50 protein-coding genes and 1 riboswitch are annotated in these 56,548 nt (G+C 65.3%); of the genes, 28 read left to right on the forward strand and 22 right to left on the reverse strand.

Features of this window, described 5'->3' with window-relative positions:
- The 4 genes from ACFSUD_RS12815 to ACFSUD_RS12830 all read right to left on the reverse strand — a co-directional run.
- Window positions 1-393: hypothetical protein (locus tag ACFSUD_RS12815; protein ID WP_386375001.1), on the reverse strand; the 393-nt coding region annotated here is incomplete at its 3' end.
- Window positions 394-889: 496 nt separating this feature from the next.
- Complete coding sequence (gene bioB / locus ACFSUD_RS12820; RefSeq protein WP_386375002.1) at window positions 890-1,906, reverse strand: biotin synthase BioB; 1,017 nt, start codon at window positions 1,904-1,906, stop codon at window positions 890-892.
- Window positions 1,903-2,460 carry a biotin transporter BioY gene (locus ACFSUD_RS12825; RefSeq protein WP_386375003.1) on the reverse strand — a complete coding sequence of 186 codons (558 nt, stop codon included), beginning with the start codon at window positions 2,458-2,460 and terminating at the stop codon, window positions 1,903-1,905. Before ACFSUD_RS12825 ends, bioB begins: the two co-directional genes overlap by 4 nt.
- A 107-nt stretch (window positions 2,461-2,567) precedes the next feature.
- Window positions 2,568-3,212 carry a GntR family transcriptional regulator gene (locus tag ACFSUD_RS12830; protein ID WP_386375004.1) on the reverse strand — a complete coding sequence of 215 codons (645 nt, stop codon included), beginning with the start codon at window positions 3,210-3,212 and terminating at the stop codon, window positions 2,568-2,570.
- Between the two features lie 276 nt (window positions 3,213-3,488).
- Here ACFSUD_RS12830 and ACFSUD_RS12835 point away from each other — a divergent pair, with 276 nt between their 5' ends.
- The 6 genes from ACFSUD_RS12835 (at window position 3,489) to queF (ending at window position 8,175) form a co-directional block, all read left to right on the forward strand.
- A complete protein-coding gene (locus tag ACFSUD_RS12835) occupies window positions 3,489-5,126 on the forward strand; it encodes an SGNH/GDSL hydrolase family protein (RefSeq protein ID WP_386375005.1) in 1,638 nt (545 codons plus the stop codon).
- Window positions 5,127-5,483: 357 nt separating this feature from the next.
- Window positions 5,484-5,705 (forward strand): hypothetical protein, encoded by a 222-nt coding sequence (locus ACFSUD_RS12840; protein ID WP_386375006.1) that lies wholly within the window; start codon window positions 5,484-5,486, stop codon window positions 5,703-5,705.
- A 229-nt stretch (window positions 5,706-5,934) separates the two neighbouring features.
- Window positions 5,935-6,636 (forward strand): 7-cyano-7-deazaguanine synthase QueC, encoded by a 702-nt coding sequence (gene queC / locus ACFSUD_RS12845; RefSeq protein WP_386375007.1) that lies wholly within the window; start codon window positions 5,935-5,937, stop codon window positions 6,634-6,636.
- On the forward strand, window positions 6,636-6,989 hold the full coding sequence (queD, locus tag ACFSUD_RS12850; RefSeq protein ID WP_386375008.1) for a 6-carboxytetrahydropterin synthase QueD: 354 nt from the start codon (window positions 6,636-6,638) through the stop codon (window positions 6,987-6,989). Before queC ends, queD begins: the two co-directional genes overlap by 1 nt.
- A complete protein-coding gene (queE, locus tag ACFSUD_RS12855; protein ID WP_386375009.1) occupies window positions 6,986-7,693 on the forward strand; it encodes a 7-carboxy-7-deazaguanine synthase QueE in 708 nt (235 codons plus the stop codon). Before queD ends, queE begins: the two co-directional genes overlap by 4 nt.
- Window positions 7,694-7,710: 17 nt before the next feature.
- On the forward strand, window positions 7,711-8,175 hold the full coding sequence (queF, locus tag ACFSUD_RS12860; protein ID WP_386375010.1) for a preQ(1) synthase: 465 nt from the start codon (window positions 7,711-7,713) through the stop codon (window positions 8,173-8,175).
- A 64-nt stretch (window positions 8,176-8,239) separates the two neighbouring features.
- Here the strand turns inward: queF and murJ are convergent, their stop codons facing one another.
- A complete protein-coding gene (gene murJ, locus ACFSUD_RS12865; RefSeq protein WP_386375011.1) occupies window positions 8,240-9,781 on the reverse strand; it encodes a murein biosynthesis integral membrane protein MurJ in 1,542 nt (513 codons plus the stop codon).
- A gap of 192 nt (window positions 9,782-9,973) precedes the next feature.
- Between murJ and ACFSUD_RS12870 the strand changes: the two genes are divergently transcribed.
- Together ACFSUD_RS12870 and ACFSUD_RS12875 are read left to right on the forward strand one after the other, a co-directional pair.
- On the forward strand, window positions 9,974-10,267 hold the full coding sequence (locus tag ACFSUD_RS12870; protein ID WP_386375012.1) for a Dabb family protein: 294 nt from the start codon (window positions 9,974-9,976) through the stop codon (window positions 10,265-10,267).
- 21 nt (window positions 10,268-10,288) lie between these two features.
- A complete protein-coding gene (locus ACFSUD_RS12875; RefSeq protein WP_386375013.1) occupies window positions 10,289-11,422 on the forward strand; it encodes an aminodeoxychorismate synthase component I in 1,134 nt (377 codons plus the stop codon).
- Between the two features lie 13 nt (window positions 11,423-11,435).
- On the opposite strand, the gene ACFSUD_RS12880 is transcribed toward ACFSUD_RS12875, so the two are convergent.
- Both ACFSUD_RS12880 and ACFSUD_RS12885 read right to left on the reverse strand, forming a co-directional pair.
- Window positions 11,436-14,222, reverse strand: a complete 2,787-nt coding sequence (locus ACFSUD_RS12880) for a [protein-PII] uridylyltransferase (protein ID WP_386375014.1) — start codon at window positions 14,220-14,222, stop codon at window positions 11,436-11,438.
- Between the two features lie 16 nt (window positions 14,223-14,238).
- On the reverse strand, window positions 14,239-15,423 hold the full coding sequence (locus tag ACFSUD_RS12885) for a penicillin-binding protein activator (protein ID WP_386375116.1): 1,185 nt from the start codon (window positions 15,421-15,423) through the stop codon (window positions 14,239-14,241).
- 87 nt (window positions 15,424-15,510) lie between these two features.
- Here ACFSUD_RS12885 and rsmI point away from each other — a divergent pair, with 87 nt between their 5' ends.
- Genes rsmI through gshB form a run of 3 tightly spaced genes read left to right on the forward strand, consistent with a single transcriptional unit; the run spans window position 15,511 to window position 17,757 of the window.
- A complete protein-coding gene (gene rsmI, locus ACFSUD_RS12890) occupies window positions 15,511-16,380 on the forward strand; it encodes a 16S rRNA (cytidine(1402)-2'-O)-methyltransferase (protein ID WP_386375015.1) in 870 nt (289 codons plus the stop codon).
- 3 nt (window positions 16,381-16,383) lie between these two features.
- A complete protein-coding gene (locus ACFSUD_RS12895) occupies window positions 16,384-16,764 on the forward strand; it encodes a YraN family protein (RefSeq protein WP_386375016.1) in 381 nt (126 codons plus the stop codon).
- 57 nt (window positions 16,765-16,821) lie between these two features.
- Complete coding sequence (gshB, locus tag ACFSUD_RS12900) at window positions 16,822-17,757, forward strand: glutathione synthase (RefSeq protein WP_386375017.1); 936 nt, start codon at window positions 16,822-16,824, stop codon at window positions 17,755-17,757.
- Window positions 17,758-17,778: 21 nt separating this feature from the next.
- Here gshB and ACFSUD_RS12905 read toward each other — a convergent pair whose 3' ends face one another.
- The 3 genes from ACFSUD_RS12905 to cobU all read right to left on the reverse strand — a co-directional run bounded on the left by ACFSUD_RS12905 (window position 17,779) and on the right by cobU (window position 20,521).
- The gene (locus ACFSUD_RS12905) at window positions 17,779-19,293 is read right to left on the reverse strand and encodes a YifB family Mg chelatase-like AAA ATPase (protein WP_386375018.1); all 1,515 of its coding nucleotides are present in this window, start codon (window positions 19,291-19,293) and stop codon (window positions 17,779-17,781) included.
- Window positions 19,294-19,421: 128 nt separating this feature from the next.
- The gene (locus ACFSUD_RS12910; protein ID WP_386375019.1) at window positions 19,422-20,003 is read right to left on the reverse strand and encodes a histidine phosphatase family protein; all 582 of its coding nucleotides are present in this window, start codon (window positions 20,001-20,003) and stop codon (window positions 19,422-19,424) included.
- Window positions 20,000-20,521, reverse strand: a complete 522-nt coding sequence (cobU, locus tag ACFSUD_RS12915; protein WP_386375020.1) for a bifunctional adenosylcobinamide kinase/adenosylcobinamide-phosphate guanylyltransferase — start codon at window positions 20,519-20,521, stop codon at window positions 20,000-20,002. The genes ACFSUD_RS12910 and cobU overlap by 4 nt, the downstream gene beginning before the upstream one ends.
- A gap of 94 nt (window positions 20,522-20,615) precedes the next feature.
- Here cobU and ACFSUD_RS12920 point away from each other — a divergent pair, with 94 nt between their 5' ends.
- The 7 genes from ACFSUD_RS12920 (at window position 20,616) to ACFSUD_RS12950 (ending at window position 27,613) form a co-directional block, all read left to right on the forward strand.
- Complete coding sequence (locus ACFSUD_RS12920) at window positions 20,616-21,494, forward strand: RNA polymerase factor sigma-32 (RefSeq protein ID WP_386375021.1); 879 nt, start codon at window positions 20,616-20,618, stop codon at window positions 21,492-21,494.
- A 35-nt stretch (window positions 21,495-21,529) separates the two neighbouring features.
- On the forward strand, window positions 21,530-22,297 hold the full coding sequence (locus ACFSUD_RS12925) for a ChaN family lipoprotein (RefSeq protein WP_386375117.1): 768 nt from the start codon (window positions 21,530-21,532) through the stop codon (window positions 22,295-22,297).
- Between the two features lie 61 nt (window positions 22,298-22,358).
- Window positions 22,359-23,582 carry a bifunctional phosphopantothenoylcysteine decarboxylase/phosphopantothenate--cysteine ligase CoaBC gene (coaBC, locus tag ACFSUD_RS12930; protein ID WP_386375022.1) on the forward strand — a complete coding sequence of 408 codons (1,224 nt, stop codon included), beginning with the start codon at window positions 22,359-22,361 and terminating at the stop codon, window positions 23,580-23,582.
- Window positions 23,575-24,054: a dUTP diphosphatase gene (gene dut, locus ACFSUD_RS12935; RefSeq protein WP_386375023.1), complete on the forward strand. Its 480-nt coding sequence runs from the start codon at window positions 23,575-23,577 to the stop codon at window positions 24,052-24,054. The genes coaBC and dut overlap by 8 nt, the downstream gene beginning before the upstream one ends.
- Window positions 24,054-25,118, forward strand: coding sequence for a HesA/MoeB/ThiF family protein (locus ACFSUD_RS12940; protein ID WP_386375024.1), 1,065 nt, complete (start codon window positions 24,054-24,056; stop codon window positions 25,116-25,118). The genes dut and ACFSUD_RS12940 overlap by 1 nt, the downstream gene beginning before the upstream one ends.
- A gap of 49 nt (window positions 25,119-25,167) precedes the next feature.
- Entirely contained in the window at window positions 25,168-25,512 is a 345-nt protein-coding gene (locus ACFSUD_RS12945) for a DUF1428 domain-containing protein (RefSeq protein WP_386375025.1), read from the forward strand.
- 91 nt (window positions 25,513-25,603) lie between these two features.
- Window positions 25,604-27,613 carry a M3 family metallopeptidase gene (locus ACFSUD_RS12950; RefSeq protein ID WP_386375026.1) on the forward strand — a complete coding sequence of 670 codons (2,010 nt, stop codon included), beginning with the start codon at window positions 25,604-25,606 and terminating at the stop codon, window positions 27,611-27,613.
- A gap of 81 nt (window positions 27,614-27,694) precedes the next feature.
- Here ACFSUD_RS12950 and ACFSUD_RS12955 read toward each other — a convergent pair whose 3' ends face one another.
- The 6 genes from ACFSUD_RS12955 to ACFSUD_RS12980 form a co-directional block, all read right to left on the reverse strand.
- The gene (locus ACFSUD_RS12955; protein WP_386375027.1) at window positions 27,695-28,627 is read right to left on the reverse strand and encodes a 2-hydroxyacid dehydrogenase; all 933 of its coding nucleotides are present in this window, start codon (window positions 28,625-28,627) and stop codon (window positions 27,695-27,697) included.
- Window positions 28,628-28,633: 6 nt separating this feature from the next.
- Window positions 28,634-29,773 carry a rod shape-determining protein RodA gene (rodA, locus tag ACFSUD_RS12960; protein WP_386375028.1) on the reverse strand — a complete coding sequence of 380 codons (1,140 nt, stop codon included), beginning with the start codon at window positions 29,771-29,773 and terminating at the stop codon, window positions 28,634-28,636.
- Entirely contained in the window at window positions 29,770-31,713 is a 1,944-nt protein-coding gene (gene mrdA, locus ACFSUD_RS12965) for a penicillin-binding protein 2 (RefSeq protein ID WP_386375029.1), read from the reverse strand. Before mrdA ends, rodA begins: the two co-directional genes overlap by 4 nt.
- Window positions 31,714-31,730: 17 nt before the next feature.
- Window positions 31,731-32,270 (reverse strand): rod shape-determining protein MreD, encoded by a 540-nt coding sequence (locus ACFSUD_RS12970; RefSeq protein WP_386375030.1) that lies wholly within the window; start codon window positions 32,268-32,270, stop codon window positions 31,731-31,733.
- Entirely contained in the window at window positions 32,267-33,259 is a 993-nt protein-coding gene (gene mreC / locus ACFSUD_RS12975) for a rod shape-determining protein MreC (protein WP_386375031.1), read from the reverse strand. Before mreC ends, ACFSUD_RS12970 begins: the two co-directional genes overlap by 4 nt.
- 71 nt (window positions 33,260-33,330) lie before the next feature.
- Window positions 33,331-34,377, reverse strand: coding sequence for a rod shape-determining protein (locus ACFSUD_RS12980; RefSeq protein WP_386375032.1), 1,047 nt, complete (start codon window positions 34,375-34,377; stop codon window positions 33,331-33,333).
- Between the two features lie 187 nt (window positions 34,378-34,564).
- Here ACFSUD_RS12980 and ACFSUD_RS12985 point away from each other — a divergent pair, with 187 nt between their 5' ends.
- Window positions 34,565-35,155 (forward strand): VOC family protein, encoded by a 591-nt coding sequence (locus ACFSUD_RS12985; protein WP_386375033.1) that lies wholly within the window; start codon window positions 34,565-34,567, stop codon window positions 35,153-35,155.
- A 155-nt stretch (window positions 35,156-35,310) separates the two neighbouring features.
- A complete protein-coding gene (locus tag ACFSUD_RS12990) occupies window positions 35,311-36,174 on the forward strand; it encodes a 2-isopropylmalate synthase (protein WP_386375034.1) in 864 nt (287 codons plus the stop codon).
- A 99-nt stretch (window positions 36,175-36,273) separates the two neighbouring features.
- On the opposite strand, the gene ACFSUD_RS12995 is transcribed toward ACFSUD_RS12990, so the two are convergent.
- A complete protein-coding gene (locus tag ACFSUD_RS12995) occupies window positions 36,274-37,842 on the reverse strand; it encodes a 2-isopropylmalate synthase (protein ID WP_386375035.1) in 1,569 nt (522 codons plus the stop codon).
- Between the two features lie 326 nt (window positions 37,843-38,168).
- Between ACFSUD_RS12995 and ACFSUD_RS13000 the strand changes: the two genes are divergently transcribed.
- Window positions 38,169-38,834: an SDR family NAD(P)-dependent oxidoreductase gene (locus tag ACFSUD_RS13000; RefSeq protein WP_386375118.1), complete on the forward strand. Its 666-nt coding sequence runs from the start codon at window positions 38,169-38,171 to the stop codon at window positions 38,832-38,834.
- On the opposite strand, the gene ACFSUD_RS13005 is transcribed toward ACFSUD_RS13000, so the two are convergent.
- Complete coding sequence (locus ACFSUD_RS13005; RefSeq protein WP_386375036.1) at window positions 38,835-40,223, reverse strand: MORN repeat-containing protein; 1,389 nt, start codon at window positions 40,221-40,223, stop codon at window positions 38,835-38,837.
- Window positions 40,224-40,411: 188 nt separating this feature from the next.
- On the opposite strand from ACFSUD_RS13005, the gene ACFSUD_RS13010 reads away from it, so the two are divergent.
- Together ACFSUD_RS13010 and ACFSUD_RS13015 are read left to right on the forward strand one after the other, a co-directional pair.
- Window positions 40,412-42,070, forward strand: coding sequence for an NAD+ synthase (locus tag ACFSUD_RS13010; RefSeq protein ID WP_386375037.1), 1,659 nt, complete (start codon window positions 40,412-40,414; stop codon window positions 42,068-42,070).
- 328 nt (window positions 42,071-42,398) lie between these two features.
- Window positions 42,399-43,079 (forward strand): DUF1236 domain-containing protein, encoded by a 681-nt coding sequence (locus ACFSUD_RS13015; RefSeq protein WP_386375038.1) that lies wholly within the window; start codon window positions 42,399-42,401, stop codon window positions 43,077-43,079.
- A 108-nt stretch (window positions 43,080-43,187) separates the two neighbouring features.
- Here the strand turns inward: ACFSUD_RS13015 and ACFSUD_RS13020 are convergent, their stop codons facing one another.
- The gene (locus ACFSUD_RS13020; RefSeq protein ID WP_386375039.1) at window positions 43,188-45,683 is read right to left on the reverse strand and encodes a hypothetical protein; all 2,496 of its coding nucleotides are present in this window, start codon (window positions 45,681-45,683) and stop codon (window positions 43,188-43,190) included.
- Window positions 45,684-45,992: 309 nt separating this feature from the next.
- Between ACFSUD_RS13020 and ACFSUD_RS13025 the strand changes: the two genes are divergently transcribed.
- Window positions 45,993-46,406 carry a DUF1801 domain-containing protein gene (locus tag ACFSUD_RS13025; RefSeq protein WP_386375040.1) on the forward strand — a complete coding sequence of 138 codons (414 nt, stop codon included), beginning with the start codon at window positions 45,993-45,995 and terminating at the stop codon, window positions 46,404-46,406.
- Window positions 46,407-46,468: 62 nt separating this feature from the next.
- Entirely contained in the window at window positions 46,469-47,803 is a 1,335-nt protein-coding gene (gene gltX, locus ACFSUD_RS13030) for a glutamate--tRNA ligase (RefSeq protein ID WP_386375041.1), read from the forward strand.
- A 91-nt stretch (window positions 47,804-47,894) separates the two neighbouring features.
- Here the strand turns inward: gltX and ACFSUD_RS13035 are convergent, their stop codons facing one another.
- The gene (locus ACFSUD_RS13035; protein ID WP_386375042.1) at window positions 47,895-48,449 is read right to left on the reverse strand and encodes a gamma-glutamylcyclotransferase family protein; all 555 of its coding nucleotides are present in this window, start codon (window positions 48,447-48,449) and stop codon (window positions 47,895-47,897) included.
- 100 nt (window positions 48,450-48,549) lie between these two features.
- Window positions 48,550-48,638, forward strand: a riboswitch (glycine riboswitch).
- A gap of 147 nt (window positions 48,639-48,785) precedes the next feature.
- On the opposite strand from ACFSUD_RS13035, the gene gcvT reads away from it, so the two are divergent.
- From gcvT to gcvP, 3 genes are all read left to right on the forward strand, one after another.
- On the forward strand, window positions 48,786-49,919 hold the full coding sequence (gene gcvT / locus ACFSUD_RS13040) for a glycine cleavage system aminomethyltransferase GcvT (RefSeq protein ID WP_386375043.1): 1,134 nt from the start codon (window positions 48,786-48,788) through the stop codon (window positions 49,917-49,919).
- Between the two features lie 21 nt (window positions 49,920-49,940).
- A complete protein-coding gene (gene gcvH, locus ACFSUD_RS13045; RefSeq protein WP_386375044.1) occupies window positions 49,941-50,300 on the forward strand; it encodes a glycine cleavage system protein GcvH in 360 nt (119 codons plus the stop codon).
- A 64-nt stretch (window positions 50,301-50,364) separates the two neighbouring features.
- Complete coding sequence (gene gcvP / locus ACFSUD_RS13050) at window positions 50,365-53,214, forward strand: aminomethyl-transferring glycine dehydrogenase (protein WP_386375045.1); 2,850 nt, start codon at window positions 50,365-50,367, stop codon at window positions 53,212-53,214.
- Window positions 53,215-53,275: 61 nt separating this feature from the next.
- Here gcvP and ACFSUD_RS13055 read toward each other — a convergent pair whose 3' ends face one another.
- Both ACFSUD_RS13055 and ACFSUD_RS13060 read right to left on the reverse strand, forming a co-directional pair.
- Window positions 53,276-55,804 (reverse strand): ABC transporter permease, encoded by a 2,529-nt coding sequence (locus tag ACFSUD_RS13055; RefSeq protein ID WP_386375046.1) that lies wholly within the window; start codon window positions 55,802-55,804, stop codon window positions 53,276-53,278.
- The gene (locus tag ACFSUD_RS13060) at window positions 55,801-56,517 is read right to left on the reverse strand and encodes an ABC transporter ATP-binding protein (protein WP_386375119.1); all 717 of its coding nucleotides are present in this window, start codon (window positions 56,515-56,517) and stop codon (window positions 55,801-55,803) included. Before ACFSUD_RS13060 ends, ACFSUD_RS13055 begins: the two co-directional genes overlap by 4 nt.
- Window positions 56,518-56,548: the final 31 nt, after the last annotated feature.

The following is a 56,548-nucleotide window of genomic DNA, read 5'->3' on the forward strand; positions in this document are numbered from 1 at the left end:
CCGCATCGACGATCTGCTGCCGTGGAACTTCAGGACGTCAAGCTGAACCGACAGTGCTATCCCGCGACCGCTTACGATCTCCTCGGCACAGGCGCTGGCAGGATCGATCACGGCGAACAACCGCGCTTCGATGCGCGTGGTATCGTGGACATGCTCGAGCTTGAGCAGGTCGAGGAGATCTCCGAATGCCCGCATCGTGCGGCGCGACGGTGTCCCCGGCTCGGCCAGCCCGTCGAGGGCTGCCTGGGCAAGCCGGATGCCGGGGTCTGCGCCGAGCAGGCCCGCCGCATCGATTAGCGCGTCCCGGTGCATGCCGACGAACGCGAGCAGCTCATCGAGCGCTGTCGCGGGGATAGTGCCGGATTGAACGGCCTGTGGTGTGGTGTCGAACATGATATCTCCCATTGCGGAGTTTCCGGATCGAGGTCCGGGTCAAGTGCAGGTGTTCGATCACCTCGTTGTCTTCGTTCGGGGCCGAGCGACTTCCGCGACTTCCGGTCGGCATGGCGCCGGTTGAACAAGCGCCAGCGCAAATGTTTCGGGTATGGACCGAAAACATCGGGACTTGACGGCGTTTCTGGCTCAGCTCCTTAGACACTGGCCGGAACAACTCATTGGAAAGCATAGGGCCGGAATTTTGTCTAAATTCACATAAGGCATTGAAATTGGTGGTTTAGGGAGGTTCTCCTCGGTCCGCCACTATACCATTTCATACGATTTGAATGGGTCGCCTTGGGCGGCCTTTTTCATTTCTATGGCTGGGCTTAGCCAATCCTGACATCATCTGGATACTTTTCGATGGAGACTCCATTCGTTCCCTGGCGCTGTCCGGGAAGCTGACACCCCGGTCGGCCTGTTCGGCGACCGGGGCCGGTGGCTGCTCACTCCGTCAACATTGAACAGCGTGAGCGAACTCCTTGTTCTGATCGCGCTTCTGATCAGCCCTGTTTTCGGGAAGCCTCGCTGGAGCGATATGCATCCCAAGTCGTTTAAGCAGCTCGGCATCGCTCCCCGGTGAGGGGTTCTCGGTGGTGAGAAGCTGATCGCCGACGAAGATGGAATTTGCTCCCGCGAGGAAACACAAGGCCTGAAGTTCGTCACTCATGCCTGTCCGGCCGGCGGAGAGGCGAAGAACCGATCTCGGCATCATGATCCGTGCCAAGGCAATGATGCGGATCAGTTCGAACGGCTCGACGTCCTTCGCGCGCTCCTGGACCGGAACGCCTTCGATTTCATTCCACAGGTTGATTGGCACGCTGCCCGGGTGGTTTGGCAGCATGGCCAAGGTGACCAGCATCGAAATGCGATCGTCTTCTGTTTCCCCCATGCCCAATATGCCGCCGCAACACACATTGATCCCACCCTTTCGGACCAGGTCGACGGTCTCGAGGCGGTCATTCATCGTTCGAGTGGCCGCGATTTCGGGGTAGTATTCGGGCGACGTGTCGATGTTGTGGTTGTAGAAGTCGAGTCCGGCCTTCTTGAAGCGATCCACCTGTTCCGGGGACAGCATGCCGAGCGTCATGCAGGTCTCGAGCCCGATCTCGGACACGCCGCGCACCATATCGCAGAGCTTGTCCATATCGCGGTCCTTGGGGCTGCGCCAGGCAGCCCCCATGCAGAATCGTTGCGCGCCGGCAGCCTTTGCGCGGGCCGCAGCGGCGAGCACGTCTTCGAGAGACATGAGCTTGGTCGCCTTGACGCCGGTTTTGTAGTGGGCCGACTGCGAGCAGTAGCCGCAATCTTCCGGGCATCCCCCCGTCTTGATGCTGAGGAGACTCGCCGTTTCGATCGCAGTTGCGTCAAAATGCTCACGGTGGATCGTCTGTGCCCGGAATGTCAGCTCGGGAAACGGAAGGGCGTAGAGCTTTTTCGCGTCCTCGAAGGTCCAATCCGTCTTGATCATTTCATCGCTCCCTTCAGCCGCGCCGCGCCGGATACGAGCATGGCGGCAATCGCTATCTTTACCAGGTCGCCCAGGAGAAAGGGAACAAGACCTGCGGCCAGGAGCTTTGAGCTCGGAACGAATATCGCAAGCCATGCTAGGCCTGTCGCGTAGACCACCATGAGACCAATCAGCATCGCAATCGCGCAGCCAAGCCATCCGCGCCCCTTCGCAAGCCAACCAACGAGCCCGGAAGCGACGAGAAAGCCCAGAAGGTAGCCACCCGTAGGGCCGACCATATAGGCCAGTCCGATCCCGCGCTCCGGTGAGCCGGAGAAGACCGGGAGCCCCATCGCGCCCGCGCCGAGGTAAGTCAGCATTGCGGCCACTGCCGCACGCGGACCGAGCAAGGCCGAGCAAAGAAAGACTGCGAAAGTATGCAGCGTCATTGGCACAGGCCAGAAGGGGATCTGGATCTTCGCACCCAGGGTGATGACCATCGCCCCGAGCGCCGCGAAAGCGATCAGACGCCAGCTGGACTGGGGATGTGCAACGCGGAATGCAAGTGATGACATAGAGGGTCCTCCAAAGTGGGTCATAATTTATTCCACGATAGAGAGCTTAAACGATCACCTGCTCAATCTGCTTTATAGATAATTTCCGGGATAACTATTAACCTGTTCTATAGGTTGATATTTTTCCTCGAACTGGAGCGGATTCCGATCCAGCCGACGTGCCGAGACAGGATTGTACAGGCCCGCTCGGTCTGGCCCCTGCGAAGGGCTTCGAGGATGCGGCGGTGCTCATAGTCGGTGCGGGTTTCCCAGCCTCGGCGCCAGGCTGAGAAGAGGAAACGCGCGCTTGCCATGTGCAGATCATCAATGGTGCGAAGCAGGCGGGGCATATTGCAGGGAGTCAGGATCAGACGGTGGAAGTGCCGGTTCGCCGCCTCCCATTCGCGGACATTTTGGGCCGTATCGCCGCGCCGGGTAACTTCTTCAGCCTCGCGCAAGATATCGCGGTTCATGTTTGATGCCGCATGGCGAAGCGCCAGTGACTCGAGGCTTGCACGCATCTCCGCCACCTCACGCAGCTCTGCCAAGTCGAATTCGGTCACACGAAAGCCGCGCCGGGGCAAAGCTTCCGCCAAACCCTGCAATTGCAGCGCGCGAAATGCTTCACGCACGGGGACATGGCTCGCGCCGAACTCAGCGGCAATGTGATCCTGCCGGAGCCGGGCCCCGGGGCTGATCTTCCCCAAGATGATCCGTTCCGCCAAAACTCTCGCGATGCTCTCGGACCGCGTCTCTTTGATCTCTGTACTCATAAACGATAGGTAACCCGCGAAAAACCATTGCTTAAGAAGGCTGCCGTAAGCCCCATTTCGGCAAGTTCGCCACCAGATATACTGGTCCAGTCAGAAAATCACCGCCCCTCTTCCCATTGACCCAGGCTTCTCCGGTTTCCCGTGTGGCAGCCCAGAAAGACTTGATCGGGCCCAGCAACAGCACCAAACTGCAGATCAGGATGCTTCACTGGCCATATCGGTCCGAAGCCCGGACGCCCTCCCTTGTTCCGGGGCGTACCCTGCATCGTGTTACCATTGCCCGACGAAATTCGTTCAATCAGGCTCGCTGCAAAGGATTGGCCCATGTCTATACACAACGCGCATGTCTCGTATTTTGGCGACAGTCTCACGGATGTCGGGGTCATATTCGGCGCCCTTGTCGATGCTTTGACCGAACAGATACTGCCGGTTCTGATTGCGGATCTCGGCCCCGACCCGACGCCCGAAGAGATTGCCATCGCCCGACAGCAGGCCGGGTTATTGGCTGAGCAGCAGGCGCTCGCACAGACTCAGGGATCCGAACTCGGGCCTCAGAAGGCCGTCACGAATGAATTCACCCATGCGACCTATTTCGCGGACCTGACGGGGCACCCCATTGCCAATTTCGCGAATGCCGGCGCGCGGGCCCTCGGGTCACAAGAGCCGTTCGGCGACGGAACCGGTTATGATTCCAATCTCGGCGCTCAGCTCGATCGTTTCGTGGCCGCCAGTTCCGGCACCGTCTCCGCCGATTCGAAGGCTGTTCTCTTCATCGGATTGAACGATTTCCGGGACATCGTCGGTGATACGCTCGAAGACCCGGATGCATCGATATTGGAGGTGTTGGGCGCTGTCCAATTCGCGCTGAGCAACCTGCCCGCAGCCCTTGAGGATGCAGCAAGAAGGTTGAGCGACGCCGGCATCGGGACCGTCTATTTCGGCACCTTGCCGTCGCCTACCTTCTTCCCCGGCGCGGATGATCTCGACAGTTTCTCCGCGGGTCTCTCGGACATTGTTTTGGGCATCTACAATGGCTTGCTGACCCAGAGAGCCCAATCCCTGCGTTCCGAGGGGATCGATGTGCAGATCATCGATTACGCGGCGCTCTCCGAGGCGATCGCGGAGGATCCAAGCGGCTTTGGCATCGTCGCCGAGCGCTCCGATCTGCTGATCGACGGCTCCGGCTTTGATTCCGATCAGGTCGGTTTCTGGGATCCCATTCACCCCGCCGAAGCCGTGCATCAGGCATGGGGCGCCTTCACGGCCTTCGTCATGGAGGGCGGCAGCACGTCCTCGTTGAGCGATTTCGGGACCCTCAACATCCAGGACAACGGCAACAACGCCGTGTTCGCCAACGGTGGCAACGACACGGTCATCGCCCTGGACGGCGACGATATCGTCTTCGGCGGGACCGGCGCCGACCGGCTCTTTGTGGGAGAGGGCGATGACATCGCATCAGGCGGCGCGGGCGATGATATCCTGCGCGGAAAGGACGGAGACGACCTGATCTCCGGGGGCAGCGGCAACGATACGGTCTATGGCGGTTCGGGCAACGACGTTTTGATCGACGGCTTGGGCAGCGATGTTGTCCGAGGGGGCTGGGGGGACGACACTTTCATCTTCATCGAGAATATTCTTGAAGGCGATTCGTCCCCGAGCCAGGACTATTTCCGCGGCGGGATCGGCAGTGACACGTTGTACCTGGTATTGGACGCCCCCACTTTCGGCGCCTTCGAAACCGATGGGGCTGCGAGCGTATTGGACGCCCTCGGCATTTCCGCAAGCAGTATCGAGACGGTCATCGCCATCAACGGACGGGATCAGGTCGAGGACGTGCTGGGGGATCGCGCGTGGTTTCAGGAGGCTGACTATTGGGGTCTCGTACCGGCTCCGACCGACGTCCCTGCCGTTTGAGCCTGCGATTTCGCACCGGCTGAACCGAAACGGCTCGGCGCAGTGATCCGGTGCGCAGGTTTCAGGCAGGATGATCCGCTATCCAAGCCTGTTGCAGATCACCAACATCTAAGTGTCTGATCATAATTGTGGAATCGGTTCAGGATCGCTCCGCTCTCGCCCGATATCGTCACAGAGTTGAGCGGGAAGGAAGCGTTGTTATCCGATAGCACGCCGAGAAAGCCTCTCGGTGATCGTATAACAACGCGCGCCTGTCGCATGAGCCTATGCATCGGCAGGACGGGAAAACATGATTCCCCGCAAACTCCCGGTATCCGCAATACCGCCGACGCAGTGTCGGCCCCTCAGGAGAAAAACATGAAACTCATCTACCCGCTCATCGCAGCCACCGCCCTCATGTCAGCCTGCGCACCGGGCGTCGCAATCGACACTGATATGGAGCGCGGCCTCGTCGGGGCAGCTCTCGGGTATGGCGCGGCCAAGGCGGTCAAGGGGAACGGCGACCGCGGTGCCATCATCGGCGGGCTTGCGGGTGTATTCTGTGACGACGCCGGCGTTTGCAGCCGACCGCGCTACTGAGCGCAGCCAGGAGACATGACGGGGCGCGGATCAGCTTCGCGCCTCGCCCCGGGGCCGCGCCTGCCTGGTCACGGGCGCTCGCCCGGCCCGACAGCGGCGGACATCCTCATCTGCTGCCGATGCTTTCGGGCGCAGTCGCGCCTGCCCGCTGTTGCAGACGGCGGGAAATGCGGTTAGACGCCCCGCCATCCGGTCGCAGCCTACCCGGAGAACAAAACAAGGGCCCAAAATGAAAACTCTCGTTATCTGCTCGGGCGGACTCGATTCCGTGTCGCTCGCCCATATCGTCGCCGATCAACACCAGCTTACCCGGCTTGTCTCCTTCGATTACGGTCAGCGGCACCGCAAGGAACTCGATTTTGCCGTCGCCGCCGCGCGGCGTCTAAACGTGCCGCATCATCTCATCGACATGCGTCCGATCGGCGCCGCGCTCACCGGCTCGGCGCTGACCGACGATATCGACGTGCCCGACGGCCATTACGCCGAAGACACGATGCGGCTCACCGTGGTGCCCAACCGCAACGCGATCATGCTCACCATCGGTTTCGGGATTGCCGCCGCCAATGGCGACGCGGCCGTCGCCACGGCGGTGCATGGGGGCGATCACTTCATCTATCCGGACTGCCGCCCGGCGTTCACGCAGGCTTTCGAGACAATGCAGCGTGCCGCGCTCGATGGCTATGCCGATGTGCGCCTGCACACGCCCTTTGTCGAACGCAGCAAGGCCGACATCGTACGCGCGGGGGCGCGGCATGACACGCCCTTCGCCGAAACCTGGTCCTGCTACAAGGGCGGAGCGCTGCATTGCGGCCGCTGCGGCACCTGCGTGGAGCGGCGCGAGGCCTTTCATCTCGCCGGGATCGCCGATCCGACGCGCTATGCCGATCCTGACTATTGGGTCACGGCCCTCGCCGAGCGGGAGGGCAACTGATGTTCCGTATCAGCAAGGAATTCCACTTTTCGGCCTCCCACCAGCTGACCCACCTGCCGACAGATCATCAATGCGCCCGCCTGCATGGGCATAATTACATCGTCATGGTGGAACTGACCGCCGAAAGCCTCGACGCTGACGGTTTTGTGCGCGATTACCATGATCTGGCACCGCTCAAGACCTATATCGACGAACGTTTCGACCATCGGCATCTCAACGATGTCATGGAAGCCCCGTCCACCGCCGAAAACATGGCCCGGCATTTCTTTGAATGGTGCCGCGCGCGCTGGCCCGAGACCAGCGCCGTGCGGGTCAGCGAGACGCCGAAGACCTGGGCGGAATACCGGCCATGAGCCTGCGCATTGCCGAGATTTTCGGTCCGACGATCCAGGGCGAGGGCGCCTTGATCGGCGAGCCTACGGTCTTCGTACGCGCCGGGGGCTGCGATTATCGCTGCAGCTGGTGCGACAGCCTGCACGCTGTCGACAGCAGCCATCGCCACAGCTGGGCATCAATGAGCCCCGAGGCGGTCTGGAACGAGGTGCTGCGGCTGTCGGAGGGAGAGCCGCTCACAATCTCGCTCAGCGGCGGCAATCCGGCGATTCAGGATTTCGGTCCGCTGATCGCGCGGGGCAGGGCCGCGGGCTACCGCTTCGCCTGCGAGACCCAAGGCTCCGTGGCACGCTCCTGGTTCGCTGAGCTCGACACGCTGGTGCTTTCGCCCAAACCGCCTTCGAGCGGGGAAACCGTGGATTGGGACGCTTTCGCCAAATGTGTCTCAGCCGGGAGCGCGGCGCGGCAGACGGTGGTGAAGATCGTGATTTTCGACGAGATCGACTATCAATGGGCCAAGCAGGCCCACGCCCTTCATGCGCATCTGCCGCTCTATCTCCAGCCCGGCAACCCGGAGGTCGATCCCGAGACGCCCGTCGATCTGCAGGCGCTGGCGGCCCGGCTGGAATGGCTGACCGAGAGGGCGATGGGCGATCGCTGGTTCACCCCCCGTATCCTGCCGCAGCTCCACGTCCTGATCTGGGGCAACAAACGCGGCGTCTGACCCATCGGAGAACATTCATGAACGATGACATCTACAGCAATCTCAAACAGCTCGGCGGCGAAACCCGCATTCCGGCCAACCCCGAGGATGCCGAGCTCGAACGGGTGCCCAATCCGCAGGCCGACGTGACCTACAACGTGCGTTTCACCGCGCCGGAATTCACCTCGCTCTGCCCGATGACCGGCCAGCCCGATTTCGCGCATCTGGTGATCGACTACGCGCCCGGATCCTGGCTGGTGGAATCGAAATCGCTGAAGCTGTTTCTGACCTCCTTCCGCAATCACGGCGCCTTTCACGAGGATTGCACCATCTCCATCGCGCGCCGACTGGCCGATTTCCTGGAGCCGCAATGGCTGCGGATCGGTGGCTATTGGTATCCGCGCGGCGGCATTCCGATCGACGTCTTCTGGCAGACCGGACCCGTGCCGAAGGATCTGTGGCTGCCGGACCAGGGCGTGCCACCCTATCGCGGGCGCGGCTGAAGGGCGAGCGCCGGTCGCAGCGGCGCGCCGCCGCGCCCGGCGTGACACGCGGTCGCAAAGCCTTCTATCCCCGTCGCATGGCCCGTTTGAACTCGCCAAGCTGGAAGGCGCCGAGCATCTGGCCGCTGCCGAAATAGCTCACCGCGCCGATGCCGATCAGCGCCAGAAGCGCCAGGCCGCGCCACCAGGGCAGACCGAGGAAAGGCTGCAGCGCCGCATTGCCGAGCCACAGCGCAAGCCCCATCACCGCCGAGGCGATCAGGATGCGCCAGATACGTCGATGGAACCGGGCGTCGAAGCTGACCGCGGGGCCGAAGCGTCGCGCGCCAAGCGCCAGCAGCACCACCATAGCCCAGCCTGCCAGTGTCGCGGCAATCGCCGGGGCGATCCAGCCGACGAACGGGGCGAGGCCGATGGCGGCCGCGGCATTGATCACCATCGCCGCCACCGCGAAATAGAACGGGCGACGGGTGTCTTCGCGGGCGAAATAGACCGGCTGCAGGATTTTCTGCAGCACGAAGGCCGGCAGGCCGAGCCCGTAGATCGCCACGGCGGTAGCGATCGCCGCGGAATCATCGGCGGAGGCGGCACCGCGCTGGAACAGCACCGAGACCAGCGCGAAAGGCACCACGATCAGCGCCACGGCAGAGGGGATGGTCAGCGCCAGCGAGACTTCGGCGGCCCGGCTGAGCGCGGTCTGCGCTCCCGCGTCGTCCCCGGCACGCAGGCGGCGCGACAGGTCCGGCAGCAGCACGATGCCGACCGCGATTCCGACCACGCCGAGCGGCAGTTGATAGAGCCGGTCGGCCGCGAACAGCCAGGATACCGCCTTGTCATACTGGCTCGCCACCAACTGCCCGACCACGAGGTTGACCTGCATCACCCCCGAGGCCAGCGCCGCGGGCAGGGCGATGACGATCATCGCGCGCATGTCGCTGTTCCAGCGCGGTCGCGAGGGGCGCAGCGCGAAGCCTGCCGCCGCCGCCGCGCGCCAGGTCAGCGCAAGCTGCGCCACCCCGGCGATCGGGATGGACCAGATCAGCCAGGTGATCGCGCTGCCCCCGGTGAGCGCCGCGATGCTGAGCGCGGCGAGCACGAAGACGTTGAGCAGGACCGGTGCGGCCGCGGCCACGGCGAAGCGCCCGGTGGCGTTCAGGATGCCGGAAAACAGCGCCGAGAGCGACATGCAGAGGATGTAGGGAAAGACGATCCGTCCGTAGCCCACCGTCAGATCGAACCGCATATCGCCCGCAAAACCCTCGGCGGTCAGCCAGACCAGACCGGGCATGAACACCATGCCGAGCCCGGTCAGGACGAGCACCACAAAGCCAAGTCCGTTGAAAGCGTCGCGGGCAAACCCGCCGGGTCCTTCCTCGCTTTCGAGCTTCTTGGCGAACATCGGCACGAAGGCGGCGTTGAAGGCCCCTTCGGCGAAGAACCGGCGGAACATGTTGGGCAGGCGGAAGGCCGCCACGAAGGCATCCATGACCGGGCCCGGGCCGATCAGCGACAGGATCATCACCTCGCGCAGGAAGCCGAACACGCGGCTCAGCAGGGTCCAGAGCCCGACGGTGAAGAAGCCGGACATGAGGCGGATGGGTTTCATGTGCAAGATGCCTTGGAAAGGGGACTGACGCCTGCCTAGCGCGGGCGCGGCCCCTGCGCAATCGCTCCCGGCGATGCGACGCGCATCGCCCAGGCGCCGCATCGCCGTTCTTGCTCCGTGTCCGGCAATGTGGTCTTAGCAGGCACGGCGCGCGCCGCGCCGGATGCCGCAACAGACAACACAGGTAGAGAAGTGACAAAGAGACCCGCGATCCGCCACACCGTGTTCTTCAGCGCCCGCGACAAGGCGGATATTCCGAAGATCATCGAAGGCCTGTCGATGCTCGCCGAGATCCCGCATTCGCAGGTCTTCGAAGTGCGCCGCAACACCCGCAGCGACAATTTCTCCAGCGAGGTCGATGTGGTGGTCTATGCCGAATTTGCCAGCGAGGCGGATTACGCGGCCTACAAGGCCGACCCGATCTATGACGCGGCGATCAAGGTCGTCAAACCGATGCGCGACCTGCGGATTGCCGCCGATTTCTGACCCTGCGAGGATTCTGCAACGATGAGCACGCATGAGCCCCGGGTGATCTTCGATCACGGCCCGCTGCCGGGCGGCAGTCTCTTTGCATCGCCCCGGCGGCTGATCCGCGCGACACGACCCGAGGAAGTGCCGGACGCCCTTGCCGCGCTGCAGGAGGCGCAGGGGCAGGGCCATTGGCTCGCCGGCTATGCCAGCTATGAGCTCGGCTATCTGTTCTCGCACAAGCTGCGCGACCTGCTGCCCGAGCCGCGCGACCTGCCGCTGCTGCATTTCGGGGTCTTTCATGCACCCCAGCCCGCCATTGCGACAGCCGATGACACCCCGGCCGAGCTCGGCCCGCTCGAACCGCTCTGGAGCTTCGAGCAATACGAAACCGCCTTCGCCCGGGTCCGCGACTATATCGCTGCCGGAGACATCTATCAGGCCAACCTGACCTTTCCGCTGCAAGCAGAGCGGCATGGCAGCATCGACGCGCTCTATGCGCGGCTCTGCGGCAAACAGCCGGCGCCGCATGGCGCACTGGTCGATCTTGGCGGGCCGACGCTGCTGTCGCGCTCGCCGGAACTGTTCTTCGGCGTTGATGCCGCGGGCCGACTGACCGCCCGTCCGATGAAAGGCACGGTGGCGCGCGGCGCCACACCGGCCGAGGACGCCGAGCGGATGCGCTGGCTCGAAACTTCCGAAAAGAACCGCGCCGAGAACCTGATGATCGTAGATCTGCTGCGCAATGACATCAGCCGGATCTCGCGGATCGGCAGCGTCCGGGTGCCGCAGCTCTTCACGATCGAGACCTATGCCACGCTGCATCAGATGACCTCCTGCATCACCGCCGAACTGCGCGGCGACGTCAGCATCGCCGAGATCTTCGCCAGCCTCTTTCCCTGTGGCTCGATCACCGGCGCCCCGAAGATCCGCGCCATGCAGATCCTGCGCGAACTGGAAGACGCTCCGCGCGAGGCCTATTGCGGCGCCATCGGCTGGATCGCCCCGGACGGAGCAATGTCCTTCAGCGTCGCGATCCGCACGCTGATCTGCGATGCGCAGGGCGGTGTGCGGGTCAATGTCGGCGGCGGTGTCGTCCATGACAGCACCGCGCGCGAGGAATATGACGAGGCGCTGCTGAAAGCCCGTTTCGCAGCACTCGATCCGGCCTGACAGGCCGCGCGGCTTAGCCCTCCGCCGCGCGTTCGACCCCGGCGGCGATCGCCTCGCGCAGGCGCTTTTCCAGCATCTTCTGCTTGGCTTCGGTGTAATATTTCAGCCCGAACATGTCCTTCACATAGAAGGTATCGACCACCTGCTCGCCATAGGTCGCGATCACCGCATTGGCGATATAGACATTGGCCGAGGCCATGGTGCGCGCCAGATCATAAAGCAGGCCGGGCCGGTCGCGGGTATCGACCTCGATGATCGTGTAGATCTCCGAACCCTCGTTGTCGAAGGTGATATGGGTCGGCACCTTGAAGGCGCGTTCGCGCTTCTTGACCTTGTCACGGCTCTTCAGCGCATCGCGCGCCACCACCTCGCCGCGCAGGGTCTTTTCGATCATGCTGCGCAGCCGGGGCAGGCGGCTGGCCTCATAGGCATTGCCCTCGCTGTCCTGTATCCAGAACGCATCGGTGACGTAGCCATCCTTGGTCGTGTAGCTGCGCGCATCGACAACGTTGGCCCCCACCAGCGCCAGCGCTCCGGCGAGCCGCGCGAAGATCCCCGGATGATCGGCCATCACGAAACAGACGCGGGTGGCGTCGCGGTCCTCGTCGGGGTGCAGGTCGATGCAGATGTCGCCCTCGCCGATGTCGCGCAGCATCCGCGCGAAGGTCAGATGCGCGGTGACATGCAGCCCCTGCCAATAGGGCGGATAATGGCGCGTGGTCTCGATCTTCAACTGTTTGCGCGGCCAGTCCGACAGTGCCTCGCGCAACGCCTTCCTGGCACCGGCGCCGCGATTCTCGCGGTTCAGATCTTCAAGTCCCGTCTCCAGCGCCTGCGCCGTCTGCTTGTAGAGATTGCGGATCAGCACCGCTTTCCAGTTGTTCCAGGTGGTCGGTCCGACGCCGCGGATGTCGCAGACCGTCAGCACGCAGAGCAGATCGAGCCGCTTCACCGTCTGCACCGCCTTGGCAAAGTCGCGCACCGTGCGCGGATCGGCGATGTCGCGTTTCTGCGCCATGTCCGACATCAGCAGATGATAGCGCACCAGCCATTCGATCGTGTCGATCTCGTCACGTTTCAGCCCCAGCCGCGCCGCGATGCGCCGCGCCATCCGCGCGCCGAGGATCGAATGATCACCGGGGCGGCCCTTGCCGATGTCATGCAGCAGCAGCGCCACGTAGAGCACCCGCCGGTTCACCCCGCGCTTGAGGATCGACGAGGCGACGGGCAGTTCTTCCACCAGCTCGGCCTTCTCGATCCGCGCGAGATTGGCGATGCACTGGATCGTATGTTCGTCCACCGTGTAGCTGTGATACATGTTGAACTGCATCATCGCGACGATGTTCTCGAATTCCGGGATGAAAGCGCCGAGCACGCCAAGCTCGTTCATCCGCCGCAGGGCGCGCTCCGGATTGCCGTGTTTCAGAAGCAGGTCGAGAAAGATCCGCTGCGCCTCCGGTGTCTCGCGCATGCCGTCGTCGATCAGGGAAAGGTTCGACTTGACCAGCCGCATCGCATCCGGATGGATCAGCATGCCGGTGCGCAGCGCCTCCTCGAAGATGCGCAGCAGGTTCAGCTTGTCCGACAGGAAGTCGGCGTCGTCCTTGATGGCGATGCGGTTATGCACCATCTCATAACCGCCGCGCATCTTCGGGCGGCGTCGGAAAATCCGCTCCAGCAGCGGCCCGGCCTTGATATGCATCGCCTCGAGCCCGGTCACCACGATCCGGGTCAGATCGCCCACCGCGGTGGCATGTCGGAAATAGGCCTGCATGAAGATCTCGACCCCGCGACGCCCGCGCAGATCGCGATAGCCCATCGCCTCGGCGACCTGCACCTGCATGTCGAAGGTGAGCTGCTCGTTGGCGCGGTTGGCAATCAGGTGGAGATGGCCGCGCACCGCCCAGAGGAAGCTCTCCGCCGCCTTGAAGGTCTCGTATTCGTCGGCGCGGAAAACGCCCTTGCTGACCAGGTCGGCCGGATCGTCCACCTCGTGAATATACTTGGCGATCCAGTAGAGCGAATGCAGGTCGCGCAGCCCGCCCTTGCCTTCCTTCACATTCGGTTCGACCACATAGCGCTGTCCCTGCTTGAGATGCCGCGCGTCCCGTTCCTCGAGCTTGGCCTCGATGAACTCGCGCCCGGACCCCGCGAAGAGATCCTTCCTCAGGGCCTCGGCGAGCCGCGCCGCCAGCGCGGTATCCCCGGCGATGAAGCGATGTTCGAGCAGCGATGTCTGGATGGTAAAATCCTCGGCGCCGAGCCGGATACAATCCCGCACGGTGCGCGTGGCATGGCCGACCTTGAGCTTCAGATCCCACAGGATGTAGAGCATGCTCTCGATCACGCTCTCGGTCCAGGCAGTGGCCTTGTAGGGGATCAGGAACAGCAGATCGACATCGGAAAACGGGGCCATCTCGCCCCGGCCGTAGCCGCCGACGCCGATCACCGCAAGGCGCTCGCCATGGGTCGGGTTGGGCTTGGGATGCAGCAGCGATACCGCAACGCGCAAGGCACATTGCACGAGGTGATCGGTCAGCCAGGTATAGGAGCGCGTCATTGCCCGCGCATCGAAGGGCGCGGCGGCGAAACCGCGGGCGATCTCCGCCCGGCCCTGTTTCTGCGCCTGCAGCAGCAGCGCGACCGCCTCGGCCCGCAAGGCGGCCCCTTCCAGCCCTTCACAGGCCGCGCGAACCTCCCGCTCTATCCGTTCGGCATCGAAAATCTCCTCCGGCGCAGCGATCAGGCGCGACTGGTCAGCCGCGCCCGGAGGAGGCAGAACGATGCTGCGGGGAAACACGGCAGGCCGACCCGGCTCAGAAGCCGGCGCCGCCGAAGCCCTGCGGGGCCCCCTCGATGATCACCACGCGCTGATCGCGGATCGTGGCCACCGCAAGACCGCGCTCGTTGGTGCCGTCATTGCGCAGGCGGAAGACGCCGCTCGCCCCCTTGAACCCGGCCCCCTGGGTCAGCGACGAGCTCGACAGCGCATTCGAACGACCGGACTTGACCAATGCCCCGACCGCGGCGATCCCGTCGAATGCCAGCCCCGCCAACGGATGCGGCGTCGAAGAATAGGCGGCGCTGTAACGGCTTGAGAAAGCCTGCGTCGCGGAAGGGTCGGGCAGGGCAAACCAGCCGCCCTGCACACCGGGCAGCGCCAGGGTCTGCGGCGGGATATCCCAGCGAGTCAGGCCGATATACTGGGTGCTTGCCGCCTGGATACCGGCCTCCGGCAGAACCTGCGCGAAGAGCGGCAGCGCGCTCGCCGACGAGGTGGTGAGGAACAGCGCATTGGCACCGGAACCGTCGATTGCCGCCTTGACCCGCGGCACCGCGGCGAGAACCGATTCCTGGCTGTTGGCATAATCGACCGCCCCCGCAAGGGAGGCGCCATGCCGCGCGATCGCCTGTTCGATCGCCGCCCGGCCGAGCTGCCCGGCGACATCCTGCGCGTGCAGGATCACGATCCGGTCACGACCCTGGCGTTTGGCGTAGGAGACCAGACGGTTGGCCGTGGAATTGAAAGTCTGCCCGAGGACGAAGACATTGCCGCCCGCAATCGTCGGGTTGTTGGAGAAGGACAAGACGTTGACGCCCTGCGCCGCCGCGGCCACGCCCGCCGCGTTGGCCGCCTCGCCATAGACCGGCCCGAGGATGACCTTGGCGCCGTCGTTCACCGCCTGCGTGGCCACCTGAGCCGCCGTGGCGGCATTGCCCGCGGTGCCATAGACGCGCAGATCGATCTCCACCCCATCAAGGTCCCGCATCGCCAGCCGCGCCGCGTTTTCCAGATTCTGCGCCAGAATATTGTCGCCCGCCGAGCCGCCGCGCGGCACCAGCAGCGCCACGGGCACCGGTCTTGACGCGTCGATCTTCGGCCCCGGACCGCCGGTCAATCCGCCCATCGCCGCAGGTTCGCAGGCGGCAAGAACGAGCGCGAGCAAGGGCAGGAGCAACAGGTGCATCCGCTTGCGCAGCAGGTGAAAAAAGGCGATCATCATGGTTTCACTCCCAGGTGTGGCGACAATGGCGGATGCCGTTTGGCGGTGGCGTAATCATAGAACGTGCAAGAGGCGGGTCCAGCGTTGAATTACCAAAAAGTCGCACTCGCCCCGGGGCTCTATTTCGTCGGCGTACCGATCGGCAGTGCGCGCGACATCACGCTGCGCGCGCTCGACGTGCTGGCGAGTGCCGATCTGCTGGCTGCCGAAGACACGCGCAGTCTGCGCCGCCTTCTGGAAATCCACGGCGTGAGCCTTGACGGTCGGCAGGTGCTGTCCCTGCATGATCACAGTGGCACGGCTGTGCAGCAACGGCTGTTGACGGCGGTCCGCGAGGGCCGGTCGGTCGCCTATGCCTCCGAGGCCGGGATGCCGCTGATCGCCGATCCGGGGTTCGAATTGTCCCGAGCAACGGCCGAGGCCGGACTGATGCAGACCTGCGCGCCGGGCCCGTCTGCCGTGCTCACTGCGCTGGTACTGGCCGGTCTGCCGACGGATGCCTTTTTCTTCGCCGGGTTTCTGCCCAATGCTCGGGGCCCCCGCCGCGCCGCGCTCGAAAAGCTGCGCGACGTGCCGGGCACGCTGGCATTCTACGAATCGCCAAAACGTCTCGGCGCCATGCTGAAAGATGCCGCCGATACGCTCGGGGCCACCCGTCAGGCGGCGATGTGCCGGGAATTGACCAAGCGATTCGAAGAGGTGCAACGCGGCAATCTCGCGGAATTGGCGGAAAAATATGCGCAGAACAGCCCGAAGGGCGAGGTCGTGGTGCTGATTGATCGAAGCCGTTCAGATTCTGTTAGCGAAATGGACCTAACGTCGGATCTGAGCCGGGCCTTGAGCGAAATGTCGATGCGGGATGCGGTCGATCTGGTCGCGCAAGCGCATGCCCTGCCGCGTCGGCAGGTCTATCAGGCAGCGCTGGCGCTGGGCAAACCGGGCGGGAAGGATTGAGCGATGACAGCGAGAGCCATTCGACAATTCCGCGGGCAGCGGGCCTATCATGCGGGCGCCGCGGCGGAAAACCGCATCGCGCAGGATTACGAAAGGCGGGGCATCAGCGTCGCGCGACGGCGCTGGCGCGGTACAGGAGGGGAGATTGACCTGATCCTGCGGGACGGCGAAGCTCTGATCTTTGTCGAGGTCAAACAGAGCCGCAGCATCGCCCTCGCCGCCGAAAGGCTCAATGCGCGGCAAATGCGGCGGATCTATGCCTCGGCCTCCGAATTTCTCGGACAGGAACCACGGGGCGCGCTTACCGACGTACGCTTTGACGTCGCGCTGGTCGATGCCAGCGGCGCATTCGAGATCATCGAAAACGCCTTCGGTCAGGGCTGACCCATTGCGCCCCGTCCCGCGCTGGGCCATCTAGGGTGCGACAGCAAGGGGATGGCCATGAAGATTGCCTTTCAGATGGACCCGATCGGGACCGTGAACATCAATGCCGACAGCAGCTTTCGTCTGGCCGAGGAAGCGCAGGCGCGCGGTCATTCGCTGTTTTTCTATACGCCGGATCATCTGGCCTATCAGGAGGGGCGGATCACCGCCCGCGGTCACGACTTCACGGTGCAGCGGGTGGCGGGAGACCATGTGGCGCTCGGTCCCGAGCGCGAGGTCGATCTGGCCGATTACGATGTCGTCTGGCTGCGCCAGGACCCGCCGTTCGACATGCATTACATCACCTCCACACATCTGCTCGAACGGCTGCGCGACACGACGCTGGTGGTCAATGATCCGTTCTGGGTGCGCAATTTCCCCGAGAAGCTTCTGGTGCTTGATTTCCCCGGGCTGACCCCCCCGACCACGATCGCGCGGGATCTCGATACGATCAAGGCATTCAAGGCGCGCCATGGCGATGTGATCCTGAAGCCGCTTTACGGCAATGGCGGCGCCGGGGTGTTCCGGCTCGACGCCAATGACCGCAACCTCGTCTCGCTGCATGAATTGTTCACCGGGTTCTCCCGCGAGCCGCTGATCGTGCAGAAGTTCCTGCCCGCGGTGTCAAAGGGCGACAAGCGGGTGATCCTGGTCGATGGCGAGGCTGTCGGCGCGATCAACCGGGTGCCTGCGGAGGGCGAGACCCGGTCCAACATGCATGTCGGCGGTCGGCCCGAGAAGGTTGGCCTGAGTGAGCGCGACCTGGAGATCTGCGCGCAGATCGGACCGTTGTTGCGGGAGAAGGGGCAGATCTTCGTCGGGATCGACGTGATCGGGGATTATCTCACGGAGATCAACGTCACCTCCCCGACCGGGATCCAGGAACTCGAGCGTTTCGACGGTGTCAATGTCGCCGGGCAGATCTGGGAGGCTATCGCGGCGCGGCTCGACTGAGAACAGGCTGCGCGCGGGGTTTCAGGCGCCCATCGAGCTTGACAGGCGAAAGCTGAGCGCTTCGGCGAGATGCGCCTTGTGCAAGGTTTCCGACCCGTCGAGATCGGCAATCGTGCGCGCCACCCGCAGGACCCGGTGATAGCCGCGCGCGGAGAGCTGGAAACGCGCGGCAGCCTTGCCGAGCAGGGCGCGCGCCTCGCCGTCCGGCGCCGCGATCCGCTCCAGGATCTCTCCCTGGGCATCGGCGTTGAGCTGCATGTCCGCAAGCCCGGCGAAGCGGCTTTCCTGTATCTGCCGGGCCGCCGCCACCCGTGCCGCGACTTGCGCGGAGCTCTCGCCGGTGGCGGGCAGGTCGAGATCGGTATAGGCTACGGGCGGCACGTCGACGCGCAGATCAAACCGGTCCATCAGCGGCCCGGAGATCCGCCCGAGGTAATCCTCGCCGCAGCTCGGCACCCGCGCGCAGGCCCGGGCGGCATCGGTGAGATAGCCGCATTTGCACGGGTTGGCGGCGGCGATCAGCGTGAAGCGGCAGGGATATTTCACATGGGCATTTGCCCGGGCGATCATCACCTCGCCGGTTTCCAGCGGCTGCCGCAGGGTTTCGAGCACCTGGCGGGGGAATTCGGGAAATTCGTCCATGAACAGCACGCCGTTATGGGCCAGCGAGACTTCGCCCGGACGGGCTTGGCGTCCGCCGCCGATGATCGCCGCCATCGACGCGGTGTGATGGGGCTCGCGAAACGGGCGGGCGCGCGAGATGCCGCCTTCGTCGAGCAGTCCGGCGAGGGAATGCACCATCGACGTGTCGAGCGCCTCCGCCGGGCTCAGCGGCGGCAGGATCGAGGAGAGGCGCGCCGCGAGCATGGATTTGCCCGAGCCCGGCGTGCCGACCAGCAGCAGGTGATGGCGCCCCGCCGCGGCGATTTCCAGCGCCCGTTTGGCGCGTTCCTGTCCCTTGACGTCACGCAGATCGGGCCCGTCTGGCAGGGCCGTGACCTCGCCCGGTTCGGCCGGGGCGAGCGGCACCTGGCCGGTATAATGGCGCACCACATCGCCGAGCGTCGCCGCCGCGATCACCTGCGCGCCGCCGACCCAGGCGGCTTCGGCCCCGGAAGCGGCGGGGCAGAGCAGGCTGCGGTTCTGCGCCGCGGCCGCCATCGCCGCGGGCAGCGCGCCGAGCACCGGCACCAGCGAGCCGTCGAGCGATAATTCTCCCAGGGCGAGGACATTCTGGGTCACGTCCTCGGGCAGGATCTCCAGCGCGGTGAGCAGGGCGAGGGCGATCGGCAGGTCGAAATGGCTGCCCTCCTTGGGCAGGTCCGCCGGGCTCAAATTGACGGTGATGCGTTTCGAGGGCAGGGCGATGGCCATGGCGGCGAGCGCCGCGCGCACCCGTTCCCGCGCTTCGGAAACCGCCTTGTCCGGCAGGCCGACAATGGCGAAGGCGGGCAGGCCCGCGCTGATCGCGCATTGGACCTCGATCATCCGCGCATCGACCCCTTGAAAGGCGACCGTATAGGCGCGCGCAACCATTTGTCCTCCCCCTCCGGTGTTTGGTTAAGGATGGTGCAAGGGGAGTTTAGGAAGCGTTAACGCTGAGAGGCGCGGTCGGGATTTGAGTATTTGACGCATAAAGAAACGGGTGGCGGCATCGCGGCGCTTCAGGCGCGATGGTTGATCCGTTCGACCCGCCAGCTGTCTTCTTCATGATGCAGGCGGGTGAGCGAGAGATTGTCGATGCGATGCGCCATGGCCTCTTGCGGCGAGGTCGCGAGGGCGCGCTGGATCTGGGTCAGGATGACGCCGAAATGCGCCACCGCGATGATTTCCCCCGCGGGATGCGCCCGGTTCATCTCGTCGACGAAGGCGTTCACCCGGGCCGCGGTCTGATTCCAGCTTTCGCCATCCGGGGCGATGATGTCGCCCGGGGTTTCCCAATAGGCGCGGCTGAGCTCGGGATCGCGGCGCGCGACTTCGGCAAAATGCAGCCCGTCCCAGCGTCCGAAGTGCAATTCGCGCAGGGCCTTGGTTGACGGGAGGCGGCGATGCCCCGGAAGGGCCAGCGCATCGGCGGTGGCGCTGGCGCGGATCAGGTCAGAGGAGAGCAGCAAGGCGCGTTCCGGCAGCAGCGCGCAGAGCCGGGCGATCTGTGCGCCGTCGGAGAGATCGGCCGGGACATCGCGCCAGCCGACGAAGGTCTTTTCATGGGTCGGGCCATGGCGGATCCAGTGCCATGTGGTCATGGCAGGCTGCCTTTCAGCAGTCGCGGTAGCCCCGCGATCACCTGCAGGACGACATCCGCCTCGGCCGCCAGGGCGATGTTGAGCCGTCCCTGTGCCTCGCGGAACTGGCGCGCCAACGCATTCTGCGGCACGATACCGTGTCCGACCTCGTTGCTGACGATGACCCAGGTGGCCCGGCTCGCGCGCAGGGCCTCGATGAGCCGCGTCTCTGCCGCGGCCAGATCGGTCTCTTCCATCAGGTGGTTGCTGAGCCACATGGTGGCACAATCGATCAGGGCGGCGTGCCCCGGGTCGAGTTGGCCCAGCGCTGCGCCGGGATCGAGCGGGGCCTCGATCTCCTGCCAGGCGTCATCGCGGCGGGCACGGTGGATCGCGACCCGGGCGGCGAGCTCGTTGTCGAAGATCCTGCCCGTAGCGATATAGACCTGCGCCAGACCGCTGGATTTCACCCAGTTTTCCGCCCATTGCGACTTGCCGGAGGCGGCGCCACCTAGAACGAGTATCCGTTTCGGCAACATCTTTCTTCCAATTTTTGAACCAAACCGCGACCTCCTGCGTATCTCTCACAAGGGTTCATCACAAGATGTGCCACGTTGGATGGGGGACGATTGCATGACAATACAGACGGCACATGAGTTTTCGCTGACCAGGACGGCGATGAAAGCGGAGCTTCTCGATGCGGAGACGGAGCTGGAATTGGCCTATGCCTGGCGCGACCGGCGTGACGAGGCGGCGCTGCACCGGTTGATCACCGCCTATATGCGGCTTGCCATTTCGATGGCGGCGAAGTTCAAGCGTTATGGCGCGCCGATGAACGATCTGATCCAGGAGGCCGGGCTCGGCCTGATGAAGGCGGCGGACAAGTTCGATCCGGATCGCGGGGTGCGGTTTTCGACTTACGCCGTGTGGTGGATCAAGGCGAGCATCCAGGATCACGTGATGCGCAACTGGTCCATGGTGCGCACCGGGTCCACCTCCTCGCAGAAATCGCTGTTCTTCAACATGCGCCGGGTTCAGGCGCGGCTGGAACGCGAGGCCTCGGCCAGCGGCGAGATTCTTGACCGCTACCAGTTGCGGCAGATGATCAGCACCGAGATCGGCGTACCGCTGCAGGATGTCGAGATGATGGAAGGGCGGCTGTCGGGATCGGATTATTCGCTCAACGCCACGCAATCGGCCGAGGACGAGGGACGTCAGTGGATCGATGCGCTTGTGGACGAAAGCGCCCAGGCGGCCGAAACGGTGGAGAACCGGCATGATACCGAGCAGTTGCGCAACTGGTTGCTGACCGCTATGCAGAGTCTCAACGAACGCGAGCGATTCATTGTGCGCGAGCGCAAGCTACGCGATCAGCCGCGCACGCTTGAGAGCCTCGGTGACGAGCTGAAGCTCAGCAAGGAGCGTGTGCGCCAGCTCGAGGCAGCAGCCTTTACCAAGATGCGCCGGTCGCTCGAAAACCAGTCGAGCGAAGTCTTTCACTTCCTGATGTGACCGCCCTGTTAATATTATCGGTCCTCAAGGGCGTCGTGCTTGCCGCGGCGCTTTTTTCCTGTGTCCCGGCGCAGGCGGCCCCAGATGCGGCGCGGACGGCCCAAGTGATTTTTCTCGGCGAACGCCACGACAATCCGGCGCATCATGAAGTTCAGGCCGATTGGGTGCGGGATCTGCGGCCCAGGGCGCTGGTCTTCGAAATGTTGAGCCCGGCACAGGCCGTTGCGGCGGCGGATGTGGATCGCCGGGATGCGCCGACCCTTGCTTTGGCACTCGATTGGGACGCAGGCGGCTGGCCGGATTTTGCGTTCTATCACCCGATTTTCGCAGCTGCGCCCGAGGCACTTCTCGTCGGGGCGGGGATCGGACGCGTCGCTTTGCGCGAGATGCTGGACAAGGATCTCGGGGCGATCGAGGGGGCCGAGCGTTTCGGGCTCGACCGGGCACTGGCGCCGCAGGAGCAGGAAGCGCGGGAGGCACTGCAGCGCGCCGTGCATTGTGACGCCCTGCCGGAGGATCTTTTGCCGCGGATGGTGACAGCACAGCGGCTGCGCGACATGGCGCTGGCCCGGGCGGCTCTCAAGGCTTTCGATGAGACCGGCGGCCCGGTCGTGGTGATCACCGGCAATGGACACGCCCGCCGGGACTGGGGCGCTCCTGCCTTGCTGCTCCATGCGGCACCGACGCTGCAGATCTTCGCGCTGGGCCAGACCGAGGCGGGTGAATTGCTCCCCGGTCGCTATGACTTCATCCTCGATGCGCCTGCTGTCACACGGGACGACCCCTGCGCGGAGTTGCGCTGAGGCGGCGGGGCTGGCAGAAGCACGGGGCGCGCCCTATGCTCGGGGCGGAAGGAGACGCTTCATGCTGGCAGGCAAACATATTCTGCTGATCATCGGCGGCGGTATCGCGGCGTTCAAGTCGCTCGATCTCATCCGGCGTCTGCGCGAGCGCGGTGCGGTGGTGACGCCGGTGCTGACCTCTGCCGGAGAACAATTCGTCACGCCGCTGTCGGTCTCGGCCCTGGCCGGGCGCAAGCTCTACCGCGACCTTTTCGATCTCGGCGACGAGGCGGAGATGGGTCATATCCAGCTGAGCCGCGTCGCCGATCTGGTGGTCGTGGCCCCCGCCACCGCCGATCTGATGGCGAAGATGGCGCAGGGTCATGCCGACGATCTGGCCTCCACCCTGTTGCTGGCGACCGACACGAGGGTCCTGATCGCGCCGGCGATGAATGTGCGGATGTGGGATCATCCGGCGACGAAGCGCAATCTCGCGGTGCTGCGCGGGGATGGCGTGGCGGTGGCGGGCCCCAATGACGGCGACATGGCCTGCGGCGAATACGGTCCGGGGCGGATGGCGGAGCCGCTGGAGATCCTCGAGGCGATCATTGGCGTGCTGGGGGCAGGGCCGCTGGCGGGGCGACGCCTGCTGGTCACCTCCGGCCCGACCCATGAGCCGATCGACCCGGTGCGCTATATCGCCAACCGCTCGTCCGGGGCGCAGGGCAGCGCGCTGGCGCGGGCGCTGGTCGCGCTCGGGGCGGAGGTGGTTTTCGTCACCGGCCCGGCCGAGGTGCCACCGCCCGAAGGCGTGGAGCTGGTGAAGGTGCAGACCGCGCAACAGATGCTGGCGGCGGTAGAGGCGGCGCTGCCTGTCGATGCCGCGATCTTCGCCGCGGCCGTGGCCGACTGGCGCATGGCCAGCGCCAGCGACCGCAAGCTGAAGAAATCGAAGGACGGGCTGCCGGTGCTGGAATTTGCCGAGAACCCGGACATCCTCAAACAGGTGAGCCATATGGGCAAGGACCGCCCGGCGCTGGTTGTCGGCTTCGCCGCCGAGACGGATGACGTGCTCGAGAACGCCACCGCCAAGCGGCTGCGCAAGGGCTGCGACTGGATCATCGCCAATGATGTCTCTCCCGCGACCGGGATCATGGGTGGGGCCGAAAACGCCGTGACGCTGATCAGCGAGGCGGGCGCGGAAAGCTGGCCGCGCATGGGCAAGGACGCGGTCGCGGCGATGCTGGCGGAGCGTATCGCCGCCGCCCTGGGTGCCCTGCAATCCCAGCCTGCGGCGGATGGCTGACGTGAGGGAACAGGACGCAACGGTTATCGTCAGGGTGATGTGGGAACCCGGCGCGGATCGCTCCCTCGGCCTGCCCGCCTATGCGTCGGACGGGGCCGCCGGGGCCGATCTGCGCGCCAATCTGCCGGAAGGCGCGGTGACCCTGGCCCCGGGGCAGCGGGCGCTGATCGGCACCGGGTTGCGGTTGGAAATCCCGCCCGGTCATGAGGTGCAGCTGCGCCCGCGGTCCGGTCTGGCGCTGAAACACGGGCTGATGCTGGCCAATTCTCCCGGGACGATCGATGCCGATTACCGCGGGCCGCTCGGGGTGATCCTGCTCAATGGCGGGCAGGAACCATTCCTGATCGAACACGGCATGCGGATTGCGCAGATGGTGGTTGCGCCGGTTTTGCAGGCGACGTTTCAAACCGCCGACACGGTGGATGAAACCGCGCGCGGCAGCGGCGGATTCGGCTCCACCGGGATCGGCTGATGCTGTTCGTCCTGATCCTCGCCGCGGCGATCTGGTTCGGCGGCGGCTGGCTCGGCGTCCCGCGCCGCCTGCGTCTCGGGCTGCTGACATTGCTCTATGCGGTGCTGCTTCTCCTGCATCTGCTGTTCCCCGTGGGGAACCCGCTGCGCATGGCGACGGGGGGAAGCGCGGCGCCCTGGTTGCTGCTCGGCGGGGCGCTCGCGCTGGTCTGGACCTACCGCTCGATGCTTGGCGGGTTGCACCGACGCGCCGGGCAGCGCGAAGCGGAAGCGGCGGCGCTGCGCGGGCTGGGGGAGAAGCCCGGGTTCTCCGATGCCGAGCTCAACCGCTATGCGCGCCATATCGTGCTGCGCGAGATCGGCGGGGCCGGACAGAAGGCGCTGCGCGATGCGCGGGTGCTGGTGGTCGGCGCAGGCGGGCTCGGCGCGCCGGTCCTGCAATATCTCGCCGCCGCCGGGGTCGGCACCATCGGGGTGATCGACGATGACGATGTCGAGAACACCAACCTGCAGCGCCAGGTGATCCACAAGGACAGCGCCATCGGCATGCCCAAGGTCTTCTCGGCGCAGGCCGAGGTCACCGCGCAGAACCCCTTCGTCACCCTGCGCCCCTATCACCGGCGTCTCAGCGAGGAGATCGCGGCCGAGCTGTTGCAGGATTACGATCTGGTGCTCGACGGCACCGACAATTTCGAGACCCGCTATCTGGTCAACCGGTCCTGCGTCGCGGCCGGGCTGCCGCTGGTCTCCGGCGCGCTCAGCCAATGGGAGGGCCAGCTCAGCACGTTCGATCCGGCCCGCAACGCTCCCTGCTATCAATGTATCTTCCCACAAGCCCCGGCGGCCGAGCTCGCCCCCTCCTGCGCCGAAGCAGGGGTGATCGGCCCGCTGCCCGGTGTGGTGGGCACGATGATGGCGCTCGAGGCGATCAAGCTGATCACCGGCGCGGGCAGCAACCTTCGCGGCGAGATGGTGATCTTTGACGCGCTCTATGGCGAAAGCCGCAAGATCGCGCTCAGCCGCCGCCCGGATTGCCCGGTCTGCGCCGACACGCGCCGCGCCTGACTCCTCAAAACGTGCTATGCTGCGTCTCGCTGCAAAACAGGAGGATGCGATGCCCTATGTCACCGGAATGGTCTGCGCGGTACCTGACGCCAACAAACAGGCCTATGCGGAAATGAGCCGCGCCATGGCGCCGATCTTCCGCCGCCATGGCGCGCTCGAAGTGGTCGATTGCTGGGGCGTTGATGTCCCCGACGGCGAGGTGACCTCCTTCCCGATGGCGGTCAAATGCGCCAGCGGCGAAACTGTGGTCTTCTCCTGGATCGCCTGGCCCGATGCCGAGGCCGCCGAGAAAGGCATGAAGGAGGCCATGGCCGATGCCGAGATGACCGAACATATGGGCGCCATGCCCTTTGACGGCAAGCGGATGATCTACGGCGGCTTCGAAACGCTCTGAACCGGCCCGGACAGCGGGGCGCGGAAACTTGACCCGCCGCCGATTGCAACCTCCCGGCCGTGCCCCTAGCTTCAGGCCAAAGGAGACTTGCATGACAAACCCGCTGTTGCAGGATTGGGACACGCCCTTCGCGCTGGCCCCGTTCGACCGTATTTCCGATAACGATTTCTCCCCGGCCCTCGATAGCGCACTGAAGGCGCATGATGCCGAGATCGCCGCGATCACGGATCAGGCGGAGGCGCCCACCTTCGCCAATACGATCGAGGCGCTCAAAGCGGCGGGCAGGGCGCTCGACAAGATACTCGGTGTGTTCTTCACCCTCGCCGGGGCCGACAGCAACACGGCGCGCGAAGCCCTGCAAAGGGAGTTCTCCCCGAAGCTCGCGGCGCATTTCTCGGAGATTTCCGGCAACAAGCGCCTGTTCCGGCGCGTCGCGGCGCTCTGGGAGCAGCGCGACCGGCTCGACCTCGACCCCGAACAACAGCGGGTGCTGATGCTCACCCACCGAGGGTTCCTGCGCGCCGGGGCGGCGCTGCAGGGCGCAGAGGAGAGCCGGATGAAGGAGATCAAGGCGCGGCTCGCCAGCCTCGGCACGCAATTCACCCAGAACCTCCTGGCCGACGAGCGCGACTGGTCCATGACGCTGGACGAGGCGGATCTCGAAGGCCTGCCCGATTTCCTCATCGACGCGGCCCGCGCCGCCGGGGCGGAAAAGCAGGCCGGTGCGCCGGTCATCACCCTGTCGCGTTCGCTGATCGTGCCGTTCCTGCAATTCTCGCCGCGGCGCGACCTGCGCGAAAGGGCGTTCCGCGCCTGGCAGGCCCGTGGCGCCAATGGCGGGGAACATGACAACCGCGCCATCGCCGCCGAGATCCTGGCGGTGCGCGAGGAACGCGCGCAGCTGCTCGGCCATGACAATTTCGCCGCCTACAAGCTCGAAACCGAAATGGCCAAGACGCCGGAGGCGGTGCGCGATCTGCTGATGGCTGTCTGGAAACCGGCCCGCGCCCAGGCCGAAGCCGACGAGCGGATCCTCACCCGGATGATGCAGGACGACGGCGTCAACGATGCGCTGGCGCCCTGGGACTGGCGCTATTACGCGCAGAAACGCCGCGCCGCGGAGCATGATCTCGACGAGGCGGCGCTGAAACCCTATTTCCAGCTCGACCGGATGATCGAGGCGGCCTTCGCCTGCGCCGGCCGCCTGTTCGGCCTCGCGTTCAGACCGCTCGACCTGCCGCTCTACCATCCCGATTGCCGCGCCTGGGAAGTGACGCGCGACGGCCGTCACCTGGCGGTGTTCATCGGCGATTATTTCGCCCGCGGCTCGAAACGCTCCGGCGCCTGGTGTTCGGCGATGCGCGGACAGGCGAAATTCCCCGAAGAGCAGAGCCCGGTGGTGATCAATGTCTGCAATTTCGCCAAGAGCGATCCGGCCCTGCTCAGCCATGACGACGCGCGCACCCTGTTCCACGAATTCGGCCATGCGCTGCACCAGATCCTCTCGGATGTGACCTATGAGAGCGTCAGCGGCACCTCGGTGGCGCGCGATTTCGTCGAATTGCCGAGCCAGCTCTATGAACACTGGCTTGATCAGCCCGAGGTGCTGGAGGAATTCGCCACCCATGCCGTGAGTGGCGCGCCGATGCCTGCCGAGATGCGCGACAAGCTGCTCGGGGCGGCGCATTTCGACATGGGTTTCCAGACCGTCGAATATGTCGCCTCCGCGCTAGTCGATCTCGCCTTCCATGACGGCCCGGCGCCGCGCGATCCGATGGCGAGACAGGCCGAGGTGCTGGCCGCGCTCGACATGCCCGAGGCGATCACCATGCGCCATGCAACGCCGCAATTCGCCCATGTCTTCTCCGGCGACGGCTATGCCAGCGGCTATTACAGCTACATGTGGTCCGAGGTGATGGATGCCGACGCCTTCGCCGCCTTCGAAGAGGCAGGGGGCGCCTTTGATCCCGGCCGCGCCCGCGCGCTCGAGGATCATATCCTCTCCAGGGGCGGCAGCCGTGACGCGGCGGAGCTTTACATCGGCTTCCGCGGACGCCTGCCCGGGGTGGAGGCCCTGCTCCGGGGGCGCGGGCTCGACTGACCCAAACGACAGCGGGCACCGCATGGTTTCCGCTTCTTTATGCCGAAAATACTCGAACCCCGACCCCGGCGGCCGGTGCCTTCAATAGCCGAGATCGCGATCCACCAGATGCAGCAGGCCCTCCCCGGCCTCGCTGCGGCGGATGTTCTCGACGATCACCTCCGCGGCGGTGGCCGCGCGGGTTTCCGCGGCGATATGGGGGGTCACGGTGACCTGCGGATGCGTCCAGAACGGGTGATCCTGCGGCAGGGGTTCGATGCGAAACACGTCTAGCGTCGCATGGGCGATCTGCCCGCTGTCGAGCGCGGCGATCAGGGCGTCATCGTCGATCAACGGCCCGCGGCCGGGATTGATGATGAACGCCCCGCGCGGCATGAGCGCGAGAGCCTGCGCATCGAGAATGTTCTGCGTCGCGGCGGTATCGGGCAGCAGCAGCACCGCGATATCGGCTTCCTCCAGCGCCAGATGCAGCCCCGCCTCGCCGCTAAGACAGCGGATCCCCGCGACCTGTTTCTCGCTGCGCGACCAGCCGGTCACGGGGAAGCCGAGACCGCCAAGCGCGGCGGCCGCCGCCTGTCCGAGCGCCCCGAGCCCGAGCATCGTCACCCGGCGCTCGCGGGCGAGCGGCACGTGCCGCGGCGCCCAGGTCGCGTCGCGGTTGAGAATGTCGCGGTCCATGCCGAGGTGATGGCGCATGACATGGCCGGTGACCCATTCGACCATGCCGGTGGTCAGCCCGTCATCGACCATCCGGGCCAGCGGGATCTTCAGGGTCTGGTTGCCGGTGATGGTTTCGACCCCGGCCCAGAGGCTGAGCACCGCCCTGGCCCGGCGATAGGGGGTGAAATCCTGCAACGGGCTGCTCGGCGCGTAGATGATGTAATCGACCTCTTCGGCGGGCATGTCGGTACCGAGCTCTGCCGCGATCCCGGCCTGCTGCAGCGCGCGGCGGAGATGCGGCTTGTAATCGTCCCATTGCCGTGATCCGGCGGCGAAGAGGATATTGAGCGACATGGTTACCTACCTTGGTCTGTGGACATGGGCCGATTGCACGAGGCCGAAGGCCAGGAGCAGCACCAGCATCGCCGAGCCGCCGTAGCTGACCAGCGGCAGCGGCACGCCGACCACCGGTGCCAGCCCCATCACCATCGACATGTTGACGGCAAAGAACAGGAAGAAGTTCAGCGCGATGCCGAAAATCAGCAGCGAGGAGAACCGGTCCCGGTTGATCAGCGCGCTGGTCACGCAGAATATCACGATCAGCGCATAGAGCCCGAGCAGCGAGACCCCCCCGACGAAGCCGAATTCCTCCGCCAGCGTGGTGAAGATGAAATCGGTATGTTTCTCGGGCAGGAAGTTGAGCCGCGACTGGGTGCCCTGCATGAAACCGCGGCCCGTCCAGCCGCCGGAGCCGAGGGCGATTTTCGACTGGGTGATGTGATAGCCGGCCCCGAGCGGATCGGTGCTCGGGTCGAGGAACGTGTCGATCCGCCGGTATTGATAGTCCTTGAGCAATTGCCAGGGCGTGCCGCGGGATTCGAACACTGCCGCGACGAGGCCGAAGGCGGCGGTGAGCACGGCGGCGAAATAGGCCCAATGCACCCCGGCTAGGAACATCAGCCCGCCCCCCGCGGTCAAGAGCAGGATCGCAGTGCCGAGGTCGGGCTGTTTGAGCACCAGCGCCGTCGGCAGCAGGATGATCAGCAGCGGCAGCAGCACCCAGAAGGGATGCGAGGTCCTGCGCGCGGGCAGCCAGTCGTAATAGGCGGCGAGGAACATCACCAGGGTGATCTTCATCAGCTCGGAGGGCTGCAGCCGCATGAAGCCGATGTCGATCCAGCGTTGCGCCCCCATGCCCACGGCGCCGAAAAACTCGACCGCGACGAGCAGCATCACGCTCACCCCGTAGGCCAGCCCGGCGAGGTTGCGCCAGAGCCAGATCGGCACCATCGCCACCGCGATCATCAGCGCCAGCCCGAGGCCGAAACGTTTCATCTGCGGTTCGGCCCAGGGGGTGAAGGATCCCCCCGCGACCGAATAGAGCATCAGGAAACCGACGCAGGCGACCGCCGCCAGCAAAAGGGTCAGCGGCCAGTTCAGTGCCAGCAGCTTGCGCGCCCCGGTGGGCACCGATTTGACGGTATATTCAAGATAGCTCACGCCCGGTCGCTCCCGTCGTCGGAGGATCGCGGCATCAGCGCGCGCAGCCGTTCCTGCTGTTCGCGGATCTCCTCGCGCACTCCGGTGGGATAGGCCTCGAGCGGCGGGTCGCCCCCGGCCAGCGCCTGCAGCATCACGTCGCGCGCGATCGGCGCGGCCACGGAAGAGCCGCCGCCGCCATGTTCGACCAGGACCGAGACCGCATAGCGCGGCTTCTCGTAGGGGGCATAGCAGACGAAGAGCGCATGGTCGCGGCGGTTCCAGGGCAGGTCGGCGTTGCTGGTCACGCCGCGCGCCCGCTCGGCGGCGGTGATGTTGCGGACCTGGCTGGTGCCGGTCTTGCCGGCCATGCGCATGTCCTCGGCGATGATCCGCGAGCGATAGGCGGTGCCGCGGCGATCGTTGACGACCTCGTACATCGCCCGGCGCATCTGGCGCAGGTTGTTCTCGTTGAGCCCGAGCGGCGCACCCGGCTCGCTCGGCCGTTCGATGCCATCGACCGACTTGACCAGCCGGGGCGTCACCATCTGTCCCGAGGCGAGCCGGGCGGTCATCACCGCGAGCTGCAGCGGCGAGGCGAGGGTGAAGCCCTGACCGATCGAGGAATTGACGGTGTCGCCGACCACCCATTCGGCGCCCCTGTTGGAGCGTTTCCACTGCTTGGTCGGGGTCAGCCCGGCGGCGACCGAGCTCAGCGCCAGCTCATGCTTGATGCCGAGGCCGAAACGGTTGGCCATGGCGGTGATCTTCTCGATTCCGACCTTCACGGCGAGGTCGTAATAATAGACATCGCAGGATTGCTTCAGCGAGGTTTTCAGATCGACCCAGCCATGACCCGCGCGTTTCCAGCAGTGAAAGCGGCGCCCGGCAACCTCGAGATGACCGGGGCAATAGGTGGTCTCGTCGGGGCCGATGATGCCTTCCTCGATCGCCGCCAGCGCGGTCATCATCTTGAAGGTCGAGCCGGGCGGATAGGTGCCCTGCACGGTCTTGTTGACCAGCGGGCGGTATTCGGAATTGAGCAGCGGGTTGTAATCGCGCGAGGAAATGCCGCCGATGAACAGGTTCGGATCGTAGCTCGGCGCCGAGACCAGCGCCGCGAGATCGCCGTTGGTGCAATCCATCACCACCACCGCAGCGCTTTCGCCGGTCAGCCGTGCCTGCACGTAGCTTTGCAGGTTGGCATCGACGGTCAGCTGCAGATCGGCGCCCGATTGTCCCTCGCGCCGGGCCAGTTCACGCATCACCCGGCCGGTGGCGTTGACCTCGACCTGCTTGGTCCCGGCGGAGCCGCGCAGCAGCCCTTCCTCGCGGGCCTCGACATTGATCTTGCCGATCTGGAAGCGCGGGATGCGCAGCACCGCGTCGGGATCCTCCAGCGCGTCGAGATCCTTCTGGCTGACCCGCCCGACGCGGCCGACCACATGGGCGAAATCCTCGCCGCGCGGATAGACCCGGGTCAGGCCGACCTCCGGGGTGATGCCGGGCAGGGCCGGGGCGTTTACCGAGACCTTGCTGACATCCTCCCAGCTCACGTCGTCGATCACCGTGACCGGCAGGAAGGGCGCCGAGCGGTTGATCTCCGCGGTGGCGCGGGCGCGGGTCTCGGGGTCGAGCCTCACCAGCTGGGCGAGCCGGTCGAGCACCGCCTCGACATCGCCCGCGTCCTCGCGCACCAGCACGATCCGGTAGGAAGGCACGTTCTGCGCCAGCCGCAGCCCGTTGCGATCGAAGATCTCGCCGCGTGCCGGGGGGATCAGCCGGATATTGACGCGGTTCTCTTCGGCCAGCAGGCGGAACTGGTCGGCCTGATCGACCTGCAGATAGCGCATCCGCGCCGCCAGCCCGCCCATGAACAATAGCTGCGCCCCGCCGAGCAGCGCGGCGCGGCGGGTGAGCCTGGTATGGCTGGCGTCGGTATCGGCGCGGGTGCGTCGCATCGGCGATCCGGCCCCCCTCATGCCCGGTGGCCCCTCGGGTCGAGATCGCCCGGCGCCGATTTGCGCACCCCCATCAGCCCGTGCGACACCGCCACCACCAGCGGATAGGAGATGATTGTCATGCCAAGCTCGCTGAGGCTCAGCGGCAGGGCGGGCAGCGGCACCATCACCAGCGTCAGGATCACCCGGTAGCCGAGGGTGACCAGCGTGATCACCATGGTCACCGCCAGCCATTCGGCGGCGAAGCTCGCGTCGCGCAGGTTGCGGCCCCGGACCTTCAGGTTTTCGCAGCCGATCAGCGCCAGCACCGCCAGCAGCCCGGGCGGGCGTTGCAGCAGCAGATCGGTCAGCAGGAAGACCGCGGCAAGGCTGATCGCGGGGACATATTCGGGGCGGCGCAGCGACCAGGCGCAGGCGAAGGCGAGCAGCAGGTCGGGCCCGGCCCAGCGGCGCGGCGTGGTTTCCAGCGGCAGGAGGTGGAAGAACGCGAGCAGCAGCGCCAGCCCGACGAAGGCGGCGCGCATCAGCCAGAGCCGGGTCGGGGAGAGATCGTTCATGGCCGGGCCTCCGGGCGGCGCGGCGGCGGCCCCTCGGCTTCGCCTGTCGCGCTCGATACGGCCGGATCCTGCTCCGGTTCAGGGGGCGTCTTGAGCGGCGCGAGCGGCTGTGCGCCTGGCAGGATCGGCCCCTCGGGGCCGATCACCTGGGCGGTGTCGGAGACCGGCTCCGTGCCATGCTGGCGCAGCACGCGGAGAAATTCGAGCCGCTCGTAATCGGCCGCGAGCCGGACCCGCAGGCGCCCGCCCGGATCGGCGGCGACCTGACCGATCAGCAGCCCGGCGGGAAAGACTCCGCCATCGCCGGAGGAGATCACCCGGTCGCCGGGACGCACCAGGTCCGGGTTCTCGATGAAATCGATCGGCGGCGCGGCGGAATTGTCGCCCGCGACCATGGCGCGCTGGCCCGAGGGCTGGATCGTCGCCGGGATGCGGCTCGAGGCATCGGTGAGCAGGATGACCCGCGCGGTATTCCTCGCCACGCCGGAGATCCGCCCGACAAGGCCGATCCCGTCCATCGTGGCCCAGCCATCGACCAGCCCGTCGCGCGCGCCGACATTGAGCAGCACCGACTGGCGGAAGGGCGAGCCGCTGTCGGCCAGCACCACGCCGGTCACATAGGTCAGCCGCGGGTCGAGCCGCACGTTGTTGAGATCGAGCAGCCGGGCGTTTTCCTGTTCGAGCTGCAGCGCTGCTTCCTTCCACGCCTGCATCTGGCGCAATTCGCTGCGCAGCTCGCGGTTCTGTTCGGCAAGCCGACGGTAGCTCTGGAAGTCGCGCAGCAAGTTGATCGTGCCGGTGACGGGCGCCATCGCCCAGTCGAGATTGGGCACGACCCGGTCGGTCACTTGGGCGCGGAACCTCTCGACCCGCGGGCTGTCGATGCGCCAGAGCAGGAAGACCGCGGCGAGGATCAGCACCAGCACGACCAGCAGCAGCCGCCGCAGCGGGCCGGTGAAATCGCTCGAGGATGACTTCTCTCTGGCCATGGGTTCAGCTTCCTGCCCGGGGATGGGCAGGGCAATCCTGCCGCTGGCCGGGTCTGACTATCTTGCGCGCGTCAGCTATCGTAGTCTATGGCGTGGCGCAGCTGCTTTTCATATTCCAGCGCCTTGCCGGTGCCAAGTGCCACGCAGTTGAGCGGCTCGTCGGCGACAGAGATCGCCAGCCCTGTCTGTTCGCGCAGCGCCAGATCGAGATCACCGAGCAGCGCGCCGCCGCCGGTAAGCATCACGCCGCGATCGACGATGTCGGCGGCGAGATCCGGCGGCGTTGTTTCGAGGGCGGTCATCACCGCTTCGCAGATCTGCTGCACCGGCTCGGCCAGGGCTTCGGCGATCTGCGCCTGGGTGACTTCGATCTCCTTCGGGATTCCGTTCAGCAGGTCGCGGCCGCGGATCTGCATCGAGGTGCCGCGCCCGTCGTCGGGCATCCGGGCGGTGCCGATCGAGGTCTTGACCCGCTCGGCGGTGGTCTCGCCGATCAGCAGGTTCTGCTGGCGGCGCAGGTAGCTGATGATGCCCTCGTCCATGCGGTCGCCGCCTACGCGGACGGACCGGGCATAGACGATGTCACCGAGGCTGAGCACCGCGACTTCGGTGGTGCCGCCGCCGATGTCCACGACCATGTTGCCGGTCGGATCGGTGATCGGCATCCCCGCGCCAATGGCCGCGGCGATCGGCTCGGCGATCAGCCCGGCCCGGCGCGCGCCCGCGCTCAGCACCGACTGGCGGATCGCGCGTTTCTCGACCGGGGTGGCGCCATGGGGCACGCAGACGATGATCTTGGGTTTGGAGAAGGTCGTGCGCTTGTGCACCTTGCGGATGAAATGCTTGATCATCTCCTCCGCCGTGTCGAAATCCGCGATCACGCCTTCGCGCATCGGGCGGATCGCCTCGATCGAGCCGGGGGTGCGGCCGAGCATCAGCTTGGCGTCTTCGCCGACCGCGAGCACTTTCTTGACCCCGTCCTTGACGTGATAGGCCACGACGGAAGGCTCCGACAGCACGATGCCCTTGCCCTTGACATAGACCAGCGTGTTGGCCGTCCCGAGGTCGATTGCCATGTCGGAGGAAAACAGACCGCGGAAACTATCAAAGTTGGACATAAAGCTACGGGACCTTGCAAAAATTCCTGTGGGCCCGGCGACTCTGGCGGGAGCGGGCTGCCCGCACTTATACGGGGCGGACTGCCGGGACGAAAGGGGGGATCGCCGACGGGGTGGCACGAACCCGCCACCGCGCTAGACTGAACGCGCATATCGTCGGCCCCGGCCGCAGTAAAGGAGAGAGGCAATGAAAAAAATCCAGGTGCTGGGTGTGCATCACATCACCCTGACCGGCGCCGACCGGCAGAGTTCGATCGACTTCTGGGAAGGAGTGCTGGGAATGCCCTTCGTCTTCGATCAGCCCAATCTCGACGATGCGGACGAGGGGCATCTCTATTTCGATCCCGGCGACGGGCGGCTGATCACCATCTTCACCAACGAGGCGCGCAAGCCGGTACATGGGCGGACGCCGACCGATCCAGGCTGTGTGCATCATCTGGCCTTCGAGGTGGACCGGGCGATGTTCGACCAGACGATCGAGCGGCTCGAGGCGCGCGGCATCGGTCATTCCGGCGTGAAGGACAGGGGCTTCATGCATTCGATCTATTTCAAGGATCCGCTGGGCCTGCTGATCGAACTGGCCTGCTATGCCTTCATCCCGCCGCGCGGCGCCAGCCACGCCGAGGTGATGATGGAGGCGCACAAGATCCGTGTGGCGGCCGGGGACGATCATATCGAGCGGCGCCATCTTGCGGATGCGACGGTGCGGATCGTCGAGCGTTCGCAGGGCTCGCTGAGCGATGACCGCGCTCCGGCCAACCCCTTCGACAGGGGGTGACCGGCGCCGGTGATACCCCCGCGGAAAGGGGGGTGTCATCGCGATGTCACAACCCCCGAGGGATTATGCCACGGGTGGTTTTGCGAATTGTGCCGCCCGGCGGTCGGGCCTAGCAGTCGGCGATATCGAACAGTGTCACAAGAAGGAAAACACCCATGTTCCGCAGTCTCAGCCTCTCCGCCACGATCTGCCTGATGGCAGGCGCCGCCGCGGCGGAAGTCACCTATGCCAATGCTTTCGCCAAGTACCACAATTTCGACGTTGACGGTGCGGGCGATGCCGATGCCTTCAGCCTCGGCGGCGCCATCGAATACCGCATGATGGACTGGACCTTCAACGCGGAGCTCGGCCGGATCGACATCGAGGATGTCGATTTCGATTTCGGCACCATCGGCGCCGGTTATCAGATGCGCAACGGCGTGACCCTCGGCCTGGACTACACCCGTTTCGAGATCGACAGCTTCGACAGCGACGTCGTCAGCGGCTATGCCATGCTGGATGCGGGCAGCTATGCGCTGGGTGCCTCGATCGGCGACGGGTCGGATCTCGACGATACGGTCTATTCGATCTTCGGCGCGATGGATGTCACCGCCAACGGCCGCGTCGGTCTGGATATCGTCCGCATCGAGGACGAGACGCTCTATGCCGGTTACGCGGATTACGACATGCAGGGCTACGAGCTGAAGGCCGATGTCATCTCGATGGACGGATTCGATCTGGTCGCGGTGGCCGGGGCCTATGAATTCGGCAACGGTTTCTCGGCGATCGCCTCGCTTTCGCATCTCGACCTGCTCGGCCTGGATGGCAATGCCTTCACCATCGGTGGGCGTTATGAATTCGCGCCGGGCGTCAATGCCGAGCTGGCGCTGGGCCAGATCGACTTCGACGGTGCGCAGGACATCGATCAGATCACCTTCGGCGTGCAATATGAGCTGGGCGACAAGACTTCCAAGCGCCGCTCGCTGGGCAATATCTTCTCCAGCGCCACGTCGAGCCTGTCGGGTCTGACCAGCTTCTGAAGCCAGTGCCGCAACGCGAAACGAAAAGCCCCGCATCATCGGATGCGGGGCTTTTTTAGTGCCGGGCCGGGGCTGAAATCCGAGCAGTAACGTCGGGCGTCAGCTGACGTCTTTCCAGTTGATCTCGCGCCCGTCGGTGCCGCCCTTGTCGCGGCGAACCAGCAGGCGGTTGAGCGCGTGCACATAGGCCCGCACCGAGGCGACCACGGTGTCGGTATCGGCCGATTGCCCGGTGACGATGCGTCCGTCCTCCTCAAGCCGGACGGAGACGGTGGCCTGCGCATCGGTGCCCTCGGTCACGGCATGGACCTGGTAGAGCTGCAGCCGCGCGCGGTGCGAGACCAGATCCTTGATGCAGTTGAACGCGGCATCGACGGGGCCGTCGCCGGTCTGGCTGGTGGCCTGTTCCGCGCCGTCGATCGTCAGCACCATATCGGCCTTCTGGGGCCCCTCGGTGCCGCAGACCACGGTCATCGACTTGAGCTGGATACGCTCGCTTTCGGGATCGGAAGTGGTGCGCATCAGGGCGATGAGGTCGTCGTCATAGACCTCCTTCTTGCGGTCGGCGAGTTCCTTGAACCGCACGAAGACGTCCTTGAGCTGGTTGTCGCCCAGCTCGAACCCGAGGTTCTCGAGCTTGGAGCGCAGCGCGGCGCGGCCGGAATGTTTGCCCATGACGATATTGGTCTCGGCGAGGCCGACATCCTCGGGACGCATGATCTCGAAGGTCTCGGCGTTCTTGAGCATGCCGTCCTGATGGATGCCGCTTTCATGGGCGAAGGCGTTCTTGCCGACGATGGCCTTGTTGAACTGCACGGCGAAGCCCGAGACGGCGGCGACGCGGCGGGACAGGTTCATGATCTTGGTGCTGTCGATCCGGGTCTGGAACGGCATGATGTCATTGCGCACCTTCAGCGCCATCACCACCTCTTCGAGCGCGGTATTGCCCGCGCGCTCGCCGAGCCCGTTGATCGTGCATTCGATCTGCCGCGCCCCGGCCTCGACCGCCGCAAGGCTGTTGGCGGTCGCCATGCCGAGATCGTTGTGGCAATGGGTGGCGAAGACGATCTCGTCGGCGCCCGGCACCCGCTCGCGCAGCATGGCAATCAGCGCGGCACTTTCGCGCGGGGCGGTATAGCCGACGGTATCGGGAATGTTGATCGTCGTCGCGCCGGCCTTGATGGCGATCTCGACGGTGCGGCAGAGGTAATCCTCCTCCGTCCGGGTCGCGTCCATCGGCGACCATTGCACGTTGTCACAGAGGTTGCGGGCGTGGGTCACGGTCTCGTGGATCCGGTCGGCCATCTCGTCCTGGCTGAGGTTCGGAATGGCGCGGTGCAGCGGCGAGGTGCCGATGAAGGTGTGGATCCGCGGCTGCGCGGCATGTTTCACCGCCTCCCAGCAGCGATCGATATCCGGCAGCTGGGCGCGGGCAAGGCCGCAGATCACGCTGTTGCGACTTTGCCGGGCGATCTCGGAAACAGCCTTGAAATCGCCTTCGGAGGCGATCGGGAAACCGGCTTCGATGATGTCGACGCCCATTTCGTCGAGCAGCCCGGCGATCTCGAGCTTTTCGGCATGGGTCATGGTCGCGCCGGGAGATTGCTCACCGTCGCGCAGGGTGGTGTCGAAAATCAAGACGCGGTCTTGTTGAGCTTTATCGGTCATTCTGTAAGCTTTCTGTTCTGCTGTGAATTTCTGGCGCGCGGCACATCCCTCTGAGCGGGCGCGCCGGGGTGGCACGCTCAGAGGCGGCTTAGCAGCAGCAGGTGGGCACGCAGCAGCGCCGCGGCGGGGCGCGGCAGGGTCGGAATATTGGCGGCGTGGGTCATGGCGACAGTTATAACGGCGCCCGGGCAAATGAAAAGAGGGGTTTTGCAGGAGTCTTCGATGGCGCCGTGCACGGCACGGCGCGGCCTCCGGCGGAGGTATTTGAAGTCAGAAGAAGCAGGCTGCGGCGTTGAAGCATGGCGGGTGGCGGCTATCTGATCCGCATGGCACGGGTATTGATCATCGGGGCATCAGGCGGGATCGGCAGCGCGCTGGCCACGGCCTGCCGCGCGCGGGGCGATGCGGTGAGCGGCCTGTCGCGCTCGCGTGACGCGTTGGATCTGACCGACGAGGCGTCGGTGCGGCGTCATCTCGGGGCCTGCGAGGGGCAATTCGATCTGGTGCTGGTGGCGAGCGGGGCGTTGGAGATCGGCGGGGCGCGGCCGGAGAAGAGCCTGAAGGCGCTGCGCGCCGAGGCGATGGCGGCGCAATTCGCGGTGAATGCGATCGGACCGGCACTGGTGCTCTCGCATGCACCGGCGCTGTTGGCGCGCGACCGGCGCGCGGTGCTGGCGGTGCTTTCGGCGCGGGTCGGCTCGATCGGGGACAATCGGCTCGGCGGCTGGGTGAGCTATCGCGCGGCCAAGGCGGCGGTGAACCAGGTGGTCCGCTGCGCGGCGATCGAACTGGGGCGCAGCCATCCCGAAAGCATCTGCGTGGCGCTGCATCCGGGCACGGTGGAGACCGAATTCACCCGCAGGTATCTGGGGCGGCATCCGGCGGTGCGCCCGGCGGAGGCGGCGCGTAACCTGCTGTCGGTGATCGACGGGCTGACACCGCGGCAAAGCGGCGGGTTCTTCGACTGGGCGGGCGAGGCGGTACCCTGGTGATCAGCCGTCGTTGCTGAGCGCGCCGTCATCCCAGGTGCCGCTGGCCTCCTCGCCGGTGGCGTAGCGCATGGTGCCGTTGCCCTGGCGCTTGCCGGCCTTGAACGTCCCCTCGTAGACATCGCCATTGGCATAGGTCGCCTTGCCCTCGCCCTCGATCTCGCCATCGGTCCAGTCGCCCTCATAGGTGAAGCCGCTGGCCATGGTGATCTTGCCCTTGCCGTGGCGCTGTCCGGCCTTGAACGCGCCTTCATAGATCGTGCCGTCGGGGTAGGTCGCCTTGCCCTCGCCGTGGCGCTGGCCGTCCTTCCAGGCGCCTTCATAGCGATAGCCGTCGGCATAGGTCATCACGCCGCGCCCGTCGTTGCGGGCATTCTTGAACTCGCCTTCATAGGTGACGCCGTTGGGATAGGTGGCGCGGCCCTCGCCTTCGATCACCCCCTTGGCCCATGACCCTTCGTAGGTCGAACCGTCGGGATAGGTGATCTTGCCAGAGCCATCGGCGAGATCGTCGCGGAACGCGCCTTCGTAGACCGAGCCGTCGGGATAGGTGACGCGGCCTTCGCCTTCGATCTTTCCGTTGACCCAGGAGCCGGTATAGACATAGCCGTCGACCCCGGTGAAGGTGCCGCTGCCCTCGCGGCGGTCGTCCTTGAATTCGCCTTCATAGACATCGCCGTTGGCATAGGTCACGCGGCCCGTGCCGGAGCGGCGGCCGTTGACCAGCTCGCCTTCGTAGACATCGCCGTTGGGCTGGGTCAGGATGCCCTTGCCGTCGATCTGGCCGTCCTTCCACAGACCGTCATAGACCAGCCCGTCGGGCATCGTCAGGGTGCCGGTGCCGCTGCGCTTGCCACCCTTGATCTCGCCCTCATAGACCGCGCCGTCGGGATAGGTGATCGTGCCGATCCCCTGTTTCTCGCCATCGACCCAGTCGCCCTTGTATTCATAGCCGCCCGGGCTTTGCATCACGCCCTTGCCGTGATGTTTGGCATTGCGGAACTGGCCCTCGTAGCGCACCCCGTTGGCATAGAGCGCCACGCCCTCGCCGAGAATGGCCCCGGCCTGCCATTCGCCCTCGTAGGTGCCGCCGTCGGCGAAGGTGATCTTGCCGAAACCGTCGGGCTTGCCCTTGGTGAAGCCGCCTTCATAGACCGAACCGTTGGGGAACCGCGCGATGCCTTCTCCCTTGATCTCGCCATCGACCCAGTCGCCGGAATATTCATAGCCGTTGGGCAGACGGTAGGTGCCGGTGCCGTGCTGCAGCCCGCCGCGGAAGGTGCCCTCGTAGATGCCGCCATCGTCATATTGCTTGGTCAGCACCTTGCCGTCCTGCGCGAGCGCGGGCAGGGGCAGCAGGGCGAGGCAGAGGATCAGCGGGCGGATTGACATGGGCGAACCTGTTTTGACGGGCGGGGCCTGGGCAGCTCTGACGGGCGGCACCTCCCCTTGCGAGATTGGCTTAAACCTATGCAAAGGGGGCTAGCGGGGCAATCGTCTTTTGCCCGGGTGCCGGGCTTGGGCTTCCCCTTGGCGCGTGATCTGCTACATCGGGGCGGAACAGCAGAAGGGCCGCGCATATGGCAGATCGTTTTCGCATCACCCTGGGGCAGCTGAACCCGGTCGTCGGCGATCTGGCGGGCAATGCCGCCCTGGCGCGCGAAACCTGGGAGAAGGGCAAGGCGGCGGGGGCCGATCTGGTGGCGCTGCCGGAGATGTTCCTTACCGGCTACAATGCCCAGGATCTGGTGTTGAAACATGCGTTTCAGCTCGATGTGATGGCACATCTCGAGACGCTGGCGGCGCAATGCGCCGAGGGTCCCGCGTTGGCGATCGGCGCGCCCTGGGTCGAGGGCACGGTGCTTTACAATGCCTATCTGATCCTGAAGGACGGCAGGATCGCCAGCGAGATCTTCAAGCACGAGCTGCCCAACGAGACGGTTTTTGACGAAGTGCGCACCTTTGCCTCCGGCCCGCTGTCGGGACCCTATGACGTGGGCGGCGTGCGCATCGGCTCGCCGATCTGCGAGGATGCCTGGCACCCGGACGTGGCCGAGACACTGGCGGAGACCGGTGCCGAATTTCTGCTGGTGCCGAATGGCTCGCCCTATTACCGCGGCAAGATGGAGACCCGCTTCAACCTGATGGTGGCGCGGGTGGTGGAGACCGGGCTGCCGCTGATCTATCTCAACATGGTCGGCGGTCAGGATGACCAGGTCTTCGACGGGGCGAGCTTCGCGCTCAATCCCGGCGGGGCGCTCGCGGTGCAGCTTCCGGCCTTTGACGAAGAGATCCGCCATGTCGATCTGGAGCGCGGCGATGCCGGTTGGCGGGTGGTGCCGCAGGCCCTGGCGGCGATGCCGGATGAATGGGAGCAGGATTACCGCGTCATGGTACTGGGGCTGCGCGATTACATGCGCAAGACCGGGTTCGAGAAAGTGGTCCTGGGCCTGTCGGGCGGGATCGATTCCGCCATTGTCGCGACCATCGCGGTCGATGCGCTCGGCGCGAAGAATGTGCGCTGCGTGATGCTGCCCTCGGAATATACGTCCGACCATTCGCTGAAGGATGCCGAGCAGCTCGCCGAGGCCTTGGGTAGCCAGTATGATTATCTGCCGATCGGCGCGGCGCGCCGCGCGATCACCGATACGCTGGCGCCCCTGTTCGCGGGCACGGAACCGGACCTGACCGAAGAGAACATCCAGTCGCGGCTGCGCGGGTTGCTGTTGATGGCACTCAGCAACAAGTTCGGCGAGATGCTGCTGACCACCGGCAACAAGTCGGAAGTGGCGGTGGGCTATGCGACGATCTATGGCGACATGGCGGGCGGCTACAATCCGATCAAGGATCTCTACAAGACCCGGGTTTTCGAGACCTGCCGCTGGCGGAACGCGCAGCACCGGGACTGGATGCGCGGGCCGGACGGCGCGGTGATCCCGGAAAACATCATCAACAAGCCGCCGAGTGCCGAGCTGCGCGAAGATCAGAAGGACAGCGACAGCCTGCCGGATTACCCGGTGCTCGATGCGATCCTGGAGATCCTGGTGGATCAGAACGGCTCAATCTCCGATTGCGTGGCGGCCGGGCTCGAGCGCGAGGTGGCCAAGAAGGTCGAGCATCTGATCTATATCAGCGAGTACAAGCGTTTCCAGTCGGCACTGGGACCGCGGCTCACCAAGGGGGCGTTCTGGCTCGACCGACGCTATCCGATCGTCAACCGCTGGCGCGACCCGTCCTGACGCTGTCGGACCGCGGAGGCGCGTTGTGATCGAACTTCGCGGGACGCGGATGATGACGCCCGATTTCCGTCCTTCTCACAGGCCCGGCGACAATCGTGAAGCTGCCAGTTCCTGTCGCTAATCTTTTGAAACCAGTGAAATTCTGCCGGTGGGTAGCGCCGGTCGGCATGAAGCTGCCGCTTTCGTGCAGCGGTTGAGGACGCATCTGGAAAAGTCGGCTTCTGCTTGGAACCTGCGGCCGTGATCGAGGTTCATTCCCCAGTCAGGCAGCGGGCATGATGCGGCAACCATAACGGGGCCGGACCGCTGCCATTGGAAGGAGAATACAATGCGTATCGCAAAACTTGGAATGGCCTCCGTCATCGCCCTTACCGCCGCCGCCCCGGCCTTCGCCCAGAGCGCCGAAGCCATCGCTGCCACCGATCTCAACATCCGCAGCGGCCCCGGCCCGCAATTCGAAGTTGTCGGCGTGATCCCCGGTGGCGAAACCGCCGCGGTGGAAGGCTGCCTTGACGCCAATACCTGGTGCAAGGTCGATTTCGACGGCACGGCGGGCTGGTCCTCGTCCAATTACCTCGCGGTATCTGTCGAGGAAGAGGCCGTGGCGCTGAGCGCCAATCCGGCGACCATCGAGGTCAATACCGTGACCTATGAGAACACCGAAGAGACCCAGGCCGACAAGAACGCCGGTGCCGCGGCCGGTGCCACGATCGGCGCGCTGACCGCCTATGCCGTCGGCGGCCCGATCGGCGGCATCGTCGCCGGTGGCATCCTCGGCGGAGCGGCCGGATCGGCGGCGGTCGAGCCGACCACCGAAACCGTCACCTATGTGACCTCGAACCCGGTCGAAACCGTCTATCTGGACGGCGAAGTCGTGGTCGGTGCGACGGTGCCCGAAAACGTGACCACCTATGAAGTGCCGCAGGACGGTCTGCGTTATGCCACCATCAACGGCCAGACGGTGCTGGTCGAGACCGAAAGCAACGCCATTGTCCACGTGGTGCGGTAACCACAGCGACGGCTGATTGATCAGAAAGGCCCGGGTTTGCGGCGGAGCCATTCCGAGTTGTAGGACACGGGCGGCAGGAAACTGTCGCCCGTTCTCCGTTTTGGATCGTCATCGACCCTGAAGTTTCGCCCACATCGGCGTGCCGTGGAACAGCCAAGGCTGGTAGAGAATCCTGGCGAGGTCGGGGAGGTGAGGTCGGTCGTCCCGCCGGCGGTCTCGCTTCTTCTTGGTGGCTCCGCCCGAGGTTTCCTCCTCGGTAGCGCTGTCCTCCTCCCGACCAGAGTCCTTCGGTTGCGACGGCTTATGGACACCCATCCGCATTGCCGGGGTGGTCCGGATGACCTTGTCGGCGCGCCTCTTCGGCACGAGGATCACCTTGTCTGTGCCCGGCACCGCGAGGCGCCTCAGCTGCTCACCATTCTTTGCCGGATGAGCAGCATCCTCCGTAGCGTCTGTGGTCGGGCCTTCCGCAGTCGATGCATCCGCCTCCAGAGGCGTTCTGTAGGGTCTCCAGTCGAAGAAGTTGTAGTGCACGCGCCATATGTTCATCAGGGCGATCAGGACGCGCGGATTGTAGGCGGCGCCGTTGATGTATGAGGCGCCCAAACGAGAGCTACGACCGCCAGCACGCTGAATGATACTGACGCGCTCGCGGATCGCGTTCATGAAGGTGGAGGTCGGCTGGATCGTTGCGTGGATGACCCTGCGGGTTATGGCGGCGCGGAGTTCCGGGTCGTCGATCTCGTCGTCGATGCCGAGCCGTCGGTAGGCGGCGCGATAGCGCGGGGACAGGATCGGGAAGCCCACCGTCTTGTCGATCTCGTTGGCCGTCTGGATGGGACTATTGACCCACAAGCGAGGGAATGCGGCCGAGGCAAGGTTTGGCCCCACCCACGAGCTTCTCGACTGATCATTTGGGTCGGTGCGGAAGGCGGGACTCAGGTGTGAGGATGTCCAGCTCTGTAGCGCCTCCCAAGGTGCCAGGTCGGGATGCATCTCGCACCACGCCGCGAGGCTTTCCGAGAACTGCGCCTGCTTCTCTCGGATACGGTCGATCGGCGCATCTTTCCTGAAACCGATGACCGCCCATTCGAACCTGTCCGCCAGGATCTCCTCCCGAAAGATGTGCGGCACGACCCGGGCCATCTGCCCTTCCTTCTCGCCGACGAGGGTGAGCTTGCCACTCGGGATCATCCACTTGAGGCAGGCGAGCGAGGCCGCTTTCGTGTAGGTATCGCGCGTCATTACGCCATCGAAGGCGTTTCGGCTGTCGCGCTCGTGCTTCACGAAGTTGAACCATTGATCGCGAAGGTGCTCGATCTCGTCGGCCCGGGCGCTGGCGGCCTGCGTCGCCATGTAGGCCTCTGGCGAGAGCGCTTCTCCGGCGGCATCGAATGCCTTGGCGGTCCGCCCCACAAAATGGCGCAGGCGCTTCTCCGCGGCGGAGAAGAGTGCTGGCTCGTCGAACCGCGCTGTCGGCCGCTGGAAGTGGAGCAGTGGCGCGGTGAAGGTGCCTTTCGAGTTCCGATACTGCTTGCGAAGAGTCGCGCCCCGAGCGACGCAGAAATAGGCGTCCTCGATGACCTCCAGCGGGTCGATGGTCGGATCGAAATCCACATCGCAGCGGAAGACATAGCCTGACCGGATGTCGGCGCTGACCGAGCAGTTCAGCTGCGTGATCTTGCGGTCGATCTTGGTCTGCCAGTTCACCCCCATAACGATGTCGTCGTGAGCGATGCGGGTGTGGGTGTATGGCTTGCCGTCCTTGATGCGCTGCCGTTCGACGCCCTTTCGCCATTCCGCAAGTTGCGCCTGTTCGTAGGCGAGGAGGGTCCGTTCGAGCCAGAAGATGCGATCGTAGAGCCTGGACATTCCCGGCTCCGTTTCGCCTCTCGGCGTCCGAAGAATGCGCCGAATGTCGTGGAGGCCAGCGCCGTTGGCCAGCAGAGACAATATCTCGATGTTCTCGTCGCGCTTCTTCTGTCGACGATGTTCGCTGGAAACCGTGAAGCGGGAGCCAGGCAGTCCCTTGCAGGGCTTGTGGATCACCCGGACAAAGCGCGCACGAGGCACAGAACCCTTCTTGTGGCCGACCTTTCGCGATGGCTTGCCGTTGGCGCCGTTGAAAATGAACTCCTCGGGCTTTTCCAGATAACCGGTGCCGCAGTTGCCGCAGCACGGCCCCTCCAGGGCGCCGTTCTGGACCCATAATCGATGCCGCTCCTCCTCGTAGGCCTCATTCGAAATCAGCCTGGTCCGAACGCCACATTCCGAGTTGCCCCGGAGGTGCTGGCAGATCAGGACCCGACCGTCATTCCAGGCACGCGGATCACCGGTGAACTCGAACGCATCGGTCTCTCGATGCAGGTTATCGCCGCTCTCAGCCTCCATCTTGTAGCGTCCGACGCCATGCGCAACCGCGGGGTCGGCCATCGCGGCCTTCAGTCGCCGCTCGGCCGAGCCACGCCCCACGAAGGCGTGCTTTGCTGGAGCCGGTTCGATCCCGTAGTTCCCGCAATCGGGATCGCCGCAGCAGTTGAGATTTGTGTCGCCCGATACGCGAGGGTATACTTGCGCGAGCGTGAGGTTTTCCAGGCTCTTCACCTTGTCCGGTCCTTTCGTCCGTTTCTGGGTCAAGAGCTCGCGCACCTCCAAGATTGGCCGGTCTGGCCAATGACGAAATCAGGCGGGCGCAAGAGAGCGCTCACCGCGGGAAGTTCGGACTTCCCGCGATTCCGCCTCTGATGACGGAAAAATCAGCCGAGATTAGGGCAAAAAAACAAAAAGCCTGCCGACCTTTCGGTCGGCAGGCTGGTAGGACGCGTGTCCTATAGTGCGGAATGGCTCCGTTTGCGCCCGGGCCTTTTTGCATGGGCGCGCCGGTATGCTAGTCTTAAGGACACAGAGCCGGGAATGGAGGCAGAGATCGACGAGGTCAGCGAATTCCTGCGGCAGGTCACGCCGGAGCGGCGGCACGGCGAGGCGCGGGCGCTCGATGCGCTGTTCCGCGAGGTCACCGGCTGGAATCCGGTGCTCTGGAAAGGCGGAATGCTCGGCTATGGCCGCTATGATTATACCTACGCATCCGGCCATTCCGGCAGCTGGTTCGCCACCGGCTTCGCGCCGCGCAGGGCACGGCTTTCGATCTATATCATGCCGGGATATGCCGATTTCGACGTGATCCTGACGCGGCTCGGCAAGCACAAGGTCGGCAAATCCTGTCTCTATCTGAACAAGCTGGCGGATGCCGATCAGGGGGTTCTGGCCGAGCTGATCCGGGCCGGGCTGCGCGATCTGGCGGGGCATTGGCCGGTGCGGCCGAGCTGAGCGCGATCTGGACAAATCGGGCGCCCTGTGACACTTGGGCGAGCAACAGGAGAGCGCGCCACATGTCCGATCAGACCATCACCCGTTTCGCCCCGTCGCCCACCGGCTGGATCCATGTCGGCAACCTGCGCACGGCGCTGATGAACTTCCTCATCGCACGCAAGGCGGGCGGCAGTTTCATCCTGCGCATCGACGATACCGACCCCGAGCGCAGCAAGGAAGAATATGTCGACGGCATCAAGCGCGACCTCGACTGGCTCGGGCTGCATTGGGACCGGGTGGAGCGGCAATCCGAGCGGCTCGAGAAATATCACGCCGCGGCGGATGAGCTGCGCCGGATGGGGCGGTTTTACGAGGCCTTCGAGACGCCGACCGAGCTCGACCTCAAGCGCAAGAAGCAGCTCAACATGGGCCGCCCGCCGGTCTATGACCGGGCAGCGTTGAAGCTGAGCGATGCCGAGAAGGACGCGCTGCGCGAAGAGCGCGGGTCCGGGGTCTGGCGTTTCAAGCTCGATCAGGAGCGGATCGAGTGGCAGGACGGGATCCTCGGGGATATTTCCATCGATGCGGCCAGCGTTTCCGATCCGGTGCTGATCCGGGGTGACGGTCAAATTCTCTATACCCTGGCAAGCGTCGTCGATGACACCGAGATGGGGGTTACCGACGTGGTGCGCGGATCGGATCATGTGACCAATACCGCGACGCAGATCCAGATCATCGAGGCGCTCGGCGGGCAGGTGCCGCGTTTTGCGCATCACTCGCTGCTGACCGGGCCGCAGGGCGAGGCGCTGAGCAAGCGGCTTGGCGTGCTGGCGCTGAAGGATCTGCGCGAGCAGGGCGTGCAGCCCTTCGCGCTGCTGAGCCTGATGGCGCGGCTTGGCTCCAGCGATCCGGTGGAGCTGCGCAGCGACATGGATGCATTGATCGAGGGGTTCGATATCGAGCGTTTCGGCTCGGCGCCGACCAAGTTCGATGTCGCGGACCTGTTCCCGCTCACCGGGCGCTACTTGCAGACCCTGCCGCTTTCGGCGGTGAAGAACGAGGTGTCGGCGCTTGGCGTGCCGGAGGATCAGGCGGAACGGTTCTGGGCAGTGACCCATGAGAATATCCACACGCTGAAGGATCTCGACGGCTGGTGGGCGATGTTCCGTGACGGGGCGGAGCCGGTGATCGAGGACGAGGACCGGGAGTTCGTCAAGGAGGCGATGGCGCTGCTGCCTGAGCAGCCGTTTGACGATCAGACCTGGGGCAACTGGACCGCGGCTGTCAAGGAAGCCACCGGGCGCAAGGGGCGCGGGCTGTTCCGGCCGTTGCGACTGGCACTGACCGGGCAGGAGCACGGGCCGGATATGGGGCAGCTGATGCCGCTGTTGCAGGTGGTGAAGGCGCGGTCGTAGCCCGGGCGGCGGGTCCGGGCGCTCCGCGGGGAGTATTTTTCGCATAAAGAAGCTGCGGCGCGTTTCGGGGGCGAAGCGCGCCGATCTACTGTCAGGCGATTATCGCGGACAGCCGGTCGAGGTGATGATCGACGAGGGCACGCTCGTCATCGGTCAGTGCCTGATGACGCGGGTAGCGCGGGGCGGCGCGGTCGTCGAGGATCGGGATATGCCAATTGTCCGTCGTCTCGAAGAACCGGGTGACCCCGTCGATCCCGTAGATCCGGGCAAAACCCTGCACCACCACGTCGAGATAGCTCAGCAGAATCACCTGTTCGCCGGAGGGGCGGTTGCTGTCGGGCGGGATCGCGTAATGGGCGATTTCCGGCGCGGGCAGGATATCGTGCAGCACGGCGTCGCCCGAGGCGTGGCGCGCATAGCCATATTCGCGCGCATCGAGTGCCGCCCAATCGGCCCCCGGCACCGCCGCGATCAGCCCGTCGATGGTGGAGGCCGGGTCAGAGACCGCGGTCAGGAACACGATATCGCGCGCATCGGTGCGCACCCAGGCGCGGCGCCAGCCCCTGAGCCGTGCCGGTCTGGTGTCGGGATAGGCATGGGTGTTCTCGTTCACGAGGCTGCCATAGCCGAAGAAATAGGGGGTCATCTGCCTGCTCTGCCAAAAATGGGATCGCGCGCAGAAAAGCATTGTTGAGCGGGGGAGACAAGCGCGCTTGACGCGGGCGTATGCCACGGCATACCAATGCGCATCCGTCACGGGAGAATCGGCTGGCAAGCCGGTGCCGAAGGAGCAACCGCCCCGGAAACTCTCAGGCTCAAGGACCGCGACGGGACCGACAGACTCTGGAGAGAGGCGCGCAACGCGTCCGCCGAAGGGATAACGATCTCAGGCGAAAGGACAGAGGGGGCATCAGGGTCGCATTGCGCGACGCGGGTGCCGGTTTGCTCTATGGTGGCTCCGGTGGAAACGGGAGGAAGCCGGATGAGCGATCTGAAGCGCACGTCATTACACGATCTGCATGTGGAGCTCGGGGCCAGGATGGTGCCCTTCGCGGGCTATGACATGCCGGTGCAATACCCGATGGGGGTCATGAAGGAACATCTGCACACGCGCGCGGCGGCCGGGCTGTTCGACGTCGGGCATATGGGGCAGGTGATGATCCGGGCCCGATCCGGCAGGGTCGAGGATGCGGCATTGGCGCTCGAGCGGCTGGTGCCGGTGGATATTCTCGGGCTCGGTGTGGGGCGTCAGCGCTATGGCATGTTCACCAATGAGCAGGGTGGTCTGCTGGACGATCTGATGCTGGCCAATCTCGGCGATCGACTTTTCGTGGTGGTCAATGCCGGCTGCAAGGAGGCCGATATCGCGCATATGCGCGCCGCGCTGTCGCAGGATTGCGAGATCGAGGTGCTTGAGGATCGCGCGCTGCTGGCGCTGCAGGGGCCGAAAGCCGCCGAGGTGCTGGCGCGGTTGCAGCCCTCGGTCGCGGAGCTGAAATTCATGGACGTGGCGCAGGATGTCGAGATCGACGGGATCGCCACGCTGGTTTCGCGCTCCGGCTATACCGGCGAGGATGGCTTCGAGATTTCCCTGCCCGGCGACAAGGCAGAGCAACTGGCGCGGAGCTTGCTGGGGTTCGACGAGGTCGAGATGATCGGGCTCGGCGCGCGGGATTCGCTGCGGCTGGAGGCCGGGCTCTGCCTTTATGGCCATGACATCGATGAGAGCACCGATCCTGTCGAGGCCGGGCTGTCCTGGGCGATCCAGAAGGTGCGGCGCCGGGGCGGTGAGCGGGAGGGCGGTTTCCCGGGGGCGGAGACGGTGCTGGCGGTGCTGGAGAATGGCGCGGCCCGCAAGCGCGTCGGGCTGCGCCCCGAGGGCCGCGCGCCGATGCGCGAGGGCGTGGCGCTCTACGATGCGTCCGAGGGCGGCAGCCTGGTCGGGGAGGTCACATCGGGTGGCTTCGGGCCAAGCGTCAACGGTCCGGTGGCGATGGGTTATGTCGCGCGCGCGCAGAGCGCTGTCGGCACCGCGCTTTGGGGTGAGGTGCGCGGCAGGCGGTTGCCGGTCGAGATTGTCAGCCTGCCCTTCGTTGCGGCAGGCTTCAAGAGATGATTCCAACAGGGGAAAAGTGACATGAAATATACAGAAGAGCATGAATGGCTGCGCGTCGAGGGTGACGAGGTCATTGTCGGGATTACCAGCCACGCGGCGGAGCAGCTTGGCGATGTGGTGTTCGTGGAATTGCCCGACGAGGGCACCACGGTAAGCAAGGACGACGAGGTCGTGGTGATCGAATCGGTCAAGGCAGCCTCGGACATCCTGGCGCCGATCGATGGCGAGATCATCGAGGTGAACAGCGCGCTCAGCGAGAATCCCAGCATGGTGAATGACGATCCGCAGGGCGAGGCCTGGTTTTTCAAGCTGAAGCCGAGCGATCCGTCGCAGATGGACGAATTCATGGATGAGGCGGCCTATCTGAAATTCATCGGATAGGCGCATTGGCCCGGACGGCGCGACCGTCCGGGCGCAAACGGAACTTTACGCAGGGGGTTGGGCCATGACATTCAAGCCGACCGAATATTTGCCTTACGATTTCGCCAATCGCCGCCATATCGGCCCGTCGCCTGCGGAGATGACGCAGATGCTCGATGTCGTTGGATTCGACGATCTCGAGGCATTGATCGATGACACGCTTCCCAAGGCGATCCGCGCCAAGGAGCCGCTTGATTTCGGCAAGGCGATGTCGGAGCGCGAGCTGCTCGAGCATATGCGCATCACCGCCAGCAAGAACAGGGTGCTGACCTCGCTGATCGGGCAGGGCTATCACGGCACGGTCACGCCCCCGGCGATCCAGCGCAACATCCTGGAGAACCCGGCCTGGTATACGGCCTATACGCCGTACCAGCCCGAGATCAGCCAGGGACGGCTCGAGGCGTTGCTGAACTTCCAGACCATGGTCAGCGACCTGACCGGGCTCGAGATCGCCAATGCTTCGCTGCTCGATGAATCCACCGCCTGCGCCGAGGCAATGACCATGGCGATGCGGTCGGCCAAGTCGAAGGCCAAGGCGTTCTTTATCGATCGCGATTGTCATCCGCAGAACATCGCCGTGATGCGGACCCGCGCCGCGCCGCTGGGGATCGAGGTGATCGTCGGAGATCCGGACAAGATGGAGGCGGACAAGGTCTTCGGCGCGATCTTCCAATATCCGGGCACCTACGGACATGTGCGCGATTTCACCGGGCATATAGGGGCGCTGCATGAGCATGAGGCCATCGGAATCGTCTCCGCCGATCCGCTGTCGCTGACGCTGCTGAAGGAACCCCGCGAGATGGGGGCGGACATTGCCGTCGGCTCGACCCAGCGTTTCGGCGTGCCCGAGGGCTATGGCGGGCCGCACGCGGCCTATATGGCCTGCAAGGATGCGATGAAACGCGCCATGCCCGGACGGATCGTCGGGGTGTCGATCGACGCCCATGGCAACCGTGCCTATCGTCTGGCGCTGCAGACCCGCGAGCAGCATATCCGCCGCGAGAAGGCGACCTCCAACGTCTGCACCGCGCAGGCTTTGCTGGCGGTGATGGCGTCGATGTACGCGGTGTTCCACGGGCCCGAGGGGCTGAAGGCGATTGCGCAGCGCATCCACCGCAAGACGGTGCGGCTGGCCAAGGGGCTGGAAGCCGCAGGGTTCAAGGTCGATCCGCAGGCGTTTTTCGACACGATCACCGTCGATGTCGGGCCGCTGCAGGCGGCGGTGATGAAATCGGCGGTCGACGAGGGGATCAATTTGCGTCAGGTCGGCGAGAGCCGGGTCGGGATCACGCTGGATGAACGCTCGCGCCCCGCCACGGTCGAGGCGGTCTGGCGCGCCTTCGGTATCACCAAGGCGGATGACGATTTCACCCCGGATTACCGGGTGCCGGACGACATGCTGCGCACCAGCGAATATCTGACCCATCCGATCTTTCACATGAACCGGGCCGAGACCGAGATGATGCGCTACATGCGCCGCCTCGCGGATCGCGATCTGGCGCTCGACCGGGCAATGATCCCGCTCGGTTCCTGCACCATGAAGCTCAATTCCGCCGCCGAGATGATGCCGGTAAGCTGGCGCGAGTTCTCGTTGATCCATCCCTTCGCCCCGGCCGATCAGGCGCTGGGATACAAGGAACTGATCGACGACCTGTCAAAGAAGCTCTGCGACATCACCGGCTATGACGCGATCTCGATGCAGCCCAACTCGGGCGCGCAGGGGGAATATGCCGGGTTGCTGACCATCGCCGCGTATCACCGCAGCAAGGGCGAGGGGCATCGCAACATCTGCCTCATTCCGATGAGCGCGCATGGCACCAACCCGGCTTCGGCACAGATGGTCGGCTGGAAGGTGGTGGTGATCAAGACCGCCGCCAATGGCGATATCGACCTGGACGATTTCCGCGCCAAGGCCGAGAAACATGCCGAGAATCTGGCGGGCTGTATGATCACCTATCCGTCGACCCACGGGGTTTTCGAGGAAACCGTGCATGAGGTCACCCGGATCACCCATGACGCCGGCGGGCAGGTTTATATCGACGGGGCCAACATGAACGCCATGGTCGGTCTCAGCCGTCCCGGCGATCTCGGCGGCGACGTCAGCCATCTCAATCTGCACAAGACCTTCTGCATTCCGCATGGCGGCGGCGGGCCGGGCATGGGGCCGATCGGGGTCAAGGCGCATCTGATCGCGCATCTGCCGGGCCATCCGGTGAAGGGCGGCGAACAGGGGCCGGTCTCGGCCGCGCCCTATGGCTCGCCGTCGCTGCTGCCGATCTCCTGGGCCTATTGCCTGATGATGGGCGGCGAGGGGCTGACCCAGGCGACGCGGGTGGCGATCCTCAACGCCAATTACATCGCCAAGCGGCTCGAAGGCGCGTTCGACGTGCTCTACAAGGGGCCATCGGGCCGGGTGGCGCATGAATGCATCCTTGACGTGCGCCCCTTCGAGGACAGTGCCGGAGTCAGCGTCGAGGATATCGCCAAGCGGCTGGTCGATTGCGGCTTCCATGCGCCGACCATGTCCTGGCCGGTGGCCGGGACGTTGATGGTCGAGCCGACCGAGAGCGAGACCAAGGCCGAGCTCGACCGGTTCTGCGATGCGATGCTGGCGATCCGCCAGGAAATCCGCGCGATCGAGGAGGGCCGGATCGACAAGGAGAACAACCCGCTGAAGAACGCGCCGCATACGGTGGAGGATCTGGTGGGCGAATGGGAGCGGCCCTACAGCCGCGAACAGGGCTGTTTCCCGCCGGGGGCGTTCCGGGTGGACAAATACTGGCCGCCGGTCAACCGGGTGGACAACGTGCATGGCGACCGCAACCTGATCTGCACCTGCCCGCCGATGGAGGATTATGCCGAAGCGGCGGAATAACGCGAACTATCGGACGACAGTCAAAGGGCGGTCCCATGGGGCCGCCCTTTTGCTGCCGCGCCTATTCGCTCGCCCGCAGGATCCGTGCCGGGCGTGCGCCGAGCGCTTTCCAGGCAAAACCGAGTCCGGCGAGCATTGTCGCGGCGATGCCGCCGAACACGATCATCAGCGCCGAAGACCAGATCACCGTGTAATCGGTTTCCATCACGTAGCGGCTCACCGCCCAGCCCCCGGTAATCCCGGCCCCGAGCGCCACCAGCCCGGCGAACCCGCCGATCAGCGCCGCGCGCAGCAGGAAGCTTGCGGCGATGTCGCGCCGGGAGGCCCCCAGCGTCTTCAGCAGCGCCGCCTCGAAGAGCCGCGCCTCCGCCCCGGCGGCAGCGGCCCCGATCAGCACCACGAAACCGGTCAGCAATGTCGCCAGCGCGCCATAGGAGGTGGCGGCGGCAAGCCCCGAAAGCACCTCCGCCACGCGATCGAGGGCATCGCGCACCCGGATCGCGGTGATATTCGGATAGGCCTGCGCAAGATCGCGCAGGATCGCGGCTTCGGCCTGCTCCTCGGCATAGACGGTCGAGATATAGCTGTGCGGCGCGCCGTCCAGCGCGGCGGGGTTCATCGTCAGGATAAAGCCGAGGGCCGCGCCGGAATAATCGACCTCTTGAAAGCTGGTGATCGTGCCGGTCACGTCGCGACCGAGGATGTTGATGGTGAGATTGTCGCCGAGCTTCAGCCCCATCTCCTCCGCTTCCTCGGCGGCAAAGCTGATCTGCGGCGCGCCGGTATGATCGGGCGGCCACCATTCCCCGGCAGTCAGCTTGGCATCCGCATCGGGGCGCGCGGCATAGGTCACGCCGCGATCACCGCGCAGCACCCAATGCGGCCCTGCGACCTCGTTTGCGGGGCGGTCATTGATGCGAGTGATCACGCCGCGCAACATCGGGGCGCTGTCGATGCGGCTGACCGCCGGGTCGTTCTCCAGACGTTCGGTATAGCCCGGCATCTGCTCCTTCTGGATATCGACGAAGAAATACGAGGGCGCGATCTCGGGCAGGTTGCCGGAGATCGCGCGCCGCAGGTTGCCGTCGATCTGCCCCACCGCCGCAAGCACGGCAAGGCCGAGCCCGAGCGAAAGCACCACCGCCCCCGCGCCTTCGCCCGGACCGCCGATCGCCGCCAGCGCCCAACGCAGCCGGGGCCGCCCGCGCGCCATGCCGGAAAGACGCCGCGCCGCGAAACGCAGCAACAGGGCCGCGAGCACGAGGATCGCCAGCGCCGCGCCGATGCCGCCCAGGGTCCAGAGCGTCAGCCACCAGCTCCCGTTGAACAGCCCCGCCGCCACGATCAACGCTACCGTGAGCAGCACAATGGCGAAAAGGTAGCGCGGCGCAGGCAATGACGCCGTGGTGGTCCAATCGGCACGAAACAACGTCGCCGCGCGTACATCCTCGCTGCGCGCCAGCGGCCAGAGGGTGAAGACCAGCGCGGTCAGCAGGCCATAAAGCGCCGCTTCGGCCAGCGGCGCGGGATAGAGCGCGAAGGCCGCCGGGATCGGCAGGCGCGCCTCGATCAGTGGCGCCAACAGCAACGGTGCCGCGGCTCCCAGCACCAGCCCGATGGCGATGCCGAGCAGCGACAGCGCGGCGATCTGCAGAAAATAGGTCTGAAAGATCGTCGCCCGGTCTGCCCCCAGCACCCGCAGGGTGGCGATCACCGGGGTCTTACCGGACAGGTAGGCGCGCACCGCCGCCGATACGCCGACACCGCCAACGGCCAGACCCGAGAGGCCGACGAGGATCAGGAATGCGCCGAGCCGTTCGACGAAACGCGCCACGCCGGGCGCGCCGTTGCGGGCGTCGCGCCAGCGCATGCCGCTGTCGGAAAAGCGTCGTTCGGCGGATCTCTTCAACGCGTCAGGGTCTTGCCCCGGCGGGAGGGCGAGCCGGTATTTGCTGTCAAACAGGGTCCCTGGCGCAAGCAGGCCCGAGCCTTCGAGCGCGTCGCGGCGCAGGAGGGTACGCGGCCCGAGGGAGAAGCCGCTGGCGGCGCTGTCAGGCTCGCGTTTGATTACCGCGCTCAGACGGAACGACTTGGTGCCGAGGCGGAAAGGATCACCGGGCAAGAGGCCCAGACGGTCGGCCAGCGCCGGTTCCATCGCCGCGCCGGGCAGGCCGGCCTGATCCGCCAGAGCATCGGCAAGCGGTATCGCCGGTTCCAGCATCATCTCCCCGACTAGCGGGTAGGCGTCATCGACCGCCTTGATCTGGGTCAGCGCCCGCGCCGCCGCATCGCCTTCGCCGATGGTCGCCATGGAGCGGAATTCGATCACCTCGGAGAGCTTCGTGGCGCGTTGCTGCATCCAGCCGCGCTCATCGGCCGTGGCGCGGCGATAGGTGAATTGCAGCTCCGCATCACCGCCCAGCAGCGCCGCGCCCTCGCGTGCCAGCCCGGCCTCGATGGCCGCCCGCACCGAGCCGACGGCGGCGATGGCCGCAACCCCGAGCGCGAGGCAGGCGAGGAACAGACGGAAGCCCCGCAGCCCGCCGCGCATTTCGCGACGCGCGAGCCGGGCCGCCTGACGCAGACTCACGCCAGACGCCCGTCAGCCAGCGCAATGCCGCGATCGCAGCGCGCGGCCAGCGCCGGATCATGGGTGACCAGCACCAGCGTCGCGCCGTGACGGTCGCGCAGGCCGAACAGCAGATCCATGATCGCCGCGCCATTGGCGCTGTCGAGATTGCCGGTCGGTTCATCGGCCAGCAGGATCGCCGGGCGCGGCGCCGAGGCGCGGGCCAGCGCCACGCGCTGCTGCTCGCCGCCCGACATCTGCGAGGGGTAATGACCGAGCCGATGGCCCAGCCCGACCGCCTGCAACTCCGCTTCGGCGCGGGCAAAAGCATCGCGCGCGCCCGCCAGCTCCAGCGGCGTGGCGACATTCTCCAGCGCCGTCATCGTCGGGATCAGGTGAAAGGACTGGAACACGATGCTCATGCGTCCGCGACGGAACCGCGCCAGCGCATCCTCATGCAGCGCGCTCAGATCATGGCCGAGCGCCTGTACCCGGCCGCTGCTGGCACGTTCGAGCCCACCCATCACCATCAGCAGGGAGGATTTGCCCGATCCCGACGGCCCGGTCAGCGCCACGCTCTCTCCGGGCGCGACCTGCAGGGTGATGCCGCGCAGAATATCGACCGGCCCGGCATTGCCCTGCAGGCTGAGCGCCACATCTTTGAGTTCGAAGACTGGCTCGCCCGCGGCGTCTCCCCTAGGATCGCGTACCGGCGCGGCGGCGCGTTGCGACATCGGGTCTGGCATGGTGCCTTGCATCAATCCG

Origin of the sequence: Sulfitobacter aestuarii, assembly GCF_042685005.1 — a bacterium.
In the GTDB taxonomy this organism is placed as follows: Bacteria; Pseudomonadota; Alphaproteobacteria; order Rhodobacterales; family Rhodobacteraceae; genus Sulfitobacter; species Sulfitobacter aestuarii.

Excerpts from the sequence above, each read along its gene's own strand:
- bioB (WP_386375002.1), bottom strand. The coding sequence starts at position 1,906 with ATGATCAAGACGGATTGGACCTTCGAGGACGCGAAAAAGCTCTACGCC.
- ACFSUD_RS12825 (WP_386375003.1), bottom strand. The coding sequence starts at position 2,460 with ATGTCATCACTTGCATTCCGCGTTGCACATCCCCAGTCCAGCTGGCGT.
- ACFSUD_RS12830 (WP_386375004.1), bottom strand. The coding sequence starts at position 3,212 with ATGAGTACAGAGATCAAAGAGACGCGGTCCGAGAGCATCGCGAGAGTT.
- ACFSUD_RS12840 (WP_386375006.1), top strand. The coding sequence starts at position 5,484 with ATGAAACTCATCTACCCGCTCATCGCAGCCACCGCCCTCATGTCAGCC.
- queC (WP_386375007.1), top strand. The coding sequence starts at position 5,935 with ATGAAAACTCTCGTTATCTGCTCGGGCGGACTCGATTCCGTGTCGCTC.
- queD (WP_386375008.1), top strand. The coding sequence starts at position 6,636 with ATGTTCCGTATCAGCAAGGAATTCCACTTTTCGGCCTCCCACCAGCTG.
- queE (WP_386375009.1), top strand. The coding sequence starts at position 6,986 with ATGAGCCTGCGCATTGCCGAGATTTTCGGTCCGACGATCCAGGGCGAG.
- queF (WP_386375010.1), top strand. The coding sequence starts at position 7,711 with ATGAACGATGACATCTACAGCAATCTCAAACAGCTCGGCGGCGAAACC.
- murJ (WP_386375011.1), bottom strand. The coding sequence starts at position 9,781 with ATGAAACCCATCCGCCTCATGTCCGGCTTCTTCACCGTCGGGCTCTGG.
- ACFSUD_RS12875 (WP_386375013.1), top strand. The coding sequence starts at position 10,289 with ATGAGCACGCATGAGCCCCGGGTGATCTTCGATCACGGCCCGCTGCCG.
- ACFSUD_RS12885 (WP_386375116.1), bottom strand. The coding sequence starts at position 15,423 with ATGATCGCCTTTTTTCACCTGCTGCGCAAGCGGATGCACCTGTTGCTC.
- ACFSUD_RS12895 (WP_386375016.1), top strand. The coding sequence starts at position 16,384 with ATGACAGCGAGAGCCATTCGACAATTCCGCGGGCAGCGGGCCTATCAT.
- gshB (WP_386375017.1), top strand. The coding sequence starts at position 16,822 with ATGAAGATTGCCTTTCAGATGGACCCGATCGGGACCGTGAACATCAAT.
- ACFSUD_RS12905 (WP_386375018.1), bottom strand. The coding sequence starts at position 19,293 with ATGGTTGCGCGCGCCTATACGGTCGCCTTTCAAGGGGTCGATGCGCGG.
- ACFSUD_RS12910 (WP_386375019.1), bottom strand. The coding sequence starts at position 20,003 with ATGACCACATGGCACTGGATCCGCCATGGCCCGACCCATGAAAAGACC.
- cobU (WP_386375020.1), bottom strand. The coding sequence starts at position 20,521 with ATGTTGCCGAAACGGATACTCGTTCTAGGTGGCGCCGCCTCCGGCAAG.
- ACFSUD_RS12920 (WP_386375021.1), top strand. The coding sequence starts at position 20,616 with ATGACAATACAGACGGCACATGAGTTTTCGCTGACCAGGACGGCGATG.
- coaBC (WP_386375022.1), top strand. The coding sequence starts at position 22,359 with ATGCTGGCAGGCAAACATATTCTGCTGATCATCGGCGGCGGTATCGCG.
- dut (WP_386375023.1), top strand. The coding sequence starts at position 23,575 with ATGGCTGACGTGAGGGAACAGGACGCAACGGTTATCGTCAGGGTGATG.
- ACFSUD_RS12940 (WP_386375024.1), top strand. The coding sequence starts at position 24,054 with ATGCTGTTCGTCCTGATCCTCGCCGCGGCGATCTGGTTCGGCGGCGGC.
- ACFSUD_RS12945 (WP_386375025.1), top strand. The coding sequence starts at position 25,168 with ATGCCCTATGTCACCGGAATGGTCTGCGCGGTACCTGACGCCAACAAA.
- ACFSUD_RS12950 (WP_386375026.1), top strand. The coding sequence starts at position 25,604 with ATGACAAACCCGCTGTTGCAGGATTGGGACACGCCCTTCGCGCTGGCC.
- ACFSUD_RS12955 (WP_386375027.1), bottom strand. The coding sequence starts at position 28,627 with ATGTCGCTCAATATCCTCTTCGCCGCCGGATCACGGCAATGGGACGAT.
- mrdA (WP_386375029.1), bottom strand. The coding sequence starts at position 31,713 with ATGCGACGCACCCGCGCCGATACCGACGCCAGCCATACCAGGCTCACC.
- ACFSUD_RS12970 (WP_386375030.1), bottom strand. The coding sequence starts at position 32,270 with ATGAACGATCTCTCCCCGACCCGGCTCTGGCTGATGCGCGCCGCCTTC.
- mreC (WP_386375031.1), bottom strand. The coding sequence starts at position 33,259 with ATGGCCAGAGAGAAGTCATCCTCGAGCGATTTCACCGGCCCGCTGCGG.
- ACFSUD_RS12980 (WP_386375032.1), bottom strand. The coding sequence starts at position 34,377 with ATGTCCAACTTTGATAGTTTCCGCGGTCTGTTTTCCTCCGACATGGCA.
- ACFSUD_RS12985 (WP_386375033.1), top strand. The coding sequence starts at position 34,565 with ATGAAAAAAATCCAGGTGCTGGGTGTGCATCACATCACCCTGACCGGC.
- ACFSUD_RS12990 (WP_386375034.1), top strand. The coding sequence starts at position 35,311 with ATGTTCCGCAGTCTCAGCCTCTCCGCCACGATCTGCCTGATGGCAGGC.
- ACFSUD_RS12995 (WP_386375035.1), bottom strand. The coding sequence starts at position 37,842 with ATGACCGATAAAGCTCAACAAGACCGCGTCTTGATTTTCGACACCACC.
- ACFSUD_RS13000 (WP_386375118.1), top strand. The coding sequence starts at position 38,169 with ATGGCACGGGTATTGATCATCGGGGCATCAGGCGGGATCGGCAGCGCG.
- ACFSUD_RS13005 (WP_386375036.1), bottom strand. The coding sequence starts at position 40,223 with ATGTCAATCCGCCCGCTGATCCTCTGCCTCGCCCTGCTGCCCCTGCCC.
- ACFSUD_RS13010 (WP_386375037.1), top strand. The coding sequence starts at position 40,412 with ATGGCAGATCGTTTTCGCATCACCCTGGGGCAGCTGAACCCGGTCGTC.
- ACFSUD_RS13015 (WP_386375038.1), top strand. The coding sequence starts at position 42,399 with ATGCGTATCGCAAAACTTGGAATGGCCTCCGTCATCGCCCTTACCGCC.
- ACFSUD_RS13025 (WP_386375040.1), top strand. The coding sequence starts at position 45,993 with ATGGAGGCAGAGATCGACGAGGTCAGCGAATTCCTGCGGCAGGTCACG.
- gltX (WP_386375041.1), top strand. The coding sequence starts at position 46,469 with ATGTCCGATCAGACCATCACCCGTTTCGCCCCGTCGCCCACCGGCTGG.
- ACFSUD_RS13035 (WP_386375042.1), bottom strand. The coding sequence starts at position 48,449 with ATGACCCCCTATTTCTTCGGCTATGGCAGCCTCGTGAACGAGAACACC.
- gcvT (WP_386375043.1), top strand. The coding sequence starts at position 48,786 with ATGAGCGATCTGAAGCGCACGTCATTACACGATCTGCATGTGGAGCTC.
- gcvH (WP_386375044.1), top strand. The coding sequence starts at position 49,941 with ATGAAATATACAGAAGAGCATGAATGGCTGCGCGTCGAGGGTGACGAG.
- gcvP (WP_386375045.1), top strand. The coding sequence starts at position 50,365 with ATGACATTCAAGCCGACCGAATATTTGCCTTACGATTTCGCCAATCGC.
- ACFSUD_RS13060 (WP_386375119.1), bottom strand. The coding sequence starts at position 56,517 with ATGTCGCAACGCGCCGCCGCGCCGGTACGCGATCCTAGGGGAGACGCC.